At 62.1% G+C, this 56,602-nt stretch carries 56 protein-coding genes and 1 tRNA gene (1 of these 57 cut by a window edge); 19 read left to right on the plus strand and 38 right to left on the minus strand.

Annotation, left to right across the window (positions count from 1 at the left end; translation table 11 throughout):
• Window positions 1-264 precede the first annotated feature (264 nt).
• Complete coding sequence (locus P3T43_RS15585) at window positions 265-1,383, minus strand: AI-2E family transporter (RefSeq protein ID WP_429281938.1); 1,119 nt, start codon at window positions 1,381-1,383, stop codon at window positions 265-267.
• Window positions 1,384-1,670: 287 nt separating this feature from the next.
• Between P3T43_RS15585 and P3T43_RS15590 the strand changes: the two genes are divergently transcribed.
• From P3T43_RS15590 to P3T43_RS15605, 4 genes are all read left to right on the plus strand, one after another.
• Entirely contained in the window at window positions 1,671-2,885 is a 1,215-nt protein-coding gene (locus tag P3T43_RS15590; RefSeq protein ID WP_429281939.1) for a DUF2863 family protein, read from the plus strand.
• A gap of 270 nt (window positions 2,886-3,155) precedes the next feature.
• Window positions 3,156-4,010, plus strand: a complete 855-nt coding sequence (locus tag P3T43_RS15595) for a LuxR C-terminal-related transcriptional regulator (RefSeq protein ID WP_429281940.1) — start codon at window positions 3,156-3,158, stop codon at window positions 4,008-4,010.
• A 136-nt stretch (window positions 4,011-4,146) separates the two neighbouring features.
• Complete coding sequence (locus tag P3T43_RS15600; RefSeq protein ID WP_429281941.1) at window positions 4,147-4,821, plus strand: energy-coupling factor ABC transporter permease; 675 nt, start codon at window positions 4,147-4,149, stop codon at window positions 4,819-4,821.
• Between the two features lie 206 nt (window positions 4,822-5,027).
• Complete coding sequence (locus tag P3T43_RS15605) at window positions 5,028-5,657, plus strand: BspC domain-containing protein (RefSeq protein WP_429281942.1); 630 nt, start codon at window positions 5,028-5,030, stop codon at window positions 5,655-5,657.
• Window positions 5,658-5,831: 174 nt separating this feature from the next.
• Here the strand turns inward: P3T43_RS15605 and P3T43_RS15610 are convergent, their stop codons facing one another.
• Together P3T43_RS15610 and yaaA are read right to left on the minus strand one after the other, a co-directional pair.
• Complete coding sequence (locus P3T43_RS15610) at window positions 5,832-7,004, minus strand: M14 family metallopeptidase (RefSeq protein WP_429281943.1); 1,173 nt, start codon at window positions 7,002-7,004, stop codon at window positions 5,832-5,834.
• Window positions 7,005-7,072: 68 nt separating this feature from the next.
• Entirely contained in the window at window positions 7,073-7,852 is a 780-nt protein-coding gene (yaaA, locus tag P3T43_RS15615; RefSeq protein ID WP_429281944.1) for a peroxide stress protein YaaA, read from the minus strand.
• A gap of 56 nt (window positions 7,853-7,908) precedes the next feature.
• Here yaaA and P3T43_RS15620 point away from each other — a divergent pair, with 56 nt between their 5' ends.
• Window positions 7,909-8,409, plus strand: a complete 501-nt coding sequence (locus P3T43_RS15620; protein ID WP_429281945.1) for a putative toxin-antitoxin system toxin component, PIN family — start codon at window positions 7,909-7,911, stop codon at window positions 8,407-8,409.
• A gap of 61 nt (window positions 8,410-8,470) precedes the next feature.
• Complete coding sequence (locus P3T43_RS15625) at window positions 8,471-9,643, plus strand: pyridoxal phosphate-dependent aminotransferase (protein ID WP_429281946.1); 1,173 nt, start codon at window positions 8,471-8,473, stop codon at window positions 9,641-9,643.
• A gap of 103 nt (window positions 9,644-9,746) precedes the next feature.
• On the opposite strand, the gene P3T43_RS15630 is transcribed toward P3T43_RS15625, so the two are convergent.
• A complete protein-coding gene (locus P3T43_RS15630; protein ID WP_429281947.1) occupies window positions 9,747-10,394 on the minus strand; it encodes a glutathione S-transferase family protein in 648 nt (215 codons plus the stop codon).
• A 125-nt stretch (window positions 10,395-10,519) separates the two neighbouring features.
• Between P3T43_RS15630 and P3T43_RS15635 the strand changes: the two genes are divergently transcribed.
• The 5 genes from P3T43_RS15635 (at window position 10,520) to P3T43_RS15655 (ending at window position 16,123) form a co-directional block, all read left to right on the plus strand.
• Window positions 10,520-12,121: a 3-hydroxyacyl-CoA dehydrogenase gene (locus tag P3T43_RS15635; protein WP_429281948.1), complete on the plus strand. Its 1,602-nt coding sequence runs from the start codon at window positions 10,520-10,522 to the stop codon at window positions 12,119-12,121.
• Window positions 12,118-12,906, plus strand: a complete 789-nt coding sequence (locus P3T43_RS15640; protein ID WP_429281949.1) for an oxepin-CoA hydrolase, alternative type — start codon at window positions 12,118-12,120, stop codon at window positions 12,904-12,906. Before P3T43_RS15635 ends, P3T43_RS15640 begins: the two co-directional genes overlap by 4 nt.
• 77 nt (window positions 12,907-12,983) lie before the next feature.
• Window positions 12,984-13,703 carry a histidine phosphatase family protein gene (locus P3T43_RS15645; RefSeq protein WP_429282122.1) on the plus strand — a complete coding sequence of 240 codons (720 nt, stop codon included), beginning with the start codon at window positions 12,984-12,986 and terminating at the stop codon, window positions 13,701-13,703.
• Between the two features lie 23 nt (window positions 13,704-13,726).
• On the plus strand, window positions 13,727-14,833 hold the full coding sequence (locus P3T43_RS15650) for a phosphotransferase (protein ID WP_429281950.1): 1,107 nt from the start codon (window positions 13,727-13,729) through the stop codon (window positions 14,831-14,833).
• Window positions 14,834-14,863: 30 nt separating this feature from the next.
• Window positions 14,864-16,123 (plus strand): acyl-CoA dehydrogenase family protein, encoded by a 1,260-nt coding sequence (locus P3T43_RS15655; RefSeq protein WP_429281951.1) that lies wholly within the window; start codon window positions 14,864-14,866, stop codon window positions 16,121-16,123.
• Window positions 16,124-16,246: 123 nt separating this feature from the next.
• On the opposite strand, the gene P3T43_RS15660 is transcribed toward P3T43_RS15655, so the two are convergent.
• The 28 genes from P3T43_RS15660 to P3T43_RS15795 form a co-directional block, all read right to left on the minus strand.
• On the minus strand, window positions 16,247-16,711 hold the full coding sequence (locus P3T43_RS15660; protein ID WP_429281952.1) for a MaoC family dehydratase: 465 nt from the start codon (window positions 16,709-16,711) through the stop codon (window positions 16,247-16,249).
• Window positions 16,708-17,166, minus strand: a complete 459-nt coding sequence (locus tag P3T43_RS15665; protein ID WP_429281953.1) for a MaoC family dehydratase — start codon at window positions 17,164-17,166, stop codon at window positions 16,708-16,710. Before P3T43_RS15665 ends, P3T43_RS15660 begins: the two co-directional genes overlap by 4 nt.
• 33 nt (window positions 17,167-17,199) lie before the next feature.
• Window positions 17,200-18,327: an acyl-CoA dehydrogenase family protein gene (locus P3T43_RS15670; RefSeq protein ID WP_429281954.1), complete on the minus strand. Its 1,128-nt coding sequence runs from the start codon at window positions 18,325-18,327 to the stop codon at window positions 17,200-17,202.
• 59 nt (window positions 18,328-18,386) lie between these two features.
• Entirely contained in the window at window positions 18,387-19,583 is a 1,197-nt protein-coding gene (locus P3T43_RS15675; RefSeq protein ID WP_429281955.1) for an acyl-CoA dehydrogenase family protein, read from the minus strand.
• Between the two features lie 49 nt (window positions 19,584-19,632).
• Window positions 19,633-20,058, minus strand: a complete 426-nt coding sequence (locus tag P3T43_RS15680) for a DUF1178 family protein (protein ID WP_429281956.1) — start codon at window positions 20,056-20,058, stop codon at window positions 19,633-19,635.
• Between the two features lie 334 nt (window positions 20,059-20,392).
• The gene (locus P3T43_RS15685; protein WP_429281957.1) at window positions 20,393-20,983 is read right to left on the minus strand and encodes an NUDIX domain-containing protein; all 591 of its coding nucleotides are present in this window, start codon (window positions 20,981-20,983) and stop codon (window positions 20,393-20,395) included.
• A 41-nt stretch (window positions 20,984-21,024) separates the two neighbouring features.
• Complete coding sequence (locus P3T43_RS15690) at window positions 21,025-21,321, minus strand: DUF2818 family protein (RefSeq protein ID WP_429281958.1); 297 nt, start codon at window positions 21,319-21,321, stop codon at window positions 21,025-21,027.
• Window positions 21,321-22,793 (minus strand): NADH-quinone oxidoreductase subunit NuoN, encoded by a 1,473-nt coding sequence (gene nuoN / locus P3T43_RS15695; protein WP_429281959.1) that lies wholly within the window; start codon window positions 22,791-22,793, stop codon window positions 21,321-21,323. The genes P3T43_RS15690 and nuoN overlap by 1 nt, the downstream gene beginning before the upstream one ends.
• Before the next feature lie 25 nt (window positions 22,794-22,818).
• Window positions 22,819-24,309: an NADH-quinone oxidoreductase subunit M gene (locus P3T43_RS15700; RefSeq protein WP_429281960.1), complete on the minus strand. Its 1,491-nt coding sequence runs from the start codon at window positions 24,307-24,309 to the stop codon at window positions 22,819-22,821.
• A gap of 19 nt (window positions 24,310-24,328) precedes the next feature.
• The gene (nuoL, locus tag P3T43_RS15705) at window positions 24,329-26,401 is read right to left on the minus strand and encodes an NADH-quinone oxidoreductase subunit L (RefSeq protein WP_429281961.1); all 2,073 of its coding nucleotides are present in this window, start codon (window positions 26,399-26,401) and stop codon (window positions 24,329-24,331) included.
• Window positions 26,402-26,413: 12 nt separating this feature from the next.
• Window positions 26,414-26,719, minus strand: a complete 306-nt coding sequence (nuoK, locus tag P3T43_RS15710) for an NADH-quinone oxidoreductase subunit NuoK (protein ID WP_090687962.1) — start codon at window positions 26,717-26,719, stop codon at window positions 26,414-26,416.
• 20 nt (window positions 26,720-26,739) lie between these two features.
• Window positions 26,740-27,444: an NADH-quinone oxidoreductase subunit J gene (locus P3T43_RS15715; RefSeq protein WP_429281962.1), complete on the minus strand. Its 705-nt coding sequence runs from the start codon at window positions 27,442-27,444 to the stop codon at window positions 26,740-26,742.
• A gap of 156 nt (window positions 27,445-27,600) precedes the next feature.
• Complete coding sequence (gene nuoI / locus P3T43_RS15720) at window positions 27,601-28,089, minus strand: NADH-quinone oxidoreductase subunit NuoI (protein WP_429281963.1); 489 nt, start codon at window positions 28,087-28,089, stop codon at window positions 27,601-27,603.
• 15 nt (window positions 28,090-28,104) lie between these two features.
• Window positions 28,105-29,163, minus strand: a complete 1,059-nt coding sequence (gene nuoH / locus P3T43_RS15725) for an NADH-quinone oxidoreductase subunit NuoH (protein WP_429281964.1) — start codon at window positions 29,161-29,163, stop codon at window positions 28,105-28,107.
• Window positions 29,164-31,497 (minus strand): NADH-quinone oxidoreductase subunit NuoG, encoded by a 2,334-nt coding sequence (gene nuoG, locus P3T43_RS15730; protein ID WP_429281965.1) that lies wholly within the window; start codon window positions 31,495-31,497, stop codon window positions 29,164-29,166.
• Window positions 31,498-31,606: 109 nt separating this feature from the next.
• Window positions 31,607-32,935, minus strand: coding sequence for an NADH-quinone oxidoreductase subunit NuoF (nuoF, locus tag P3T43_RS15735; RefSeq protein ID WP_429281966.1), 1,329 nt, complete (start codon window positions 32,933-32,935; stop codon window positions 31,607-31,609).
• Window positions 32,932-33,417: an NADH-quinone oxidoreductase subunit NuoE gene (nuoE, locus tag P3T43_RS15740; RefSeq protein WP_429281967.1), complete on the minus strand. Its 486-nt coding sequence runs from the start codon at window positions 33,415-33,417 to the stop codon at window positions 32,932-32,934. Before nuoE ends, nuoF begins: the two co-directional genes overlap by 4 nt.
• A gap of 133 nt (window positions 33,418-33,550) precedes the next feature.
• Window positions 33,551-34,804 carry an NADH-quinone oxidoreductase subunit D gene (locus P3T43_RS15745; protein WP_429281968.1) on the minus strand — a complete coding sequence of 418 codons (1,254 nt, stop codon included), beginning with the start codon at window positions 34,802-34,804 and terminating at the stop codon, window positions 33,551-33,553.
• A 9-nt stretch (window positions 34,805-34,813) separates the two neighbouring features.
• Window positions 34,814-35,416, minus strand: a complete 603-nt coding sequence (locus P3T43_RS15750) for an NADH-quinone oxidoreductase subunit C (RefSeq protein WP_429281969.1) — start codon at window positions 35,414-35,416, stop codon at window positions 34,814-34,816.
• A 19-nt stretch (window positions 35,417-35,435) separates the two neighbouring features.
• Window positions 35,436-35,915 carry a NuoB/complex I 20 kDa subunit family protein gene (locus P3T43_RS15755; RefSeq protein ID WP_006052903.1) on the minus strand — a complete coding sequence of 160 codons (480 nt, stop codon included), beginning with the start codon at window positions 35,913-35,915 and terminating at the stop codon, window positions 35,436-35,438.
• 63 nt (window positions 35,916-35,978) lie between these two features.
• The gene (locus tag P3T43_RS15760; protein WP_429281970.1) at window positions 35,979-36,338 is read right to left on the minus strand and encodes an NADH-quinone oxidoreductase subunit A; all 360 of its coding nucleotides are present in this window, start codon (window positions 36,336-36,338) and stop codon (window positions 35,979-35,981) included.
• Window positions 36,339-36,496: 158 nt separating this feature from the next.
• Window positions 36,497-36,581: transfer RNA gene (locus tag P3T43_RS15765), tRNA-Leu, on the minus strand.
• A 113-nt stretch (window positions 36,582-36,694) separates the two neighbouring features.
• Window positions 36,695-37,072 (minus strand): preprotein translocase subunit SecG, encoded by a 378-nt coding sequence (gene secG, locus P3T43_RS15770; protein ID WP_429281971.1) that lies wholly within the window; start codon window positions 37,070-37,072, stop codon window positions 36,695-36,697.
• A gap of 80 nt (window positions 37,073-37,152) precedes the next feature.
• Window positions 37,153-37,926: a triose-phosphate isomerase gene (gene tpiA / locus P3T43_RS15775; protein ID WP_429281972.1), complete on the minus strand. Its 774-nt coding sequence runs from the start codon at window positions 37,924-37,926 to the stop codon at window positions 37,153-37,155.
• Between the two features lie 253 nt (window positions 37,927-38,179).
• On the minus strand, window positions 38,180-39,193 hold the full coding sequence (locus P3T43_RS15780; RefSeq protein WP_429281973.1) for an NAD(P)H-quinone oxidoreductase: 1,014 nt from the start codon (window positions 39,191-39,193) through the stop codon (window positions 38,180-38,182).
• Between the two features lie 127 nt (window positions 39,194-39,320).
• Window positions 39,321-41,468 carry a polyribonucleotide nucleotidyltransferase gene (gene pnp, locus P3T43_RS15785; protein WP_429281974.1) on the minus strand — a complete coding sequence of 716 codons (2,148 nt, stop codon included), beginning with the start codon at window positions 41,466-41,468 and terminating at the stop codon, window positions 39,321-39,323.
• A gap of 308 nt (window positions 41,469-41,776) precedes the next feature.
• Complete coding sequence (rpsO, locus tag P3T43_RS15790; protein WP_011487489.1) at window positions 41,777-42,049, minus strand: 30S ribosomal protein S15; 273 nt, start codon at window positions 42,047-42,049, stop codon at window positions 41,777-41,779.
• Window positions 42,050-42,235: 186 nt separating this feature from the next.
• The gene (locus P3T43_RS15795) at window positions 42,236-43,483 is read right to left on the minus strand and encodes a branched-chain amino acid ABC transporter substrate-binding protein (RefSeq protein ID WP_429282123.1); all 1,248 of its coding nucleotides are present in this window, start codon (window positions 43,481-43,483) and stop codon (window positions 42,236-42,238) included.
• A gap of 217 nt (window positions 43,484-43,700) precedes the next feature.
• Between P3T43_RS15795 and P3T43_RS15800 the strand changes: the two genes are divergently transcribed.
• On the plus strand, window positions 43,701-44,261 hold the full coding sequence (locus P3T43_RS15800) for a hypothetical protein (RefSeq protein WP_429281975.1): 561 nt from the start codon (window positions 43,701-43,703) through the stop codon (window positions 44,259-44,261).
• Window positions 44,262-44,357: 96 nt separating this feature from the next.
• Here the strand turns inward: P3T43_RS15800 and P3T43_RS15805 are convergent, their stop codons facing one another.
• The 6 genes from P3T43_RS15805 to P3T43_RS15830 form a co-directional block, all read right to left on the minus strand.
• Window positions 44,358-45,911 (minus strand): 2-isopropylmalate synthase, encoded by a 1,554-nt coding sequence (locus P3T43_RS15805; RefSeq protein WP_429281976.1) that lies wholly within the window; start codon window positions 45,909-45,911, stop codon window positions 44,358-44,360.
• Between the two features lie 356 nt (window positions 45,912-46,267).
• Window positions 46,268-47,137, minus strand: coding sequence for a CDP-diacylglycerol--serine O-phosphatidyltransferase (pssA, locus tag P3T43_RS15810; protein WP_429281977.1), 870 nt, complete (start codon window positions 47,135-47,137; stop codon window positions 46,268-46,270).
• 24 nt (window positions 47,138-47,161) lie between these two features.
• Window positions 47,162-47,806 carry a phosphatidylserine decarboxylase gene (locus P3T43_RS15815; RefSeq protein WP_429281978.1) on the minus strand — a complete coding sequence of 215 codons (645 nt, stop codon included), beginning with the start codon at window positions 47,804-47,806 and terminating at the stop codon, window positions 47,162-47,164.
• Window positions 47,807-47,943: 137 nt separating this feature from the next.
• Complete coding sequence (gene ilvC, locus P3T43_RS15820; RefSeq protein WP_331595993.1) at window positions 47,944-48,960, minus strand: ketol-acid reductoisomerase; 1,017 nt, start codon at window positions 48,958-48,960, stop codon at window positions 47,944-47,946.
• A gap of 111 nt (window positions 48,961-49,071) precedes the next feature.
• Entirely contained in the window at window positions 49,072-49,563 is a 492-nt protein-coding gene (gene ilvN, locus P3T43_RS15825; protein ID WP_074301882.1) for an acetolactate synthase small subunit, read from the minus strand.
• A gap of 108 nt (window positions 49,564-49,671) precedes the next feature.
• A complete protein-coding gene (locus P3T43_RS15830) occupies window positions 49,672-51,435 on the minus strand; it encodes an acetolactate synthase 3 catalytic subunit (protein WP_429281979.1) in 1,764 nt (587 codons plus the stop codon).
• A 350-nt stretch (window positions 51,436-51,785) separates the two neighbouring features.
• Between P3T43_RS15830 and P3T43_RS15835 the strand changes: the two genes are divergently transcribed.
• The 7 genes from P3T43_RS15835 to P3T43_RS15865 form a co-directional block, all read left to right on the plus strand.
• Window positions 51,786-52,349, plus strand: coding sequence for an RNA polymerase sigma factor (locus tag P3T43_RS15835; protein WP_429282124.1), 564 nt, complete (start codon window positions 51,786-51,788; stop codon window positions 52,347-52,349).
• Window positions 52,346-52,780, plus strand: coding sequence for a DUF3619 family protein (locus P3T43_RS15840; RefSeq protein WP_429281980.1), 435 nt, complete (start codon window positions 52,346-52,348; stop codon window positions 52,778-52,780). Before P3T43_RS15835 ends, P3T43_RS15840 begins: the two co-directional genes overlap by 4 nt.
• A gap of 16 nt (window positions 52,781-52,796) precedes the next feature.
• A complete protein-coding gene (locus tag P3T43_RS15845; protein ID WP_429281981.1) occupies window positions 52,797-53,528 on the plus strand; it encodes a DUF3106 domain-containing protein in 732 nt (243 codons plus the stop codon).
• A gap of 28 nt (window positions 53,529-53,556) precedes the next feature.
• Window positions 53,557-54,111 carry an RDD family protein gene (locus P3T43_RS15850; protein ID WP_429281982.1) on the plus strand — a complete coding sequence of 185 codons (555 nt, stop codon included), beginning with the start codon at window positions 53,557-53,559 and terminating at the stop codon, window positions 54,109-54,111.
• A gap of 106 nt (window positions 54,112-54,217) precedes the next feature.
• The gene (locus tag P3T43_RS15855; RefSeq protein WP_429281983.1) at window positions 54,218-55,162 is read left to right on the plus strand and encodes a UDP-2,3-diacylglucosamine diphosphatase; all 945 of its coding nucleotides are present in this window, start codon (window positions 54,218-54,220) and stop codon (window positions 55,160-55,162) included.
• Between the two features lie 80 nt (window positions 55,163-55,242).
• The gene (locus tag P3T43_RS15860; RefSeq protein ID WP_429281984.1) at window positions 55,243-56,277 is read left to right on the plus strand and encodes a glycosyltransferase family 4 protein; all 1,035 of its coding nucleotides are present in this window, start codon (window positions 55,243-55,245) and stop codon (window positions 56,275-56,277) included.
• 20 nt (window positions 56,278-56,297) lie between these two features.
• On the plus strand, window positions 56,298-56,602 hold the start of the coding sequence (locus P3T43_RS15865; protein WP_429281985.1) for a diacylglycerol kinase. Its footprint extends 385 nt past the window's final position; 305 of the gene's 690 nt are visible here — the first part of the coding sequence; its start codon is at window positions 56,298-56,300; the stop codon falls past the right edge of the window.

Below are 56,602 nucleotides of genomic sequence, written 5' to 3' on the forward strand. Positions count from 1 at the left end.
CAAAACAACACCGTGCATTGTCACCATCACAACCACCCGGCACCGCTTCGTTCTGCGTCGCTGCATCAGCAGCAGAGAAACGAGATTATGAAGAACTTTCGCTACGGTGTCAACAGGGTTTTTTAACTTCCTGAACCTGCCCACCCCGCCGAAAGCCTTGCCACTGCTGGCTCTCCCGTTCCCCGCGCCCCGTTGTCCGGAACGCGAAAGAACGAGATTCTAGCGACCCCATCCGGGCCTTGCAAGGCCTATTGGGCATTTATTTCACGGAGCCTTTTGGACTGGCCGTGTCTCGTCAATCGGTACTGGCCCGGATTCAGGTTCGATGGCCCGGACAGTCGAGGAACCGATCGTCCAGTCGTGCAATACCGTGTACGCGACAGCCAGCAGCGTGGGTCCGATAAAGACGCCGAGGAAGCCGAACGCAAACGCGCCGCCGAGGATACCCAGCATCACCAGGATCAAAGGCATATCGCTGCTCTTGCCGATCAGGATGGGCTTGATCACGTTGTCCGACATACCCACCGCGACCACCCCCCAGATGACGAGGAAAATCGCCCACCCTGTTGCACCGCCGTGATAAAGCCAGATTGCAGCAGGTAGCCAGACAATCACCGGACCACCCGGGATGACAGACAGGAAGAACGTGGCCAATCCCAGCAGCGCCGGGGCCGGCACTCCGGCGATCCAGCACCCGAAACCCGCCAGCACGCCCTGCACCAACGCTGTACCAAGAATGCCGTAGACAACGCCACGCACGGTGCTGCCCGCCAGCGCCAGCAAGTAATCGGCCCGTTCACCGGCGACCCGACGCATGCCCGCATTCAGCCAGGCCGCGGCACCCTCTCCACCGGTATAAAAGAAGAACGCCAGTACGATACTGAGCGCGAGCAGCCCCAGGCCATGTGTCACTGCAATGGCGGCAGCAAGAATCCACTTGCCAGCCGGAGCTGCGAGAACGCGCAATTGCGCGATCAGCTCCGAATTGCCGCTGGTCAAATGAGCCCAGAAAGCCTCGATATTGGGGCCGACCAGCGGTATGCGGGTCACCCAGTCCGGCAAATCAGGCAATCCATCTTCAAAAAGCTTTTGCACCAGCGCGGTAATCTCGTGCGCGTGGGCGCCGAACGCAAACCCCGCATAAACGAATGGCCCAAGCACCACGATCAGGATAATCACAACGATCAGCAACGCCGCGAGCTTGCGCCGGCCGCCGACCGCGACGGTGAGCTTGCGGTACAGGCCCCATGAGCTATAGCTGAGAATGGCGCCCCACAGCAACGCCGTCGTAAACGGCGCCAGCACCAGTAACGAACCACCCACCAGCACAATCAATGCAAACACGGCTGCGAGCCGCTCGATCAGTTGGTCGGATTTCACCATGAATCCCCCTCGTCGTTGTGTCAGACCACGGCAACGCCACGGCGAATGCTCAACGGTCCAACGCCGCACCCCGCCAGTATAAAAGTCCGTCGCGCAACAGCCCTTTCCTTGTATCGACTACCGGCCTCGATCAATTCACTGACTGTCGGAATGTGCAGTCAAGGCCCCTCTTCGCTCACGCCTGCGCCCTCCCTCACGCGGCCTGATCTACCCTGCATTGCGCACAAACGATAGGACGGCACAGAAAAGACTAGAATATACGGTTCTGTGCACCCACTCTTGGATTTATGCGCTCGCGAATCGCCAAACGTCTCCCCCCCGATGCCGACAAGCTCGTCGGTCTCTCGCTCGCGCTATTCGCGTCGGGCAGCCGCACCGAGGACCGCTTCTGGGAAGCGAAGCTCGATGCGCTGCTCGCCAAGATCGTTCGCAACGCCAACCAGACAACGCTGGATGCCGCGCTCGACCATCTTCAGCAAAATCATCCGGACGCCTACGGTGCGCTCGCCGACATGGCGGAGACGCACAGCGAATCGTTCATCGTCGAGCACGAGGGCGCGCCGCATGAAGCCTTGCTGATCGCCGCGCCCGTGCTCGCCTGGACCCGCTACGCAATCCCGTCGGGGCCGCTGAAGAGCGATGCGGCGGATGCGCTGCGTGCTCATCTGCAGGCGCACGTGCTTGCCGCCGGCACCCGTGTGGCGTTGGCACCGTTCCTGTACAGCATCGACCAGTTACCGCGCCACCATGTCGAAACGTGGCGCATCGCCCAGCAGCTCGCGCAGGCGGCCCTCGGCGGCGGCGCCGCGAAAATCAATTTTGGTGAACTGCCGGAGACCTCGCCGATTCTGGCCGATCCGCGCTTCCTGCTGGCCGTCGTCACGTCGCCCGTCGGCGCGCCGGTGTTCCGCTGGCAGGAAGAAGAACAGGGCAACCGGATCGAGCGTGGCCAATGCCTCGAACAATGGGCCACGCAAGGCGGCGCCAACCTGTCGCTGGCATTGCCCGGTTGCGAATTCGAGTGCCTGTTGCCGGACGCCTATTACTCGGCCTGCCGCGACGCCGACGAACGCGTGCGGCCGCACACCGTACGGACTGCCGTGCGCTATCTGTTCGATACCATCAGCGCGGCGCCGGCCGAGTTGCGCGCTGTCGTCGCAGGCTTCGGCGAGCGCCGGATCGACGAATATCGCGTCGGCTTCACGCGCCGCGGCAGCAACGATGTGATCTATGGCGTCGTCTGGCCGTTATACGGCCGCGAAAACGGCGAGTCGGGCATCGACGAGGAACCGCAGGAAGTGGCCAACTCCGACGGCCCGCTCGAAGAAATCGTCGCGTTGCTGAAGGAAACCGGCGTGACGGACATCCGCCGTCATGCGGGCCGCTTTGAGCCGGAATATTGCGATGACTGCGGCGTGCCGCTGTACGCTGACCCGCTCGGCGAAATCGTGCATGCCGAAATGCCGGAAGACGCCGAACCCGCGCAACCGCATTTCCACTGACGCACCCGGGACTGCCCGCCTGCAAGGCCCGTCCCACGGGAATCGCGCCTTTGCCAACCATCACTGAACGGCCCAATCGGCTCACACCGATTGGGCCGTCTGCATTTCTGCGCGGGTCAACCATGCCAATCTTCCTATGCCTTCCGGCCAGGCCGTCAAGAAGCCAGAAATTTGTCATCATTGCGGCTGGTGGCACATCGCAATGCAACCGGCCGCATCTGCCGCTAGCGAGCATCGCACCACCACGACCGATTCATCTGGAGGCATGGCATGCGTTTCTCGATTCTCAACTCCGACGCGGAACGACGCGACGGGCTCAAGGCGCTGCTGCGGCAAATCGACCGTCAGGCGCGTTTCAACGAGGCACAGGACTGGCACCAAGTTGACGGCGCATTGCGCCAGCAGGTGCCCGATCTGCTAATCGTCGACTGGCAGGACTGGATGTCCGCCATGGAGATTCGCCGGTTGCTGGCCGTCTACCCGAACCTGCGGGTGGCCGTACTGACCGACGATACCTCGCCCAAATGTGCGCGCAATCTGCTCGACAAAGGCGTGCTTGGGGTCATTCTTCGCGACACCGATCCGCGCCTCATCGTGCGGGCGCTCGAAATCGTGCTGCTCGGCGGCCACTATGTCCCGGCCGGCGCGCTGGCACTCCGGCCACCGCCGCAACCTGAACCCGCGCCTCGCCAACCCGAAGTCCCGACCAAGCCGTCACCCAGGCGTACACGGCTCGCGAGCGGCCTGTCACCGCGTCAGGAGCAGATCATGCGTTGCGTCCACATGGGCAGCACCAACAAGATGATTGCTCGCACGCTCGGCATCAGCGAGGGCACCGTCAAGATCCATCTGGCCAGTATTTTCCAGCAACTCGGCGCGCCCAATCGGGCGGCCGCGGTGGCTCTCTACAACGGCTGGCTGTCGGCCCAACTCGAGGTGCTGCGTAGCGACCATGAGAGCGCACCACGTCCGGTGATGGGCCAGCCCGGTGTCGTCCCGTTGCGCCCGCGCAACCCGCCGTCCTTCAAATACCCGCTCACTGCCAACGACGCATCAGAGAGTTTGCCAATGGCGGCCGAACCCACCGTTCCATTTGGCGACCCGGGTTCCGAGGAATCGAGCTGAGCGGGACGATCATCTGAAGACGCGCTGGGCCGCCCGCTGCCGGTGTTTCGTCTCAGGCACGAAACCCGCCCGTCCGTTGCTTGCTGGCATGGATTCCGCTCACACCTTTTTCCGTCCAACGAGTAATATGGGATGTATGGGTTTCCTCTATACACCGCTTCCGCTATGGGTCGCTGTCGGTGGCTGGATCGCCGCCGCGCTGCTGCTCGCGCTCGCGCTTTGGAAAAACCCTTTCAAGCGACTACAAGACGCGACGCTGCAACATGTCTGGCTCGCCATCATCGTTGCCGTGTCGGTGCTATGGGCCAGCAACGCGTGGCTCGACGATGGAACGGTGATGCATCTGCTTGGTGCGACGCTCGTGGTCACGCTGTTCGATTGGGCCCTGGCGCTCGTTGCCATGGCTGCGGTCACCGGACTCGCAGCGGTCGTCTTCGATGCGCCGTGGCAGGGCATCGCGCTCACATTCGTTATCTACGGTGCTTTGCCGGTCGGCATTTCAGCGTTGCTGCAGCGCGCCTGCATTGCGTGGTTGCCACGCAATCTGTTCATGTTCATCTTTGGCCAGGGCTTCGTGTCGCCCGCCATTGCGGTCGCGTTAACGGCGGGCGCCGCGGTGGGCACCCACATCGCGATCTCCGGCGGCTCACTCACCGTGGTGCCGGTCGGCTACGCATTCAGCGTCTTTCTGCTCGCGACCGGCGAAGCCTGGTTCACCGGCATGTCCACGGCACTGATCGCGGTCTACCGGCCTGCCTGGGTCACGACGTACGACGTACGCCGTTATCGGCTTGGCGGCCCGCGCGTCTGAAGCGATCTGATCCGGCGTATCCGTACTCGAAGGACTGGCGATGCATCGCCTGCGGCTTGCTGAACCGCGGCATTCAGCAGCCATCATGCGTGTGCGATTTGAGACCGCGTACCACGACAAGGCAAATAAATTGTGTCAGGATTGAACTCCTTCCAGTCGTCCGGCATCTTACGTGCCTGATGTCTCACTAACGTCTAACAAACTTGATGGATTGCACTAACGTACCGCGCCGATTGCTGCGGGTCGTCGGCCGGCTAGCGGCATGTGCAGCGAGTCTCTCGCTCATATGCACCGCTCCCGCATTCGCCGATCAGCTCGAACAGCACAACGAACTCGTCGATAAATTCGTCAATGTCATGCATGCCGATCCGCTGGTCGCGGACTGTGCAGCACATGGTAATTTTGTCGCCAGCACCTCCAGCGCTTTCGACCACGTCGAATTCCCACCCAGCTCATTCGATACCGCCCATGCGTCGGTCACGCCATGGAACGATTCGTTCGACGAAGGCAAGCAGCGCGTCAAGGTCGACAACATCGTCATCGTGGAAGGCCTCGGCATCCGCCAGAACGGCGAAAGCAACGACCCCGCCGATCTGAAATTCCGCTGCGGCTATGTGGGCAACCAGATGCTCGCGTTCAGCTGGAACGATCCGGTGCCGCCGGCCCGGCCAAGTGCGACGAAGCCTTCCGGCAAGCACAAAGGCGGCAAAGGCAAGCACTCGACCGGCAATAAATCATCGACCAAGAAATCGTCTGGCAAGAGTTCGAAGAAAGTGACTTCGAGCAAGACCAGCAGCAAATCAGGCAGCAAGAAAACGTCGGCAAAGAAGGCCTGATGACGAACCGGCACTAGCGGCTGAGCGCCGTTTCGTGGCACCCGGCAGACAAGAGCAAAAACAAAAACCAAAACAAAGCGAGGCATACCTCAACGCGTATGCCTCGCTTTTTTTGTTGCCGCGACGAATCCCGGAGGCTGCGGCTGGCTAACTCCGCACCTCGCGCCACGCGCGTTACGCGAACGTCTCGACGTGTCGCAGGATCGCCTGCAGCATCACTGCCCCGAGCGACGCACTGCGCTCGCCATTCCAGCCCACCCGCTCGTCCGGCAGAATCGCGTTGTCCTTGAACGGCATTTCCAGCGTCAGCGACAAGCAACCGAATTGATTGCCGATGTACTTCGACGCCAGCTTCAGCGCGTCTTCACGGTACTTGCTCGCCGCATAGCCGTATTTGTCCTGGAAGTCCGGGCTCGCGTGCTTGAAGGCTTCGATAAATGCCTTCTGCTCCTCGCCCTGGCGCTCGGTGAAACCCGGCAGCATCTCCGAGCCCGCCACGAACACATAAGGCAGTGCCTCATCGCCATGAATATCGAAGAACAGATCGCAACCGGTCGCATGAATGGCGTCGCGCACCGCCAGCACCTCTGGGCTGCGCGCCGCATCCGGCTCCATCCACTCGCGATTCAGGTTCGCGCCAGCCGCGTTGGTGCGCAAATTGCCGTGCACACTGCCATCGGGATTCATGTTCGGCACGATATAGAACACCGCATGATCGTAGAGCTTACGCGCGACCGGGTCGCCCGCCCAATCGCCCCAGCCAGCCAGGCGCTTGACCAGGCCTTCGACGAACCATTCGGCCATGGTCTCGCCCGGATGCTGGCGTGCGATGATCCAGATCTTCTTCTTCGGCACATCGCCAGGCTGGCCCGTGCGGCCGGTTTGCGGCGTGCCGAGCGTGAGCAACGACATCGGCCGGCCTTCAACGCTCAGACCGAGTTCGGTCAGCGTCGCCTGCGGCATCTGCTGCACGGCGCCGAGAAACTCCGAGTGACGCTCTTCGCCATAGGGCTCGAAGTACGCGTAGTAAATGCGATCGAAGTCGGGCGTGTGGTCGATCGTCAGCACCCGGCCGTCATACGAAGTCGGCACGCGGAACCAGTTGACGCGGTCATAGCTCGCCGCCGCCTGATAGTCGCGCCAACCTTCGGCGAAGGCGCAGTCGGCGGCATTCTCGAAGGTCATCACGCAGCGCTCGCCCTGCGCACCGGAGAGGCGAAAGTAGAACCATTGCGCAAAGTCAGCGTGGCTATCGCGACGCACGCGCAGACGGATGTTGTCGGCCTGCTCGCAGGACAGGACTTCGATCGCACCTGCGTCGAAGTTGCTCGTAATGGATAGTGTCATGATATTTTTCCCGGCTTGTTGGCCAGTTGCAGTCGGTGCAGTGCAGTGCGCCTCGCTTGCGAACGCACTCACTCGGCGATGCGGCGGCGGAACACGTAAGTCGAATCGTTCGATGCTTCGGCGTCGAACGCATAGCCTTCAGTATCGAAACCCTTGAGTTGCTCCGGCGCGTCGAGGCGGTGCTCGATCGCAAAACGCGCCATGAGGCCACGGGCGCGCTTTGCGTGGAAACTGATGATCTTGTAGCGCCCACCCTTCCAGTCCTCGAATACCGGCGTAATCACCGGCGCGTCCAGCAGTTTGGGTTTCACTGACTTGAAGTATTCACCCGACGCGCAATTAACCAGCACGCGCGCCGCATCGAGGCTCTGCAGTTGCGCATTCAGGGCCTGCGTGATGCGCTCGCCCCAGAATGCGTACAGATCCTTGCCGCGTGCATTGGCCAAGCGCGTCTTCATCTCGAGCCGGTATGGTTGCAGCAGATCGAGTGGGCGCAACAATCCATACAGTCCCGACAGCACGCGCACGCGTTTCTGCGCAAAGTCCAGATCTGCCGACGACAGGCTTTTCGCGTCGAGCCCTTCATAGACGTCGCCGTTGAACGCGAGCACCGCCTGCTTCGCGTTGCGGGTGTCGAACTTCGGCGACCATTCGGCGTAGCGCTCGAAGTTGAGCTGGGCGAGTGGATCGGAAATGCTCATCAGCGTACCAATCTGCTGTGGCGATAACTGGCGCAATCCACCAATCAATTCGGCAGCGTCGTCGACAAAATCGGGGATCGTATGCTTCCTGACGTGCGATGGGGTTTCGTAGTCGAGCGATTTCGCCGGCGACAGAACGATTATCATAGAGGCTTGCAGGCACGCCGTGCCTGGCATTAATGACGAAAGCCAGATTGTAACGAATGCCCGACTCCCCTGCCGCACGCGCACTGCGCGTGGTCCTCGACTCGAACGTCTGGATCGACATCCTCGTGTTCGACGATCCGCACACGCGCCCCATCCGCGCTGCCCTTGAAAGCGGCGCGCTGCAGGCATTGATCGACGCCCGCTGCCTCGCGGAACTGACCTACGTGCTCGATTACCCGCAATTCGCGCGGCGCGCGATCGACAAGACAGCGGTGCTCGCCACGGTTGCGCGTCTCGCGCAATTCGTCGAACCGGTGTCCGATCCGAGCTCCACTGCCGCTGCCGACGCGCGGCCGCTGCCGAAGTGCAAGGACCGCGACGACCAGAAATTCCTCGAACTGGCACACGCTGCGAAGGCCGACTGGCTGGTCTCGAAAGACCGTGCCGTACTGAAACTCGCGCGCCGCATTGTCCGCGATTTCGGTTTCCAGATTGCGCAGCCCGCGCCGTTCGTGGCCGCCTGCCTGCTACCGACCGAGGAGGCCGCAGCGGTCTGACGCCCACGCCGCGCGCCCATTCCCTACCATCGAAAACCGTTGATCGAGCACCGATAGCGCCATGAATGCACCGCACGATACGCCAATGACTCCGTCGTTTCCGTCCCGTCTGCCGAACGTGGGCACCACCATTTTCACCGTGATGAGCGCGCTCGCCACGGAAAAAGGGGCCGTGAACCTGGGACAGGGGTTCCCGGACTTCGGTTGCGATCCGCGCATTGTCGACGCTGTGGCCAATGCCATGCGCGACGGCCACAACCAGTACCCGCCGATGGCGGGCGCCGCGCCGCTGCGCGAGGCCATCTCCGACAAGATCGCCAGTCTGTACGGCCGCCGCTACGACGCGAACACGGAGATCACCGTCACGGCGGGCGCCACCCAGGCGTTGCTGACCGCGATTCTCTGCACGGTGCATCCGGGCGACGAAGTCGTCGTGGTCGAGCCGACCTACGACAGCTACGTGCCGTCCATCGAACTGGCGGGCGGCAAACCGGTGTTCGTCACGCTCGACGCGCCCGAGTACCGGATCCCGTTCGACAAACTCGCCGCCGCCATCACGCCGAAGACGCGCCTGCTGCTGATCAACACACCGCACAATCCGACCGGCACGGTATGGCGCGCCGGCGACATGCGCAAGCTCGAAGACATCGTGCGCGGCACCAATGTGCTGATTTTGTCTGACGAAGTGTACGAACACATGGTGTACGACGGCGCGCCGCACGAAAGCGTGGCCCGTTATCCGGAACTCGCGCAGCGCAGCTTCGTGGTGTCGAGTTTCGGCAAGACGTATCACGTGACGGGCTGGAAGGTGGGCTATGTCGCCGCGCCCGCCGCCCTGAGCGCCGAATTCCGCAAGGTGCACCAGTTCAACGTGTTCACGGTGAATACGCCCATGCAGGTCGGCCTCGCGCAATACATGCGCGACCCGGCGCCCTATCTGGAGTTGCCTGCGTTCTACCAGAAGAAGCGCGACTTTTTCCGCGCCGGGCTCGCGAACACGCGCTTCAGGCTGTTGCCCTGCACCGGGACCTACTTCCAGTGCGTCGACTACTCGGCCATCAGCGACCTGCCCGAAGCCGAGTTCGCGCAATGGCTGACGGGCGAAATTGGCGTTGCCGCCATTCCCGTCTCGGCGTTCTATCACGAGTCGCATGAGTCGGGTGTGGTGCGCTTCTGCTTCGCCAAGCAGGAGAGCACGCTCGCCACGGCGCTCGACCGGCTCGCGCGTCTCTAGGATGACGCCCGCGATGCCGCGAACGGACCTGCGTTCTGCGCCATCGCATGGAGTGGCGGCGCGCGCCAGCATGCCATCACCGTGTTCACTCCACGCCGCTTGCTCAGGTTGGGCTGGTCGACGCGATAAACGCCTTGCGGTCCGCCGTCACGCGTTGCGCCGCCGGCCGCTCGCCCACCGTCTTCACATAGCGTTTCCAGTCCACCCCGGCATCGAGCAGAAAGTCGCGTCCGTAGATGATCTGCGTGGTCATGCCGACGAGCGGCAAGCTCACGAATGCCGCCGTATCCGCCACGCCGAATGCCTCACCACGCAGAAACGGCGCGAACTTCGCGAGCCGCCTGAAGCCGGCAATGTGACGCGTCAGCAACTTTTCGACACGCCCTTTGGTGGCGTCAGTCACGGTGCCGCCGAAGAACGCCTGCTTGTACAGATCGCGCACCACCAGTTCCAGATGCAGGTCGACGAACGTGATCAGTTCGCGCTCTTTCGCGGCCGCCCAGGGGTCGGCCGCAAAAATACCCTTCTCGGGAAAGCGCGCATGCAGATATTCGACGATCGCCTGCGACTCGCACAGATCGCCGTGCTCGGTCTGGATATACGGCACCTTGCCGAGCGGCGAGTGCGCGAGCAGCGCCTCTTCCTGGCTCGTCATCACCAGCACCTCCTCGAACGGGATGCCGTATTCGAGCAGCACGAACTTGACCTTGTTGTAGTAGTTGGACAGTGCAAAGCCGCACAGCTTGATCATCGGGTGTCTCCTTTTGACGGGTGGTCGAACCGCTCAACAGAAACGGGCTGGCGGCCTTTGAATCAATCATCCAGTAAATTGCACGAGCGTGCTATTCTAAAATAACCATGGAGTCGAGCAACCCAATGACCTCTCGCCATCACAGCATCGAGACTATCGGCATTGTTGGAACGGGCGCAATGGGGCGCGGCATTGCGCAGATCGCTGCGCTGGCGGGTCTGACCGTGCGTCTGTACGACACCAATCCGGCCGCGGTCGGCGCGGCACGCGACTACCTCGCCGACACCTTCGCCAAGCTCACCGCCAAAGGCAAGCTCGAGCAGGCCCGCTCGCTGGCGGCGCTTGCCAACGTCACCGGCGCGCAAGCCATCGGCGATCTGGCGGATTGCGATCTGGTGGTCGAAGCGATCGTCGAAAAGCTCGACGTGAAACGCGCCCTCTTTCGCGAACTCGAAACCGTCGTCAGCGGCCGGTGTGTGCTGGCGTCGAATACCTCGTCATTATCGATCACGTCGATTGCCGCGGGATGTACGGATCCCGCGCGCGTGGTCGGCTATCACTTCTTCAACCCCGTGCCGCTGATGAAAGTCGTCGAAGTGATCGACGGCCTGCGCAGCGATCCCGCCGCCGGCGACGCGCTGATGGACCTCGCGCGCCGCATGGGTCATACGCCGGTGCGCGCGAAGGATATGCCGGGCTTCATCGTCAATCACGCGGGCCGCGGCATGAATACCGAAGGCCTGCGCGTCGCGGGCGAAGGTGTCGCCAGCTTCGTGGAGATCGACCGCATCATGCGTGAGCAGGCCGGCTTTCGCCTCGGGCCGTTCGAACTGCTCGACCTGACCGCGCTCGACGTATCGCATCCCGTGATGGAATCGATCTATCACCAGTTCTATGAGGAACCGCGCTTCACGCCGTCGCCGATTACCGGCACGCGTCTCGCGGGCGGCCTGATTGGCCGCAAGACCGGCGAAGGCTTTTATCGCTACGACGACGGCAAGCAGCAAGTGCCTGAGGAAGCAGCGGCGCCCACTGAACTGCCCAGCCGCGTGTGGGTCAGCAAGCGCTATGCGCAAGCGCATGAGGCGGTGCTGCAACTCGTCGCGAAAGCCGGTGTGGCGCTTGACGAAGGCGACTCGCCCGCAGCGGATTCGCTGATCGTCGTGACGCCGTTCGGTCACGACGCGACCACCGCTGCGGTGGACGAAGCGCTCGACGCAAGCCGCGTCGTCGCCGTCGACACGCTGTTCCCGCTCGTCACCGCGCAACGCCGCACGTTGATGACGACACCGGCCACCACACGCGCCGCGCGCGACACCGCGCATGCGCTGTTTGCCGCTGACGGCATCCCCGTCACCGTGATCCGCGATTCGACCGGCTTCGTGGCACAACGGGTAGTGGCGACGATCGTCAATATTGGCTGCGAGATCGCACAGAAACAGATCGCCACGCCGCAGGACATCGACCTCGCCGTGACGCTGGGTCTCGGCTATCCGCGCGGCCCGCTCGCGCTCGGCGACGCACTCGGCGCACAAACGCTGCTCACGATCCTGCGCCATATGTTCAGCGTGCTGGGCGACCCGCGCTATCGCCCATCGCCGTGGCTCGCGCGGCGCGCGCAACTGGGTCTGTCGCTCACCCAGGGCGACGCGGCCGATGCGCCCGCTACGCCCGCTACGCCCGTTACGCCCGCTACGCCCGCTGCTCAACCGGGAAACCTGTCATGAGCGCCGAACTGCTGACCTCACGACCGGACGAAAGCGAATCGACGCTTGTCCTCACGCTATCGAATCCAGGTGCGCGTAACGCGCTGCATCCCGACATGTACGCGGCCGGCATCGAAGCGCTCGACAGTGCCGAGCGCGATCCGTCGGTGCGCGCCATCGTCATCACCGGTGCGGACCAGTTCTTCTGCGCCGGCGGCAACCTCAACCGTCTGCTCGAGAATCGCGCGAAGGATCCGTCGGTGCAGGCGCAAAGCATCGACATGCTCGGCGAATGGATCGCCGCGCTGCGTGATTCGTCGAAGCCCGTGATTGCCGCCGTCGAAGGTGCGGCCGCCGGGGCGGGCTTTTCGTTGGTGCTCGCCTGCGACCTGCTGGTCGCCGCCGACGACGCGAAGTTCGTCATGTCGTACGCGCGCGTCGGGCTCACGCCGGATGGCGGCGGTTCGTGGTTCCTCGCGCAGGCATTGCCCCGCCAGCTCGCCACCGAAGTGCTGCTGGAAGGCAAACCGATCGGCGCCGCGCGTCTCCATGAACTCGGCGTGGTGAACCGTCTCGCCAAAGCCGGCGCGGTGCGCGACAGCGCGATCGCATGGGCCGAAGAGCTCGGCAAGATCTCGCCAAACGCCACGGTCCGTATCAAGAGCCTGATCGCCGCCGCGGGCACGCAACCGCTCGCCGATCATCTGGTCGCGGAGCGCGATCACTTCGTCGCCTCGCTGCATCATCGCGACGCACTCGAAGGCATCACCGCGTTCCTCGACAAGCGCGCTCCGAAATACAAATGAGCCCTACTGAACAAATAAGCGAGCCGATGAGCGAGCCGATGAGTGAGCCAACGAGCAAGCCTGTGAGCGAACCCGTCATGCCTGAATTTGAACTGCCGAAGCGCCGCCGCATCTACCTGATGCGGCATGGCGACGTGACGTACTTCGACGCCACGGGCCGCGCGATCGATCCGGAAACCGTCCCGCTCAACGCCAACGGCCGCGAACAGGCCAGCGCCGCGGGTCAGGCGTTCGCCCTGCAGCAGATCCGCTTCGACCGGGTGATCGTGAGCGGCCTGCCGCGCACTGTCGAAACCGCGCAGCGCGTGCTGGCCGAAACACGTCAGCCTATCGAACCCGAGATTGAACCCGCGCTGCAGGAGATTCGCGGCGGCAAGCTGGGCAGCATCCCCGCCGCCGATCTCGAAGCCGCGTTCCTTGGTGCGTTCGACGGCGTGGTCCCGGAGAACACGCGCTTTCTCGGCGGCGAAACCATCGGCGAGCTATTCGACCGCGTGCTGCCCGCGATCGCGGCCCTGCGCGCCGATACCTCGTGGGACACCGTGTTGCTGGTCCTGCATGGCGGCGTGAATCGCGCCATCCTGTCGCACGCCATCACGGCGGGTGGCCGCACGTTCTTCGGTCATCTGTCGCAGGCCACCGGCTGCATCAACGCGCTGGATGTCGGCGCCGCGCCGCGCGACTGGGTGCTGCGCACGCTCAACTACGCGCCGCCGTCGCCGCTGCATCGCGACGTGCGGAACACGACGATGGAAATGCTCTACGCCCAATTCATTCAAACCAGGCGCGAGGCGTAGTCAACACTGAACTGGAGGAGACAATGGGCGAAGCCACGCAGACGGGCGAACCTGAACAGAAGCCAGACTATTCCGCATTCGAAGGCACGCGCCCCATCACCGAGCGGCAACGCTTCGACGGCGACGCACTCGAGGTCTGGCTCACGCAGCATGTCGACGGCTTTGCCGGGCCGCTCACGATCGAGCAGTTCGCCGGCGGTCAGTCGAATCCCACCTTCAAGCTGATCACACCGTCACGCAGCTATGTGATGCGCGCAAAGCCCGGACCGGCAGCGAAACTGCTACCGTCCGCGCATGCGATCGAGCGCGAGTATCGCGCCATGCATGCGCTCGCCGGCACCGACGTGCCGGTCGCGCAGATGCTCGCGTTGTGCGAGGACGAGAGCGTGATCGGCCGTGCGTTCTACGTGATGGAGTTCGTCGAGGGGCGCGTGTTGTGGGATCAGTCGCTGCCCGGCATGACACCTGTGGAGCGCGCCGCAATCTATGACGAGATGAATCGCGTGATCGCAGCGCTGCATCGCGTCGATGTCGCCAGCATCGGCCTTATCGACTATGGCAAACCCGGCAATTACTTCGCACGGCAGATCGGCCGCTGGAGCAAGCAATACCTCGCCTCGGAAACCGAGCCTATCGACGCAATGCACCGGCTCATCGAATGGTTGCCGCAGCATATGCCGGACGAAACCGGCGAACGCGTCTCGATCGTGCATGGCGATTACCGGCTCGACAACCTGATCTTCCATCCGCACGAGCCGCGCGTGCTGGCCGTGCTCGACTGGGAACTGTCGACACTCGGCAACCCGCTCGCCGACTTCGCCTATCACTGCATGGCCTGGCACGTCGACCCGGCGCAATTCCGCGGCATTGCCGGCCTCGACTGGGCCACGCTCGGCATCCCGGACGAAGCGCACTACGTGGAACGCTACTGCGCGCGCACCGGCTTCGAGATCCACGGCGACTGGAACTTCTATCTGGCCTACAACATGTTCCGGATTGCCGCGATCCTGCAAGGCATCATGAAACGCGTCGTCGACGGCACCGCTGCCAGCGCGCAAGCGCTCGACGCGGGCCGCCGCGCGCGGCCCATGGCGGAACTCGCCTGGCGCTACGCGCAGAAAGTGCACTAACCGACATCCCCGTCATTCGCGAGGTTTTAGATGAATTTCGATTACACCCCGAAGGTTCAGGCACTACGCGAGAAACTGCTCGCTTTCTTCGACGAGCACATTTATCCGAGCGAACGCGCCTTCTCCGACGAGATCGCGCGCAATCGCGCGAACGGCAATGCGTGGCTGCCGACCGAACTGATCGAGCAACTCAAGCACAAAGCGCGCGACGCCGGTTTGTGGAATCTGTTTCTGCCGGACTCCGAACGCGGCGCCGGTCTGACGAACCTCGAATACGCGCCGCTGTGCGAAATCATGGGACGCGTGCCCTGGGCGCCGGAGGTGTTCAACTGCAATGCGCCCGACACCGGCAACATGGAGACCATCGAGCGCTACGGCAGTCCGGACAATAAGCGCCAATGGCTCGAGCCGCTGCTGCAAGGGCAGATCCGTTCGGCATTCCTGATGACCGAGCCGGAAGTGGCGTCATCGGATGCCACGAACATCCAGACAAGCATCGTGCGCGATGGCGACGACTACGTGATAAACGGTCACAAATGGTGGTCGTCGGGCGCGGGCGATCCGCGGTGCAAGGTCTACATCGTGATGGGCAAAACCGATCCCGATGCGCCACGCCATCAGCAGCAATCCATGATCCTCGTGCCCGCCGACGCCACCGGCATCACCGTGCATCGTCCGCTCACCGTGTTCGGCTACGACGACGCCCCGCACGGCCATATGGAAATCACGCTCGAGAACGTCAGGGTGCCGGCTTCGAATATGCTGCTCGGCGAAGGACGCGGTTTCGAGATCGCCCAAGGGCGGCTCGGCCCGGGCCGAATTCATCACTGCATGCGCCTGATCGGCCTGGCGGAACGCGCGCTCGAGTTGATGGCGAAGCGCACGCTGCAGCGCGTCGCGTTCGGCAAGCCGGTGGCCGCGCAAGGCGTGACGCAGGAACGCATCGCCGAGGCTCGCTGCATGATCGAACAGGCGAGGCTGCTGACGCTCAAGACCGCTTACATGATGGACACGGTCGGCAACAAGGGCGCGCGTGGTGAGATCGCCATGATCAAGGTGGTCGCGCCGAATATGGCCTGTCAGGTGATCGACTGGGCGATGCAGGCACACGGCGCCGCGGGTCTCAGCGAGGACTTCCCGCTCGCCTACGCCTACACGTCTGCGCGGACGCTGCGTTTTGCCGATGGCCCGGATGAGGTGCATCGCAACGCCATTGCGAAGCTGGAACTGGCGAAGCATATGGACGCCGGTGCGGCCGCACGGGTCGAGATGCCGGTTACACGTTCGTGATGTCGTTGCGCTGAATTACGCGCACAAAAAATGCGCGGACGGTACAAAAACCGCCCGCGCATGTCATCCATCATTTGCCGTTGCTACGGTACGGCTAGCAATCCGTTTCGTATCCGTGCGTCACTAAAAGTAATGCCGCGTGATGAATTCCGCCACGCATACCGGCCGTTCACTCTCCTGCCGCTCAAGCGTCACGTTCCACACCACCTGCACGCCGGCATCATCCACATCGTCCACGCTCGCTACCGCGAAACGCGCGCGCACCTGTGAATCAACTGGCACGGGCGCCGTGAAGCGCACCCGGTTCAGACCATAGTTGACACCCATTCGTTGCTTGAGCGTCACCGTCTTGCCGAGCAAAGCTGGGATCAGCGACAACGTGAGAAAGCCATGCGCAATCGGGCCACCAAACGGCGACTCGCGCCGCGCCCGTTCCGGGTCGACGTGAATCCATTGATGATCGCCCGTTGCCGCGGCGAAACCGTTCACGCTTGGCTGATCGATCGTCAACCATTCGCTGACGAGCGGCTCGCCGCCCACCAGCGCCCGCAGTGCCTGCGCATCGAGCCCCACCGCGTCGCGCTTCATGCGCCCGCTCCGGGATGACGCAAACCGAACAGCCCCTTCGAGCGCACGGTAATGACCGTCTCGCCATGCTGGTTGATGCCGGCCCATTCGGTCGAGACGACGCCGCAGTCCGGCTTGCTCGACGACACACGTTTGTCGAGCACCGAGTTCGTCATGCGGATCGTGTCGCCGACCCGCACCGGCTTGAGCCAGCGGATATCGTCGATACCCGGCGAGCCCATCGAGGTCGACCCAGCCAGCGCGTTGCGCACCAGCAGCCCCATCAGCACCGAGCAGGTATGCCAGCCGCTCGCCACCAGGCCGCCGAAGGGCGAAGCGGCAGCCGCCGCGTCATCCACATGAAACGGCTGCGGATCGAACCGCTCGGCAAACTCGACGATTTCGTCACGCGTGAACGTATGTTCGCCACATTCGACGACCGAACCCACTTCCATATCTTCGAAACTCAATCCCATGGTGACACCTCGTTCGTTCGGGTAGCCGTGTGATCAGACTTCGGCGGTAGCAAAACCGGGCAGCGTGGCAAAACGCTCGAGATGATGATCCACATCACCCAGCGTGGTTTCGATGATTGCGAGACGCTTGAACAGATGCGCGGCCGCGACTTCGTTCGTCACGCCCATGCCGCCGTGCAACTGCACGGCCTGCTGACCGACGAAACGCGCCGCCTGGCCCACCCGCACCTTGGCGGCCGAAACCGCATGGCGCCGTTCGTCGGCATTGAGACTGGCGTAGCGCACTGCAGCGAGATAGGTCAGCGAGCGTGCCTGCTCGGCGTGGATCAGCATCTCGACCATCCGGTGCTGCAACGCCTGAAACCGGGCGATTGGCTGGCCGAACTGCTGACGCGTCTTTGTATATTCGGCGGTGGCGTGGTTCAGCGCGTCGAGCGCGCCGACTGCCTCAGCGCACAACAGCAGCGTGCCATAGTCCGCGATCTGTTCGAGCGCTGCCGCACCGGCGTGCTGGCCGCCCAGGCGCCGCCCTGCCGTCCCCTCGAACGACAGCGACGCCGCACGCTGGCCGTCGATCGTGCGGTAGTCTGTGACCTGGGTGCCGGCTGCATCGCGCGCCACGACAAACAACGCGATCTCACCGTTCAGCCGCGCGGGCACGATCCAGTGATCCGCCTGCGCACCATGCAGCACCACCGATTTCTTGCCGGACAGTGCGTAATGTTCGCCTTGCTGTGTTGCAGTGGTATCGACGGCGAACAGGTCGTAACGCGCGTGTGGCTCATGAAACGCCACTGCGAGCTTGATCTCACCTTGTGCCGCGCGTTCGAGCAACGCTGCGTCTTCGGCATGGCTCGCGCCTGCGATGCGCAAAGCCTCGATGCCGACCGCCGTCGCCCAATACGGCTCAACCACCAGCGCGCGACCGAGTTCCTGCATCACCACCAGCATGTCGACCGGCGTGCCGTTGAAGCCGCCCTGCTCTTCAGGCACCGGCAACGCGGTCAAGCCCAGTTCGGTGAACGCCGCCCAGTGCGTATCCGAAACACCGGCATCCGAGTAGACGATGCCCTGGCGCGCCTCGAAACCGTAGCTCTTGTCCAGATAACGGCGCAGTGCGTCGGCGAATTGCTGTTGTTCGTCGGTAAAAGTGAAGTCCATCGTTGTCTCCTGTCGATGGGAGTTAGCGCTTCAGCGCTGACTCCCATCCCATGCAAAGCTCAGAGTCCGAGAATCATCTGCGCGATGATGTTCTTTTGAATTTCGTTCGAGCCGCCGTAGATCGACGTCTTGCGGAAGTTGAAGTAGTACGCGGCCAGCGGCGCGGCGTCGTCATCGCCGGCAATGCTATGAGCGCGTTCGCCTTCGAGGAACGGTACGTCGAACGGCGCGGCCAGCGGACCGACGGCTTCGACCATCAGCTCAGTCAGACCCTGCTGGACTTCCGTGCCCTTGATTTTCAGCATCGACGCTTCCGGTCCCGGCCCGCGCCCGCCCGTCTCGTTGGCCACGACACGTTGCACCGTGACTTCGAGCGCCATCAATTCGATTTCGAGGCTCGCGACCTTGGCCGCGAAGACCGGGTCGTGCAGCAGCGGCTTGCCGTGTTTCGTCTGGGCGAGCGCGAGACGCTTAAGGAACACGAGTTCACGTTTGGATTGCCCGACACGCGCGATGCCGGTGCGCTCGTGACCCAGCAGATACTTGGCGTAGGTCCAGCCGCGATTTTCCTCGCCCACCAGATTCTCGACCGGCACCTTCACGTCCTCGAGAAACACCTCGTTGACTTCATGATCTTCGTCGAGCGTGATGATGGGGCGCACGGTGATGCCCGGCGTTTTCATATCGATCAGCAGGAACGAAATGCCCTCCTGCTTTTTCGCGCCGCTGTCCGTGCGTACGAGGCAGAACATCATGTCCGCGTGCTGACCCAGCGTTGTCCAGGTCTTCTGGCCGTTCACGACATAGTGATCACCGACCCGCTGGGCGCGTGTGCGCAGCGACGCCAGATCCGAGCCCGAGCCGGGTTCCGAATAGCCCTGGCACCACCAGTCCGTGCCGTCCAGAATGCGCGGCAGGTAGTGACGCTTCTGTGCCTCGTTGCCGTATTTCATCAGAACCGGCGCGACCATCGACACCCCGAACGGCAGCACCGAAGGCGCACCAAGACGCGCGCACTCTTCGTCCCAGATATGCCGTTGCGTGGCATCCCAGCCCGGACCGCCGTATTCGGTCGGCCAGGCGATCGCCGACCAGCCGCGCGTGCCGAGCAGCTTGTGCCAGTTCGCGAAGTCTTCGCGATTCAGACGCTTGTGGTTGAGTACTTTATCGCTCAGCTCGCGGGGCAGATTCGCCTCGAGCCAGGCGCGGATGTCGGCGCGGAACGCGTCGTCAGCGGGGGAGTAATCCAGATTCATGCGCAGTGTCTCCTGGCCGCCGCTATCCCGCCGCCAGTAAGCCACTGCGTTATTGCAGCGGTTCCTTCAAAGCGGCCGGAATCGGCAACGGCATCACTTCAATGCCTTCTTCGACCAAGGCTTTCGCATCTTCGGGTGTGGTGACACCGCGAATGTTGCGTGCAGGCGCTTCGTTGTAGTGAATGCGCCGTGCTTCCTCGGCGAAGCGGTCACCCACGTTCTCGGTCTTTTCCAGTACCTCGCGCAGCGCGCGCATGGCGCGCGCCTGCAATTCACCACTACCCGCAGAGGCTGGCGTTGCGCTCGCGCCGGACAGGTTCAACCGGGGCGCGGACGGCAAACGGCTCACTTCGGTCGCGCTGCAAACCGGACATTCGACCAGCTTGCGGGACAACTGCGACTCAAACTCTTCAGCAGAAGCAAACCAGCCTTCAAACCGATGGCCGTGCGGGCACTGTAAATCGAGGACCTTCATGTGGAATCAGGGCTTGCGTATGAGTTTAGCGCAAAATAGAAATTTTTGAACGGTCGTTCGTAAATTTTGCTGGGGGCGACTTTGGCACGCGACGCGGGCCATTTTCATGTCCGCAACAATCGAAGGTGCGTGCGCGATTCTAACCCGTTGCGCCGATACCCGCCGAAGCCGCTCAAGGCGCCTCAGCGCGGCCACAAGAGCACGATCTGACGGAGTCAGGTCAAAGCGCTATAAATGACCACGGCAGCCCGATAGGCTGCCGTGGTGGGTCATGCAGACACGACGCGATGGCGCGATGGCGCGCTAGCCACGCGCTGTATCACGCATGCAGCGTTCAGTTCGGCTCAGGTTCAGCGCTCGGCCATGTGCCCGACAGCACCTTCTCCAGCCAGAAGGTGCCGATGATGGTCTTCACGTCGGTGATCTTGCCGGTGCGCACCCACTCCGACACTTCCGGAACCGTTGCCGTGAACAACTCAAGAAACTCGCCTTCATCGAGCTTGCGCTCGCCGGAAGTCAGACCGCGCGCGAGGTAAATGTCGATAAATTCGGTGGAGTACGAAATGATCGGATGGATGCGCGTCAGATAGACGTATTCGCGCGCCGTATAACCCGTCTCTTCGTGCAGTTCGCGTTTCGCGCAAACGAGCGGATCTTCATTCGCGTCAAGCTTGCCGGCCGGGTACTCGTACATCACCTTGCCGATCGGATAGCGGTACTGGCATTCCAGCAGCACGCGGCCGTCGTCGAACAGCGGAATCACCATCACCGCGCCCGGATGTTTGACGTACTCACGCGTCGCGCTCTTGCCGTCCGGCAGGCGCACGGTATCGCACTTGAGCGTCAGGAACGGGCCCTGGTGGATCGTTTTGCTCTCGAGACAGGTTTCGGTGAGCGCTGCGTCGTGATCGGGAAGTTCAGCCATGTGCAACCTCAGGACAGCGTGGTGCGCGACGGCTTGAGCCGTCAGCGCCGTTTGACGAGATATTGGAAGGTGAAGCCGGGAAACGCAAACACCAGAAACAGACTGAACGTGATTGCGTAGAACTGCCAGCCCTGCTCGAAGCGGTTACCCGCGCGAGCCTCGAGCATGAAACCGAACGCGCCCACCGCGAAATACAGCACGATCAGCTCGGCGATACGCAGCCACGCGCTCTTCTTCACCGCCTTGAGCGGCATGACGGCGAAGAGGCGTTGATTCAGGAACGGTACGTTGGCGCCCGCAAGCGCCAACAACACAATAAACCAGCCAGCAGCCGACATCAGAGCGTGAGCGTATGGGTGATCGCCTGCAGGCAAGCACTCAACAGATGCCCCGGCACGATACCGAGCACCAGCACGGCGACACCGTTCACCGCCAGCAGCGCGCGCTTGCCGAAGTCGCCCGCGATCGGATTGGTGTCGAGCGGGTCGTCGAAGTACATGAGCTTGACGATACGCAGGTAGTAGAACGCGCCGAACAGCGAGGTGATCACGGCCAGCACGGCGAGCCACGTGAGACCTGCATTCATGGTCGCCTGCAGCACTGCGAGCTTGGCATAGAAGCCCACTGCCGGCGGCACGCCTGCGAGCGAGAACATCATGATCATCATCACGAACGCAAACACCGGGCTGCGCTGATTCAGGCCCTTGAAGTCGTCGAGCGTTTCGGCTTCGAAATCGCGGCGCGCCAGCAGCATGACGATGCCGAAAGTGCCGAGCGTCGTCACCAGGTAGATGATGCTGTAGAACATGGCCGAACCGTAGGCGCTCACCGCCATGCTGGTCTTGCCGTCCACCACGCCGGAAACCAGACCGAGCAGCACGAAGCCCATGTTCGAGATGGCGGAGTACGCCAGCATCCGCTTGACGTTGCGTTGCACGATACCGGTGATGTTGCCGACGATCAGCGACAGCGCCGCGAAGATCACCAGCATTTCCTGCCAGTCGACGGCCAGCGGCAACAGACCCATCACGAGGAAGCGCAAACCCCACGCGAACGCCGCGACCTTCGGGCCACCGCCCGTGAGCAGCGTCATGGCGGTCGGCGCGCCCTGGTACACGTCAGGCACCCACATGTGGAACGGCACCGCGCCCATCTTGAACGCCACACCCGCCACGATGAAGATCACGCCGAACAGCAGCACGACGTCGTTGATGCGGCCCGATGCCACCGCCTTGAACACTTCGTTCAGGTCCAGCGAACCCGTTGCGCCGTAAAGCATCGAAATACCGTACAGCAGGAAACCGGAAGCCAGCGCACCCAGCACGTAGTACTTCATGGCCGCTTCGTTCGACTGGGCCACGTCGCGACGCAGCGCAATCACCGCATACAGCGACAGCGACATCAGTTCCAGACCGAGGTACAAGGTCAGGAAGTTGTTGCCGGAGATCATCACCAACTGGCCGAGCAGCGAGAACATGCCAAGCAGGAAGAAGTCGCCGCGGAACATATCGCGATCTTCCAGATACTTGCGCGAGTAGACGATCGACACGGCGTAACCGAGCGATACGACCGCCTTCATCACGCTGCCGAAGGCGTCCACCACGTACATGTGCCCGAAGAAGTAATGCGTCTGTGGGTCGGCCGCGTTGACCGCGAACCAGACGCCGGCAATCAGCGACGAGAGCAGTGCGATCAGGTACGTGGTGCGGCGGGCGGCCTGACCGAAGAACGTGTCGTTGAGCCACGCGAGAACGACAGCGAACATCAACAACGCGTCGGGCGCGAGAGCAGTCATAGGTGCGTTTTGCATGATCTTTTAATTCCTCCGCTCTGCGTTACTGTGGCAACGGCAGTTTCGATTGCGCAACGTGGGAGAGGAGGTTTTCCACGGATACGTGCATCACATCGGTAAAGGGCTTCGGATACAGGCCCATGAACAGCGTCAATGCGGCCAGCACGAGCAGCATGAAGAACTCGCGATGGTTGATATCGAGCAGTTTCTTCACGTGGTCGTTTGCCACCGCGCCAAAGTACACGCGCTTGTACATCCACAGCGTGTAGGCCGCGCCCAGAATCAGCGTGACCGCAGCGCCGCCTGCAATCCAGAAGTTGTACTGAACCGCAGCCAGAATCACCATGAATTCGCCCACGAATCCGGAGGTGCCCGGCAGGCCGCAGTTGGCCATGGCAAACAGCATCACCAGCGCCGCGAACTTCGGCATGGTGTTGACGACACCGCCGTAATCGGAAATCTGACGCGAGTGCATCCGGTCATACAGCACGCCGATACACAGGAACATCGCCCCCGACACAAAACCGTGCGAGATCATCTGCACGATCGCGCCTTCCGCGCCGAGCTGGTTGAAGATGAAGAAGCCGAGCGTGACGAAGCCCATGTGCGCGATCGACGAATACGCGACCAGCTTCTTCATGTCGACCTGCACCATCGCGACCAGACCGATATAGATGACCGCGATCAGCGACAGCGTAATGATGACCGGCGCGAGGAAGTGACTTGCGTCCGGCGTGATGGGCAGCGAAAAGCGCAGGAAACCGTACGCTCCGAGCTTCAGCATGATCGCGGCCAGCACCACCGAACCGCCGGTAGGCGCCTCGACGTGCGCGTCAGGCAGCCACGTGTGGACCGGCCACATCGGCACTTTCACCGCGAATGCAAGGAAGAACGCTATGAAGAGCAGCACCTGCGGGGTCATGCCGAGCTTCGCGGTCTGCCACGTCGCCAGGTCGAAGGTGCCCGTCTGCGTGTACAGATACAGCAACGCGACCAGCATCAGCAGTGAGCCCATCAACGTGTACAGGAAGAACTTGAACGCCGCATACACGCGGTTCGGGCCGCCCCACACCCCGATGATGATGTACATCGGGATCAGCGTTGCTTCGAAGAACACGTAAAACAGCATCCCGTCCGCCGCGCTGAACACGCCGACCATGATGCCCGACAGGATCAGGAACGAGGCGAAATACTGGGCCACGTTCTTCGTAATGACTTGCCACCCTGCAATGACGACAATCACGGTGATCAACGCGGTCAACACTACGAACCACATCGAAATGCCATCGACACCGAGGTGATACGTAATGCTGAAGCGCTCGATCCAGGTCGCCTTTTCGACGAACTGCAGATCGGCCGTGCTCGGATCGAAGCTCGTGAACAGCGGAATCGTAACGATAAAGCTGAGAACCGAACCGATCAGCGCCAGCCAACGAGCCGGACCGGGATTTTTGTCAGAACCGATAGCAAGGACCAGGAGGCCGAATAAAACCGGCAACCAGATCGCGATACTTAAAATCGGATACGTTTGCATTGTGTGGTGTCCCCTAGCCTTATTTGCCGCCGAGCGTTACAAACAGGGTCAGGAGCCCCAGCATGCCAATAATCATGGCAAACGCGTAGTGGTAGATGTAACCCGATTGGAGGAAACGGATCACGCCGGCAAACCAGCCGATAAAGCGGGCACTGCCGTTGACGATACCGTCGATGACCACCACGTCGCCTTCCTTCCACAGACCGCGGCCGATCGCCACTGCGCCGCGTGCAAACACGACCTCGTTGATCTTGTCGAGGTAGTACTTGTTATCGAGCAGCGTGTAGATTGGGCCAAATGCACGGCGAACGACCGCCGGCAGGTCCGGACGCTTCAGGTACAGGAACCACGAGACCACGATACCGGCTAGTGCCAGCCAGACCGGCAGACCCGAAACCGAGTGCAGACCCATCAGCGCCCAACCCTGGAATTCTTCGGCCATTTCGGCCACGGCCGGGTGGTTCGCGCCGATGTAGATCACCTTGTCGAACACGACGCCGTGCGCGAAGAAGTCGCCGAACAGCAGCGGACCGATGGCGATCGCACCGATGATGACCGACGGAATCGCCAGCAGCACCAGCGGCACCCACACCACCCACGGGCTTTCGTGCGGCTCGTGCGCGTGACCGTGATCGTCGTGGCCGTGACTGCCGTGACCATGTTCATGGTCGTCATGCGCGTGCGCCGCGGCTTCGATCGCCATCGGCGATTCCGGATGCTTCGGCTTGCGGAAGCGCTCCTCACCGTGGAAGACCATGAAGTACATACGGAACGAGTACAGCGCCGTGACGAACACGCTCGCCACCACGGCGAAGTAAGCGAAGCCCGAACCCGGCAGATGTGACAGCTTCACTGCGTCGATGATCGAGTCTTTCGAGTAGAAACCCGAGAAGAACGGTGTGCCGATCAGCGCCAGCGAACCGACCAGCGAAGTGATCCACGTGATCGGCATGTACTTGCGCAGGCCGCCCATATTGCGCATGTCCTGGTCGTGGTGCATACCCATGATCACCGAACCCGCGCCGAGGAACAGCAGCGCCTTGAAGAACGCGTGCGTCATCAGGTGGAACATGGCAACCGGGTAAGCCGAGACGCCGAGGGCGACCGTCATGTAACCGAGCTGCGACAGCGTGGAATACGCCACCACCCGCTTGATGTCGTTCTGGACGATCCCGAGGAAGCCCATGAACAGTGCGGTAATGGCGCCGATGATCGTGACGAACGACAGCGCCGCGTCCGAAAGCTCGAACAGCGGCGACATGCGCGTGACCATGAAAATACCGGCCGTCACCATGGTTGCCGCGTGAATCAGCGCGGAGATCGGCGTCGGGCCTTCCATCGAATCCGGCAACCAGACGTGCAGCGGGAACTGTGCCGACTTACCCATGGCGCCGATGAAGAGGCAAATACAGGCAACCGTCAGCAGGCCCCAGCTGGTGCCCGGGAAGTTCAGCGCCGCCAGCTCGTGGCTCTTCGCGAAGATGTCGCCGTAGTTCAGCGAACCGGCGTACGCGAGCAGCAGGCCAATGCCCAGCAGAAAACCGAAGTCACCGATCCGGTTCACGATGAACGCCTTCATGTTCGCGTAAATCGCGCTTTCGCGGGTGAAGTAGAAGCCGATCAGCAGGTACGACACCAGACCCACCGCTTCCCAGCCGAAGAACAGCTGCAGCAGGTTGTTGGCCATCACGAGCATCAGCATCGAGAACGTGAACAGCGCGATGTACGAGAAGAAGCGCTGGTAGCCGTCGTCTTCGGCCATGTAGCCGATCGTGTAGATGTGCACCATCAGCGAGACGAAGGTCACGACGACCATCATCAGCGCCGTGAGCGAGTCGACGAGGAAGCCGATTTCGAATTTCAGCTTGCCGACCGACATCCATTCGTAGATCGTCGCGTTGAAGCTCGCGCCGTTCATCACGTCGAAGAAGACGATGGCCGAAAGGATGAAGGAAATCGCGACGCCGAGGATCGTGACCGTATGGGCCCCTGCGCGCCCGACTGCCTTGCCGAAAAGTCCGGCAATCAGAGAGCCGGCCAGTGGTGCAAGCGGAACTGCCAGCAACAGGTTTTCGTTGAGTGTGGTTGACATGTGTTGCCCCAATTAACCTTTGAGCTGATCGAGATCCTCGACATTGATCGTGTCGAGACTACGGAACAGGGTCACCAGAATCGCCAGCCCGATTGCCGCTTCCGCTGCTGCAACCGTCAGCACGAAGAAGACGAAGATCTGGCCATGGACGTCGCCGAGATAGTGCGAAAACGCGACGAAATTGGTGTTCACCGCCAGCAGCATCAGCTCGATGGCCATCAGGATAATGATGACGTTGCGGCGGTTCAGGAAGATGCCCACGACGCTGATCGAAAACAGGATCGCGCCGAGCACAAGGTAATGAGCAAGGGTCAGCATAATTTTTCTCCTGTCTCCTCTCAGCTATTTTTAGCAGTTGCAGGATCCGCAGCCGCGGCGGCCGCTGCTGCGGCAGCCGCTGCTGCTTCTTCCGCCGCGATCGTAGCCGCGGTCTTTTCCGAAGGCATCTTCACCACGCGCACGCGGTCTTGCGCGCGCACCTTGACCTGATCGCTCACGTTCTGACGCTTGCTGTCTTTCGCGTGGCGCGTGGTCAGCGCGATGGCGGCGATGATCGCCACCAGCAGCACCAGACCCGCCACTTCGAACGCGAAGATGTAGTCGGTGTAGATCACTTTGCCGATCAGGCGCGTATTCGACCAGCCCGCCATGGCGCTACCGGCTGCCACCGTGGTGTCGCGCAGCGGCGTGATGGTCGCGCCGAAGCCGTGCCACAGGATCAGCGCGGTTTCGATCACAATGATCGCACCGACGATCGTGGCCATTGGCACGAAGCGTTTGAAGTCGCGTCGCAGCACGTCGATGTTGATGTCCAGCATCATCACCACGAACAGGAATAGCACCATCACCGCGCCGACATACACCAGCACCAGCAGGATCGCGAGGAACTCCGCCTGCAGCAGCATCCAGATAGCAGCCGCGTTGAAGAACGCGAGCACCAGAAACAGCGCGGACGCCACCGGGTTGCGGGCAGTGATCACCTTCAGCCCTGACACAACCAGGAGCAGAGCGAAGATGTAGAACAGTACGGTCGTGAATTCCATGATTACCGGTTCATCGTTAGGCCATCGTCAGGCATTGTTCTTTGACGCAAACGCGCCACGCTACAGCGGTGAAGCAGCAGCCTACGGCCTGACTGCAGGCCGGCACAACGTGTTACGTCAAACAAAAGCGTTGCAGCGCGCTTCGCAACGCGCATTTCACCGATACGGCGCATCCGCTGCCTTGTTCGCAGCGATTTCCGTTTCGTAGCGATCGCCCACGGCCAGCAGCATGTCCTTCGTGAAATACAGGTCGCCGCGCTTTTCGCCGTGATATTCGAGAATGTGCGTCTCGACGATCGAATCGACCGGGCAGCTCTCTTCGCAGAAACCGCAGAAGATGCACTTGGTCAGGTCGATGTCGTACCGCGTCGTGCGACGGGTGTTATCCGCGCGCGTTTCGGATTCGATCGTGATGGCCAGTGCCGGACACACTGCTTCGCACAGCTTGCATGCGATGCACCGCTCTTCACCGTTTTCATAACGGCGCAGTGCGTGCAGGCCGCGGAAACGCGGCGACATCGGGGTCTTCTCTTCCGGGAATTGCACCGTGATCTTGCGCTGGAACGTATAACGTCCGGTCAGCGCGAGACCTTTGAGCAGTTCCGTCAGGAAGAAAGTCTTGAAGAAGTTTTGAATTGCGGTCATAGGTTCGTCCGCCTCTTATTTCCAGATATTCAACGGCGACATGATCCAGAAGCCGACCACCACCAGCCACACCACGCAGACCGGAATAAACACCTTCCAGCCCAGACGCATGATCTGGTCATAGCGGTAGCGCGGGAACGTGGCGCGTGCCCAGATGAATACCGACAGCAGAAGGAACACTTTCAGCACCAGCCAGAAAATGCCCGGAATGAACGACAAAAAGCCGAACGGTGCGCTCCAGCCGCCAAGGAACAGCGTCGCTGCAAGCGCCGAGATCACGATCATGTTGATGTACTCGGCGAGGAAGAACAGCGCGAACGCCATCCCCGAGTAATCGATCATGTGACCCGCGACGATTTCCGACTCGCCTTCCACCACGTCGAACGGGTGGCGGTTGGTTTCGGCAATGCCGGAGATGAAGTAGACGACGAACATCGGCAACAGCGGCAGCCAGTTCCACGAGAGGAAATTCAGGCCGTAGCTGGCGAACATGCCGCGCTCTTGCGAACCGACGATATCCGACAGGTTCAGGCTGCCGGAGGTCATCAGCACGACCACGAGCGCGAAGCCCATCGAGATTTCGTACGACACCATCTGCGCCGCGGCGCGCATGGCGCCGAGGAACGCGTACTTCGAGTTCGACGCCCAACCGGCGAGGATCACGCCATACACGCCGATCGACGAAATCGCCATGGCATACAGCAGACCCGCGTTGATGTCGCCGAGCACCGCGCCCGCCTGGAACGGAATCACCGCCCAGACGGCGAACGCCGGCACCACCACCATGATCGGCGCGATCAGATAGGTCCAGCGACTTGCCTGGGCCGGCTGAATCACTTCCTTCAGCAACAGCTTCAGCACGTCGGCAATCGGCTGCAACAGACCCGCCGGACCGACGCGGTTCGGACCGAGACGCACGTGCATCCAGCCGATCAGCTTACGTTCCCACAGGATCAGGTAAGCCACGCACAGCAGGATGACGACGGCCACGACCAGGATGCGCACCAGTGCCCACACCGTGGGCCATGCCGCACCGAGAAGTTGAGTGCCGCCCGAGTTGATCGATTCGAACATTTACGCCTTCTCCACCAGCAGTTCACCGAACAGGCTGCCCAACGCTGCACCGGCAGGCGTAGCCGCCGATACGCGGACGACCGTCTCCGCAAGATTTGCATCGCGCACAGCCGGCAACTGGACCGAGCGCTCACCCTGGCGCACGCGCACTGCGTCGCCGTCTTTCAGACCCAGTTTGTCGAACAGCGCGGCCGGCAAGCCGACTGCGTTTGCCGCCCGGGCAGCCGCCGTCAGATGCAGCGATTCCGCGCGACGGACCAGCGGGTCGGCGTGATAGATCGGCACATCGGCGAGGCGCTCGAACGCGCCATCAGCGGTCTTGGACGCCACACCGCGAGCCACCGCGACGCCGGTCTTGTTCGACAGACGTGCGCTCAGGTCGCCGTCGCCGAGCGCTGCCGTGCGCACTTCTTCGGACGTATCGAATTCGAAGCCCGGCAGGCCGAGCAGGCTGCCCAGCACGCGCAACACCTTCCACGCCGGACGCGTGTCGCCGAGCGGACGCACCACACCGTTGAACGTCTGCACCGTGCCTTCTGCACTGACGAAGGTGCCGGCCGTTTCCGTGAACGGAGCGATCGGCAGCAGCACGTCGGCGTACTCCGCGCCGGTCTGGAACGGCGACAGCACGACCACCATCTCGGCCTGGTTCAACGCGGCCAGCGCCTGCGCCGGATTGGCGGTGTCGAACTCCGGTTCGACGTTGAGCAGCACGTAGCCCTTGCGCGGCTGTTCGAACACTTCACGAGCGTTCAGACCACCCTCGCCCGGCAATGCGCCGACGAGATGAGCCCCCACCGTGTTGGCCGCTTCCGTGAGGAAGCCGAGCGTGGCACCCGTAGTGTCCGCAATCCATTGGGCTGCAGCGTGAATTCGCGCGAAGTCCGGATGGCGGACCGCGGCGTTGCCGAGCAGCACGAGGCGCAGTTCGCCTGTTGCGAGCGACGTGGCGGACTGTTTGTGCAAGTCGCTCGGTTGCGTGCCGGCAAACGCTTCCGGCAACGCCACACCCCGCGCTTCGGAGACTGCAGCGGCGACACCGGCGAGCTCTGCAAGCCATGCGGACGGTGCAGCAACCACACGCCGTGCTTCCGGAATCAGCGCGTTGTCGTTCGTCGCCTGTACGAGCGTCAGTTGCGCGCCGCCCTTGGCGGCCTGGCGCAGACGCGCGGCCAGCAGCGGGTGATCGCGGCGCAGATCCGAGCCGATGATGATCGCGGCATCGACGTTCGACAGATCGGCGACCTTCGCGCCGAGCCACGGCGTACCGTTGACCGGTGCCGAGAAATCCGCCTGGCGCAGACGGAAATCGACGTTAGGCGTGCCGACCGCTTGCGCGAGTTGCTTCAACAGGAACAGTTCTTCAACGGTGCTATGGGCGCTACCGAGCGCAGCCAGCGCGTCCGCGCCGTGATCGCCCTTGATGCCCTTCAGACCCTTGACGACGTAATCGAGCGCCGTCTGCCAGTCGGTTTCGACCCACTTGCCGCCTTGCTTGAGCATCGGCTGCGTGAGGCGTTCCGGGCTGTTCAGGCCTTCGTACGAGAAGCGGTCCTTGTCCGAGATCCAGCATTCGTTGATGGCTTCGTTTTCGAACGGCAGTACGCGCATCACGCGGTTGTTCTTGACCTGCACCACGAGGTTCGCGCCGACGGAATCGTGCGGGCTCACCGACTTGCGGCGCGACAGTTCCCACGTACGGGCGCTGTAGCGGAACGGCTTGCTGGTCAGCGCGCCGACCGGGCACAGATCGATCATATTGCCCGACAGCTCGGAGTCGACCGTCTTGCCGACGAACGAGGTGATTTCCGAATGCTCGCCGCGGCCCAGCATGCCGAGCTCCATCACACCGGCGATTTCCTGGCCGAAACGGACGCACCGCGTGCAGTGAATGCAACGCGACATTTCTTCCATCGAGATCAGCGGGCCGACGTTCTTGTGGAACACCACGCGCTTTTCTTCGCTATAGCGCGAGCCGGACTTGCCGTAGCCCACCGCCAGATCCTGCAACTGGCATTCGCCACCCTGATCGCAGATCGGGCAATCGAGCGGGTGATTGATCAGCAGGAATTCCATCACGGCTTGCTGACCCTGCACGGCCTTGTCCGACTTGGTGCGCACGATCATGCCCATCGACACCGGCGTGGCGCAGGCAGGCACGGCCTTCGGCATCTTTTCGACGTCGACCAGACACATCCGGCAGTTGGCCGCAATCGACAGCTTCTTGTGATAGCAGAAGTGAGGGATGTAAGTGTCGACCTTATGCGCAGCCTGGATCACCATGCTGCCTTCAGGCACCTCTACTTTCTTGCCGTCTATTTCAAGTTCAACCATGATGGTCAATCTTCCTTAACCTGTTACCGCTCAATCGTTCGCCCGTTCCTTCGCCACACGACGAAGAACCCCGCGGTTGACGCTTCTGGTGTGTCGGCCGCTTCCTGCTTTAAGCCGCCACCGTTTCGGAAGCCGTTGTTGCGCCGGCATGACCGCCCACGAGGCAGTGCTTGTGCTCGACGTGATATTCGAACTCGTCCCAGTAATGCTTGAGCATGCCGCGCACGGGCATCGCCGCCGCGTCACCGAGCGCGCAAATCGTGCGGCCCATGATATTGCCCGCCACTGAGTTCAGCAGGTCCAGATCTTCCTTGCGGCCGAGACCGTGCTCGATACGATGCACGACACGATACAGCCAGCCCGTGCCTTCGCGGCATGGCGTGCACTGGCCGCAGGATTCTTCGTAATAGAAGTACGACAGACGCAGCAGCGAACGGACCATGCAACGCGTCTCGTCCATCACGATGACCGCCCCGGAACCGAGCATCGATCCCGCCTTGGCGATCGAGTCGTAGTCCATGTCGGTATGCATCATCATCTCGCCCGGAATGACCGGTGCGGACGACCCGCCAGGAATCACGGCCTTGATCTTCTTGCCGCCGCGCATGCCGCCGGCCAGCTCCAGCAAGGTCGCGAACGGCGTGCCGAGCGGGACCTCGTAGTTGCCCGGCCGTTCGACGTCGCCCGACACCGAGAAAATCTTCGTGCCGCCGTTGTTCGGCTTGCCCAGTTCCAGGTAAGCCTGCGGTCCGACTGTCAGGAGGAACGGCACGGCTGCGAACGTCTCGGTGTTGTTGATCGTGGTGGGCTTGCCGTACACGCCAAAGCTCGCCGGGAACGGTGGCTTGAAGCGCGGCTGGCCCTTCTTGCCTTCCAGCGACTCGAGCAACGCCGTTTCTTCGCCGCAGATATAGGCGCCGTAGCCGTGATGCGCGTGCAGCTGGAACGAAAAGCCCGAGCCCATGATGTTGTCGCCGAGGAAACCGGCACGGCGCGCTTCTTCCAGCGCCGCTTCAAAACGGCGGTACTCAGCGAAAATCTCGCCGTGAATATAGTTGTAGCCGACCGTGATGCCCATGGCGTACGCACCGATGACCATGCCTTCGATCAACGCATGCGGATTCCAGCGCAGGATGTCGCGGTCCTTGAACGTGCCCGGCTCGCCTTCGTCCGAGTTACAGACGAGGTACTTCTGCCCCGGGAACTGACGCGGCATGAAGCTCCACTTCAGACCCGTCGGGAAGCCCGCACCGCCGCGGCCACGCAGACCCGACGCCTTGACGTCGGCAATCACCTGCTCGGGCGGAATCTTTTCTTCCAGAATACGGCGCAGCTGGGCGTAACCGCCGCGCGACACGTAGTCTTCGAGATGCCAGTTGTCGCCGTTCAGGCCGGCGAGAATCAGCGGTTTGATGTGACGATCGTGGAGAGACGTCATTTCGAGAGCTCCTCGAGCAGCTGGTCGATCTTCGCGCGGCTCATGAAGCTGCACATGCGATGGTTGTTCACCAGCATCACCGGCGCGTCGCCGCACGAACCCATGCACTCACCTTCTTTCAAGGTGAATTTGCCGTCCGCGGTGGTTTCGCCGAAGTCGATGCCGAGCTTCTGCTTCAGGTATTCCGCAGCGTTTTCCGAGCCGCCGTCCGGACCGAGCTGGCACGGCAGGTTCGTGCAAAGCGTGATCTTGTACTTGCCGACCGGCGAGGTCTCGAACATCGTGTAGAAGGTCGCGACCTCCTGCACGGCGACTGCAGGCATGCCGAGATAGTCCGCCACGAACTGCATCAGGTCGGGCGTCAGCCAGCCATGCTCTTCCTGAGCAACGGCCAACGCCGCCATGACGGCGGACTGTTGCAGACCGGCGGGGTACTTCGCGATCGCACGATCGATTTCTTTCAGGCCTTCAGCTGAGATCATTTTCAGACACGACTCTTTCAATTCCTACCGAACGAAAACCTGTCGCAGGCTACATGTTGCGACAGACCCGGCGTTCCTTTGTTGACACGCGCTCACGACCACTGTGACCCGCACGCCACGATGAAAACCGCTCTCAACGATCGATTTCGCCGAACACAATGTCCTGCGTGCCGATGATGGTCACAGCGTCGGCGATCATGTGACCGCGCGCCATTTCGTCGAGCGCGGCCAGATGCGCATAACCCGGCGCGCGAATCTTCAGGCGATACGGCTTGTTGGCGCCGTCCGAAATCAGATAGATGCCGAACTCGCCCTTCGGGTGTTCGACTGCCGCGTACGTCTCGCCTTCCGGCACGTGGAAGCCTTCTGTAAAGAGCTTGAAATGGTGAATCAGCTCTTCCATGTTCGACTTCATGCCAACCCGCGACGGCGGCGCAATCTTGTGATTGTCAATCATTACGGGGCCTGGATTGTTGCGCAACCACTCAATGCATTGTTTCGCAATTCGAGTTGATTGACGCATTTCTTCCACGCGAACCAAGTACCGATCGTAACAATCGCCGTTCACGCCCACCGGAATGTCGAAGTCCAGCTTGTCATACACTTCGTACGGCTGCTTCTTGCGCAGGTCCCACTCGATGCCCGACCCACGCAGCATCGCGCCGGTCATGCCCAACTGCAGCGCGCGCTCCGGACTCACCACGCCGATGCCGACCAGACGCTGTTTCCAGATCCGGTTGTCGGTGAGCAGCGTTTCGTACTCGTCGACACAATGCGGGAAACGGGTGAAGAAGTCGTCGATGAAGTCGAGCAACGAACCCTGGCGAGTCTCGTTCATCTTCGACAACGCCTTGGCGTTGCGAATCTTCGAGGCCTTGTACTGCGGCATGGCGTCCGGCAGGTCGCGATACACGCCGCCCGGACGATAGTAGGCCGCGTGCATCCGGGCGCCGGAGACCGCTTCGTACACATCCATCAGGTCTTCGCGCTCGCGGAACGCGTACAGGAACACCGCCATCGCGCCGACGTCGAGCGCGTGCGAGCCGATCCACATCAGGTGGTTCAGCACACGCGTGATTTCGTCGAACAGCACACGGATGTATTTCGCACGCACCGGCACGTCGATGCCGAGCAGCTTTTCAATCGCCATCACGTAGCCGTGCTCGTTCACCATCATCGACACGTAGTCGAGACGGTCCATGTATGGCACGGACTGGATGAACGTCTTGGTTTCCGCGAGCTTTTCAGTGGCGCGATGCAAGAGGCCGATGTGCGGGTCGGCGCGCTGGATCACTTCGCCGTCGAGTTCGAGCACAAGGCGCAGCACACCGTGCGCGGCCGGGTGCTGCGGGCCGAAGTTGAGCGTGTAGTTTTTGATCTCTGCCATGGCGTTCCCTTAGTGTTTCAGACCGCCATAGCGATCCTCGCGAATCACGCGCGGCGTGATTTCCCGCGGCTCGATCGTCACAGGCTGATAGACGACGCGCTTCTCTTCCGGGTCGTAACGCATTTCGACGTAGCCGGAGACAGGGAAATCCTTGCGGAACGGGTGACCGATGAAACCGTAGTCGGTCAGAATACGGCGCAGGTCCGGGTGACCCTCGAAGACGATGCCGAACAGGTCGAATGCTTCGCGCTCGTACCAGTTGGCCGAACTCCAGACGTCTACGATCGAGGGGATCAGCGGCACATCGTCGTCCTGCGCGAACACGCGCACACGCAGACGCCAGTTGTTCGACACCGACAGCAGATGCAACACCGCCGCGAAACGCGGACCGTCGTAAGCGCCGTCGCCGTACGTCTGGTAGTCGACGCCACACAGGTCGACGAGCTGCTCGAAGCGCAGCGACAAATCGTCGCGGAGCCGCGTCGCAATATCTTGATATTCTCTGGCACTCACGACGATCGTGAGCTCGCCGATTGCTTCGGTGACGCTCAGCAGGCGGCCGCCAAAGGCCGCCTCGAGGTTCGCTTTAAGGGTCTCGAGTTTGCTTGCCATATTGTGGGAGGCTCTAGCCTTATTGACGGGCGATGGTATTGGTGCGGCGGATCTTCGCTTGTAGCTGGATCACGCCATAGACCAACGCTTCTGCGGTCGGCGGACAACCCGGCACATAGACGTCCACTGGCACGATTCGATCGCAACCGCGCACCACCGAATACGAGTAGTGATAGTAGCCGCCGCCGTTCGCGCACGAACCCATCGAGATCACCCAGCGCGGCTCGGCCATCTGGTCGTAGACCTTGCGGAGCGCGGGCGCCATCTTGTTGCAGAGCGTGCCGGCGACGATCATCACGTCCGACTGACGCGGACTCGGACGAAACACCACGCCAAAACGGTCGAGGTCATAACGGGCTGCACCCGCATGCATCATCTCGACCGCGCAACACGCAAGACCGAACGTCATCGGCCACAGGGAGCCGGTGCGCGTCCAGTTGATCAGCTTGTCAGCCGTGGTGGTGACAAACCCTTCCTTCAAGACCCCTTCGATACTCATTTGCTTTCCACTCCAGACGGGGCGGCTAGCACTCGCCACCCACGCAAACCGGCGATTAATCCATCATTCCCAGTCCAGGCCGCCCTTCTTCCAGATATAGGCGAAGCCCAGCAGGAACTCGAGCAGGAAAATCATCATTGCCATGAAGCCGGGCCAGCCAATGTCGCGAAGGGCTACGCCCCACGGGAACAGGAACGCGGTTTCAAGATCGAAAATGATGAAAAGAATGGCGACGAGATAATAGCGCACATCGAATTTCATGCGCGCATCTTCGAATGCTTCGAAGCCGCACTCGTACGGTGCGTTTTTCTCGGTGTCGGGCCTGCTCGGACCGAGGATCTTGCCAATACTGACCAGTGCTACGCCTAAACCAGTGCCCACCAGGAGGAACAACAAGACGGGGTAATAGGCTGCGAGGTTCAAGACTATCCTCAATCGGTTGGTTCTGAGTGCCGCCAGGGATAAGATCACCCGGCACGAAATCACTTCGGCGCGCTTGACGCTGCAAGCTTAACGCAAACACCAAGCAGAAGCGAAAATGCCAGCCGAAGCGAAGCAAGCGGCTGGCATTTAGATAACATTGGTGCCGACGGCGAGACTCGAACTCGCACAGCTTTCGCCACTACCCCCTCAAGATAGCGTGTCTACCAATTTCACCACGTCGGCACTACTGCAATCCGGGAAATCAACTTGTAAAACCCGCGAATCGCTTCAAGACTTGAATTGTAACTGGTTTAAACAGTTTGTTCAACGCACCACGGGCACTTTTCCCGAAAAATTTATTTCGGCACGTCCTGGCCCGGCGCCGATGCAGGAACGGCCGCGACCGCACCCGATCCACCAGCCGGAACAGCTGCCGACGATGCCGCAACCGGAGTGGTCGCTACCGTGCCGAGCAAGCCTGCAGAAGGTTTGGCGTGATACGAGCCGATGTAAGTCAGGGTCAGCGTGCTGATAAAAAAGACCGCTGCGAGCACCGCGGTGGTACGCGACAGGAAGTTCGCCGAACCCGTCGCACCGAACAGACTGCCCGATGCGCCGCTGCCAAAAGCAGCACCCATATCCGCGCCCTTTCCGTGCTGCAGCAAGACGAGGCCGATGACCCCAAGCGCCGACAGCAACTGAACGACGATAATCAATGTTTTCAAAACCAGCATCACACTCACCTGAGTCTTTATTTAATCGCGCGGCACAAGGCGCACCGCCCGCAATGGGTCTTCCTCACCCGGGCTCCCTGCTACTGCGTGACGCTTACCGCGCCGGCCGCCGTACAGATTGCCAGGAAATCTTCATCCTTCAACGACGCGCCTCCAATCAGGCCACCGTCGATATCCGGCTGACGGAACAACTCTTCCGCATTCTCCGGCTTCACGCTACCGCCATACAAAAGTATTACGTCAGGCGCACCCTTCGCGACAAGACGCGCACGCAGGAACGCATGAACATCCTGCGCCTGTTGTGAGGTGGCGCTTTTGCCGGTGCCGATCGCCCAAACAGGTTCGTACGCGACCACAAGGCGCGCCACCTCTTCGGACGATAACTTCGTCAACACTGCATCGAGCTGCGCACCCACCACCTGCTGCGTCTTGCCTGCGTCGCGCTCTTCAAGCGTTTCGCCCACACAGACGATTGGCGCCAAGCCCGCTTCCAGCACACGCTGCGCCTTGACGGCCACCAGCTCCGCGCTTTCGCGGTGATAAGCCCGCCGCTCCGAGTGCCCGACGATTGCCAGCGACGCACCGAAGTCCACTGTCATCGGCGCAGCCACTTCGCCCGTGTAAGCACCCTCGGTGTAGGCCGACACGTCCTGCACGCCCCACGCAACGCGACCGCCTTCCAGCAGCGCCTGGGCCTGCGCGAGGTACGGGCATGGCACACAGACCCCGACCCGCACGTTCTCCGGCAGTGCATCGGCACCCTGCGCGACGGCCTTGAGCAGAAGCACGTTCTCTGCGAGCCGCCCGTGCATCTTCCAGTTACCGACTACCAGCTTCGCTCGTTGTTTCGCCATCGTCTCGTTTTGTCGTTCGTCCTGCAGTGGGGGCGGACCCGGTTTGTGCCGAATATTCACCTGACTGCCCGCCTTTCAGAATCATGCGGCGTACGCAAAACACGCAATTTTACTGTGAGCGGGCGGACCGGGTCAAACCGACTGTATCAAACGGGATAGGTCAACCTGTCCCTGAGCCGGTGTTTGCAATCGCTCACACCGCATGCCCCAACAGACCTTTCGCGCGGCAGCCATGCCGAAGCCCACCCGGTACCTAGGCGCCGGCCCAATCCAGCATGATCTTGCCGACATGCGTGCTGCTTTCCATCAACGCGTGCGCTTCGCCGGCAAGCGCTGCCGGAAACACCTTGTAGATCACCGGCTTGATCCCACCGCTTTCGATATGCGGCCACACCTTCGCCTTGAGTTCAGCCGCGATCTTTGCCTTGAACTCAACCGGCCGCGGACGCAGCGTCGAGCCGGTTATCGTCAGACGACGACGCAGAATCTCGTTCAGGCTCAGCTCCGCCTTCGCGCCACCGAGCGTCGCGATCAGGACGATCCGTCCGCCGTCGGCTAGCGCCGTCAACTCGCGCGGCACGTAGCTGCCTGCCACCATGTCGAGAATCACATCGACACCGCGATCGTTCGTCAACGACTTCAGGACTTCGACGAAATCCTCGGTCTTGTAGTTGATTGCCCGCTCGGCGCCGAGCTGCTCGCAGGCCCGGCACTTGTCGTCCGATCCGGCCGTGGCGAAAACGCGAAAGCCCAACGCGTGAGCGATCTGGATAGCCGTCACGCCGATACCGCTCGAGCCGCCCTGCACCAGCAGCGTCTCGTTCGCCCCGCCTTCGCCCGCGCCCAGCTGCGCACGTCCGAACACGTTGCTCCACACGGTAAAGAAGGTTTCCGGCAGCGACGCCGCCTCGATATCGGACAATCCCTTCGGCACCGGCAGACACTGCGCGAGCGGCGCAGCCGCGTATTCCGCGTAACCGCCGCCCGTGAGCAATGCGCAGACACGATCGCCGATTTTCAGTCCGAACGGATTGTGCTTCTCCTCGATCGTCCCGCCGACGATCTCACCGGCCACTTCCAGCCCCGGCAGATCCGACGCGCCCGGCGGCGGCGCATAGCCGCCCTTGCGTTGGAGCACGTCCGGACGATTTACGCCCGAGGCCGCCACCTTGATCAGCACTTCACCCGCTTTAAGCTGCGGCGTGGGCCGCTCCGCGAGTTTCAAGACGTCTGGCGCACCGAATTCGGTAATTTCGATCGCTTTCATCTGCGTCACCTCCAAGGTTTGGATTGGACTGCAAACAAAGCGATTGCCCAGTTTGCAATGCGATCCACCCTGCATGAAAAACGGCCGGCGCGCATCGACGCTGCCGGCCGTTTCCTACCTTACCGCATTACTGCGGCGTCGGTTCGCTTTGCGGTGCGCCCGACGCGGCGTCGTTCAGCAACGCCTTCGCCGACAAACGCACGCGGCCCTTTTCGTCCGTCTGGATGACCTTGACCTTCACTTGCTGGCCATCCTTCAGGTAGTCGTTGATGTCCTTGATGCGCTCGTTGGCGATCTCGGAAATGTGCAACAGACCGTCCTTGCCCGGCAGAATGTTCACAATCGCGCCGAAATCGAGCAGCTTGAGCACGGTGCCTTCGTAGACCTGGCCCACTTCGACTTCCAGCGTGATGTTCTCGATACGCTTCTTCGCTTCGGCCATCCCTTCGCTGCTCGTGCTGGCGATGGTGACGACGCCGTCGTCCGAAATATCGATTGTGGTGCCGGTCTCTTCCGTCAGTGCGCGGATCACCGAGCCACCCTTGCCGATCACGTCGCGGATCTTTTCCGGATTGATCTTGATGGTGATCATGCGCGGTGCGTAGTCAGACAGCACCGTGTTCGCACCCGACACCGCCGAGGTCATCTTGCCGAGGATGTGCATACGGCCTTCCTTCGCTTGCGCGAGGGCGACCTGCATGATTTCCTTGGTGATGCCCTGGATCTTGATGTCCATCTGCAGTGCGGTCACACCGGTTTCGGTACCCGCCACCTTGAAGTCCATGTCGCCGAGGTGATCTTCGTCGCCGAGGATGTCGGTCAGGACGGCAAACTTGTTGCCTTCCAGGATCAGGCCCATCGCGATGCCGGCGACGTGCGCCTTCATCGGCACGCCGGCGTCCATCAGCGCGAGGCAGCCGCCGCACACCGAAGCCATGGATGACGAACCGTTCGATTCGGTGATTTCCGACACGACGCGGATCGAGTAGCCGAATTCGTCGGCGCTCGGCAGGCACGCTGCCAGTGCACGCTTGGCCAGACGGCCGTGACCGATTTCACGACGCTTCGGCGAACCGACGCGGCCCGTTTCGCCGGTCGCGAACGGAGGCATGTTGTAGTGGAGCATGAAGCGCTCGCGGTATTCGCCTTCGAGCGCGTCGATGTTCTGCTCGTCGCCCTTCGTACCCAGCGTTGCGACCACCAGCGCCTGCGTTTCGCCGCGCGTGAACAGCGCCGAACCGTGCGTACGCGGCAGCACGCCGGTACGGATTTCGATCGGGCGCACGGTGCGCGTGTCGCGACCGTCGATACGCGGTTCGCCGTCGAGGATCTGCGTACGGACGATCTTCGCTTCGATGTCGAACAGCACGTTGCCGACCGTAGCCTTGTCGGCTGCTGCCGTGCCGCTTGCCGCTGCGTCTTCTTCGAGCTTCGCCGACGTCGCTGCGTAGACTTCCTTCAGCTTGGTCGAACGCGCCTGCTTGTCGCGAATCTGGTAAGCGGCGAGCAGGTCGGCTTGCGCCAGTTCCGCCACGCGTGCGATCAGCGCTTCGTTCTTCGCTGCCGGCTTCCAGTCCCATTCCGGCTTGCCGCCTTCGCGGACCAGTTCATGGATCGCGTCGATCGCGATCTGCATCTGCTCGTGGCCGAACACCACGCCGCCGAGCATCACTTCTTCGCTCAGTTGCTGCGCTTCCGATTCCACCATCAGCACCGCGCGTTCTGTGCCGGCGACGATCAGGTCGAGCGCCGATTCCTTCATTTGCGGACGCGTCGGGTTCAGCACGTATTCGTTGTTGATATAAGCCACGCGTGCAGCGCCGACCGGGCCGTTGAACGGCAGACCGGACACAGCGAGCGCCGCCGACGCGCCGATCAGCGCGGGAATGTCAGCGGGGATTTCCGGGTTCAGCGACAGGACGTGGATCACGACCTGCACTTCGTTGTAGAAGCCTTCCGGGAACAGCGGGCGCAGCGGACGGTCGATCAGGCGCGAAGTCAGCGTTTCGCCTTCCGACGGACGGCCTTCACGGCGGAAAAAACCACCCGGGATCTTGCCGGCAGCGTAGGTCTTTTCGAGGTAGTCGACGGTCAGCGGGAAGAAATCCTGGCCCGGCTTGGCGGTCTTGGCGCCGACCACCGTGGCCAGCACGACGGTATCTTCGACATCGACGATCACAGCACCGCTTGCCTGACGAGCGATTTCGCCCGTTTCGAGGCGAACGTTATGTTGGCCCCACTTAAATTCTTTGACGATTTTATTGAACATAGTCATTTTTTCGCTCCATCGTTATGCCGCGCGGACCGGAAGCGGCGCGGCAACGCCAGGACCGGTGCCCCATGGGAAGAGGAGTGTTATTTATGCCATTCCAGAGAATCACGCCGATGCGCGAACCGCTGGAATGACACAAAGCTCTGCCCTGAAGCCCGGCTGTGTTGGGTGTTGCCCGCTGCATGAACCGTCACGCTACTGCGGACAACCGCCGGTGCACCTCACATGAAGCGCACCGTTCAAAAACAAAATGCCTGCATCAGTTGAACTGACACAGGCATCTTGCTGAGAGCGCCTTACTGCGCGCCCAATTACTTACGCAGACCCAGCTTCTCGATCAGCGCGCGGTAACGGTCCGCGTCCTTACCCTTCAGGTAGTCGAGCAGCTTACGACGACGGCTCACCATGCGCAGCAGACCGCGGCGGCTGTGGTGATCCTTCGTGTGGGCCTTGAAGTGAACGGTCAGTTCGTTGATACGGGTCGTCAGCAGAGCGACCTGAACTTCGGGGGAGCCGGTGTCGTTAGCTGCGCGTGCGAATTGCGCAACGACTTCCGACTTCTTGCTTGTTTCAACTGCGGACATATCAATTTCCTTTAGAACTAGACAGGCGGTCACGGAAGAAAGGCCGTGCCGTGGATTACAACGAGGGGCGTATTGTAGCACAGCCTGGAGCGCCCGCGACCCCCGCAGTGACGGAGCGTATCCGCCAGCCGGGAGTCCAGCGCCCGCCGGCTGGCGCCTTGTGCCATCGAGGCGCGTCGCAATGCGTCAGGGCCGCGTCATCCGGCAGGTCGTGGGCGGGACGGTGCGCTCGGGTGGCAGCGCCAGCACCGTGCGAAAGCCGTACCTCGAACCCTCGTTATCGAAGCGCACGCCAGGCGTGCCGGCCTTGTCCATCTCCATCACATAAAGGGGCTGAATCATTTGATGATCGTCGGCACGCAGCCACGACGGGTGGAAGCCGTTGTCGAACTTCATCCCCTCGAGCGTCTTCGCGACCGCCTCCGGCTCCGTACTGCCGGCCTTGTTCATGGCCGCGGCGAGCATCTCGGTCATCAATTCCATGCGCAGCACGGGGTAGTCGTCCTGAGCATCCGGGTAACGGGCGCGAAACGCCTTGTACCAGGCGTCCGATGCTGCTCCGCCGGCATTCGGATGCCAGTCGGCCACCGCGATGACCCGCTTGAGACCCGCGTCGCCGAGCGCGGCCGGCGCGCCGAGACTATTGCCGTAGAACGTGTAGAAGCGCGTTTCGAGGCCCTGCTCGCGCGCGGCCTTGACCAGCAGCGTCAGGTCGTTACCCCAGTTGCCCGTGACGACCGCGTCCGCCCCGCTAGCGCGGATCTTCGCGATGTAAGGCGCGAAATCCTTCACACGGCCAATCGGGTGAAACTCATCGCCGACGATCGCGATGTCCGGGCGCTTGGCCGCCAGCGTCGAACGCGCGAGCGCGCTGACGTCGCGGCCAAAGCTGTAATCCTGGTTCAGCAGGTAGACCTTTTTCACTGAAGGGTCGCGCTGGATCACGTCGGCCAGCGCATCCATGCGCATCCCGGCGTGCGCGTCGAAGCGGAAATGCCAGAAGCTGCAGGCAGCGTTGGTCAGCGCGGGGTCGTCGGCTGAATAGTTGAGGAACAGTTCGCGGTTGTCGGGCTCGCGGCTGTTCTGCTTTTCGATCGCGCCGAGCAGCGCCGCCGCCACGGCCGAGCTATTGCCTTGCAGGATGTAGCCGATATGGCGATCCGCCGCCGCCCGCAATTGCAGCAGCGCTTCCTCGGGGCTGCCCTTGCTGTCCAGCACGACGAGTTCGAGCGGATGCCCGCCATCTGGGAGCTTCACGCCGCCGTGCGCGTTCACCTGTTCGACACCGAAGCGCAGATTGCGCTCCACCGCCGCCCCGGCGTTGGCGAACGGGCCCGACATGCCTTCGATCAGCGCGAGCTGGATTGGCTTGCCGCCCGGCGCAGCGCCCGACGCCGAGGCGCCCTCCTCGTCCGCAGCACACACGCCCGTCATCACAACCGCCGCCAGCGCCGCTGCCACGACGCGCCCCCACTTCGCCGCCATGCGCAGCTCCTCTGAATCGTCCGAAGCGCGGATCATAGGACGCACGATGCGGAATAAGCAAGCGCCCCGCAGCGTTAACCAGGTCTGCACGATCTTTTGCCGCTTCGCGTGTCAAAATATTGCGTCTCGATGATAAAACCACCATCCCATGCCGTCGGAGGAAGTCATGCTTACCCGCCTCACATCCGCGTTCGCCTCGCCCGTTGCAGCGGCACGACGGCGTGGGAATCTGCGGCGTGCCGCGCTCGCCGGCCTCGGCGCGCTGCTGCTCGCGGGTTGCGCACAGCCTTGGCAGCAGTTCCAGCAGGGCGAGGACGCGTCCACGATCGTCGCGAAACTCGGCGCGCCGCGCGAAGTATACGACCTGCCCAACGGCGGCAAGCGTCTGATGTGGCCCACCCAGCCAATGGGCGAAACCACTACCGCGGCCGACATCGACGGCACCGGCAAGATCGTGGACGTGCGACAGGTATTGCAGCCCAACGAGTTCTACAAGGCTCAGATCGGCACGTGGACCAAGAGCGACGTGTTGGTCAATTTCGGCCGTCCGGTCGAAACCTCCTACTACCCGCTGATGAAGCGCGAAGTCTGGACCTATCGTTACCTGGAAGACAACGTCTGGTACATGATGTACAGCTTCTATTTCGACGATCAGGGCCTGCTGCGAACCACCCAGAAAACACCTGATCCGCTGCACGATCCGGACCGCCGCAGCAATTTCTTCTAGACTCCGCGAGGATTCTCCGGGCAGATGTGACAAGGCCCTCGCCATTGTGTGGCGAGGGCCTTTTTTGTGTACCGCGGCGCGGGTCGCGCCGCAGCCTTACACGCCTTCCGAACGCTGCGGATTGACCTTCTCTACATTCGAATGCAGTTTGTTGAGCGCCGAGATATAGGCCTTCGCGGACGCCGCGACGATATCCGGATCCGTGCCCACGCCGTTCACGATGCGTCCACTCTTCGACAGCCGCACGGTCACTTCGCCCTGCGCCTGGGTGCCGGTGGTGATCGCGTTCACCGAGTACAGCAGCAACTCGGAGCCGCTGCCGACTTCGGTTTCAATCGCGTTCAGCGTGGCATCCACCGGGCCATTGCCGCGCGCTTCGCCGGTCACCTCTTTGCCCTCGACGGTGAACACGACCCGCGCATGCGGCTGCTCGCCCGTTTCCGAATGCTGGGCGAGCGACAGGAACTGATAGTGCTCCTTCTGCTGCGCTTCCGCCGATTCTTCCGTGACGATCGCAATGATGTCTTCGTCGAAAATCTCCGACTTGCGATCGGCCAGTTCCTTGAAGCGCGCGAACGCCGTGTTCAACTCCGCTTCGCTGTCCAGCGAGATGCCAAGCTCCTGCAGACGCTGCTTGAATGCATTGCGCCCCGAGAGCTTGCCGAGCACGATCTTGTTGGCGCTCCACCCCACGTCTTCGGCACGCATGATTTCGTAGGTGTCGCGCGCCTTCAGCACGCCGTCCTGGTGAATGCCCGACGCGTGCGCAAAAGCGTTCGCCCCGACCACGGCCTTGTTTGGCTGCACCACGAAACCGGTGATCTGCGACACGAGCTTCGAGGCCGGCACAATCTGGGTCGTGTCGATGCCGAGATCGAGGCCAAAGTAGTCTTTGCGCGTTTTCACGGCCATCACGATTTCTTCGAGCGAGGTATTGCCCGCGCGCTCGCCGAGACCGTTGATCGTGCATTCCACCTGACGCGCACCGCCAATCTGCACGCCGGCGAGCGAGTTCGCCACCGCCATGCCGAGGTCGTTGTGGCAGTGCACGGAAAACACCGCTTTATCCGAATTCGGAATCCGTTCGCGCAGCGTCCTGACCAGTTGACCGTACAGTTCCGGCACGCCGTAGCCGACCGTATCGGCGATGTTGATGGTCGTGGCGCCTTCCGCGATCACCGCTTCCAGCACGCGGCACAGGAAATCCATGTCCGAGCGGCTGCCGTCTTCCGGCGAGAATTCGACGTCGTTGGTGAACTTGCGAGCGAACCGCACGGCGAGCCGCGCTTGCTCGAACACCTGATCCGGCGACATGCGCAGCTTCTTTTCCATGTGCAGCGGCGACGTTGCGATGAACGTGTGGATGCGGAAATGATCGGCCGGCTTCAGCGCGTCGGCGGCGCGCTGGATGTCCTTGTCGTTGGCGCGCGCGAGCGAGCAGACCGTGCTGTCCTTGACCATCGAGGCGATCGTGTGAATCGCGTCGAAATCGCCGTTCGAGCTGGCCGCAAAACCGGCTTCGATGATGTCCACCTTCATCCGCTCCAGCTGTTTGGCGATGCGGATTTTCTCTTCCTTGGTCATCGAGGCACCGGGCGATTGCTCGCCATCGCGCAACGTCGTGTCGAAAATGATCAGTTTGTCTGCCATCTCGGGTCTCCTGGGGGGATTCGGTCGATTGTGGGATCGGAAAACGGAATTCGGGTGTTTGCGCCACCGCAGGCGACGCCAAACAACGAACGAGGCAGACGGAGGGCGAAAACGATCAGCGCGTTAGGCGCGCTAGCGCTGGCACGCATAGCAGCGCGCCGGCTTGAAGAGGCTGGAAGGGGAACTGGAAAATCGCCATTCACCGACTATAGCGGCATTCCCAAAATCCTGCAATTGGCGCTACGGCAGCCACTGCGCGCGGCCTTGCGTATCCAGAATATAGACGCCGCATAATGAAAAACGGCAGCCCGCAGGCTGCCGTTTCAATCCACGCCAGACCGTTCGGCGGAAGCCGCTCAGCGCTCCCGCTGCACCGAGCGGGCCGGATTAGCCCTGCCCCGCAGCGCCTGATAGCCCCAAAACACGTAGCCCGACAGGCCATACAGGACGAACAGGCCGAACAGCATCAACGGCGGATCGGACGACACCAGCACGAACGCCATCACCACCAGCAGGATCACGCCGAACGGCACGCGGTGCCGCACGTCGAGCGCCTTGCCGCTGTAAAACGGCGCATTCGACACCATGGTCACGCCGGCATAGATGGTCAGTACGAACGCGACCCACGGCAGCCAGACCAGCTTGACCGGCACGCGGTTATCGGTGGCGAGCCACACGAAACCCGCGATCAGCGCGGCGGCCGCCGGGCTCGGCATGCCCTGGAAGAAGCGCTTGTCGACCACGCCGATGTTCGTATTGAAGCGCGCGAGCCGCAATGCCGCGCCCGAGCAATAAACGAATGCCGCCAGCCAGCCCCAGCGGCCGAGGTCCTTCAGCACCCATTCGTACATGACCAGCGCCGGCGCCACGCCGAACGACACCATGTCCGAGAGGCTGTCGAACTGTTCGCCGAACGCGCTTTGCGTATGGGTCATCCGCGCAACGCGGCCGTCCATGCCGTCGAGCACCATGGCGACGAAAATCGCGATCGCGGCAACCTCGAAGCGCACGTTCATGGCCTGCACCACCGCGAAGAAGCCGCAGAACAGCGCCGCCGTGGTGAACGAGTTGGGCAGCAGATAGATGCCGCGCTTCCTCAGAAACTGCTGACGCGCAGCGCGGCGGCTGTCGATCGGCACCGTGTCCTGCACCATGGGTTTGTTGCGCCGAAACGGCCGCGGCTGTGCGGCTGCGGTGTTACGGGGACGACGCTTGAATGCGGCCATCGGATAAACCTCCCTGGTGCCGCTTTATAGTTCGAGTTCAGCAAGAATGGTCGACGACGCCGAGACCTTCTCGCCGATCGACACGCGCGGACGGCTGCCCACCGGCAAATACACGTCGACACGCGAACCGAAACGAATGAAGCCGTAGCGTTGGCCGCGCGTGAGCGGTTCGCCGGAACGCACGTAGCAAAGAATGCGCCGCGCGATCAGCCCGGCGATCTGCACCGAAGTCACGGTATGGCCGTTGGCCGTTTCGATCACCAGCGCATTGCGTTCGTTCTCGGTCGAGGCCTTGTCCACCGCGGCGTTCAGGTACGCGCCCGGGAAATATTCGACCTTTGAGATCGCGCCATCCACCGGCGAGCGTTGCGAATGGACATTGAACACGTTCATGAACACGCTGATTTTCAGCGCTTCACGGTTGGCGTACGGATCATGCGTGGTTTCAACGGCGACAATGCGGCCGTCAGCCGGGCACAGCACGGCATTGGCTTGCGTGGGGATGGGGCGCGCCGGATCGCGGAAGAACTGCACGACGAAGATGAGCAGCAGCCAGAACAGCCAGGCAAAGCCGAATCCCGCGAAGGCTTGGATCAACAACGCAACGACGGCCGCGATGGCGATAAAAGGCCAGCCTTCGCGCGCGATGATCGGATGAGGGTAATTCATGGATGGATTGGCTTCTGTATTTTTGTAAAACCGTAGGATAGCAAAAGCCGCCCAGGGTTCAGCACCCTTGGGCGGCTTTTTGCATTCCCAACGCCTGCGCCGAAGCGCCGCGACGGTCATGAACGACGCAATGCGCCTTAGTTCTTCGACTGGTCGACCAGCTTGTTCTTGGCGATCCACGGCATCATCGCGCGCAGCTTCGCACCGACCGTTTCGATCTGGTGCTCAGCCGTCAGACGGCGGCGCGATTGCAGCGTCGGCGCGCCAGCACGGTTTTCGATGATGAAGCTCTTGGCGTACTCGCCCGTCTGAATGTCGGTCAGCACCTGCTTCATGGCCTTCTTCGTTTCAGCCGTCACGATCTTCGGACCCGTCACGTATTCGCCGTATTCGGCGTTGTTCGAGATCGAGTAGTTCATGTTGGCGATGCCGCCTTCATAGATCAGGTCGACGATCAGCTTCAGTTCGTGGAGGCACTCGAAATACGCCATTTCCGGCGCGTAGCCCGCTTCCACCAGCGTTTCGAAGCCAGCCTTGATCAGGTCGACCGTACCGCCGCACAGCACGGCCTGTTCGCCGAACAGGTCGGTTTCCGTTTCTTCGCGGAAGTTGGTTTCGATGATGCCGGCACGGCCGCCGCCGTTCGCTGCTGCGTACGACAGCGCGATGTCACGCGCCGCGCCCGACTTGTCCTGCGCCACGGCGATCAGGTGCGGCACGCCGCCACCTTGCGTGTACGTACCGCGCACCGTGTGGCCCGGCGCCTTCGGCGCGATCATGATGACGTCGAGGTCGGCACGCGGAATGACCTGACCGTAGTGCACGTTGAAGCCGTGCGCGAAGGCGAGCGCCGCGCCTTCCTTGGCGTTGCCGTGCACTTCCTTGGCATAGACTTCGGCGATCTGCTCGTCCGGCAGCAGCATCATGACGACGTCTGCGCCCTTCACGGCTTCAGCCACTTCCTTGACCGCGAGGCCGGCGTTCTCAGCCTTGCTCCACGAAGCACCGCCCTTGCGCAGGCCGACCGTCACGTTCACGCCGCTTTCCTTCAGGTTCAGCGCGTGAGCATGGCCTTGCGAGCCATAGCCGATGATGGTGACTTGCTTGCCCTTGATGAGGGAGAGGTCGGCGTCCTTGTCGTAGAAAACTTTCATGTCAGTTCCTTGGCTAAATTCAGTGAAATCGTTGAAATTCAAATACTGCGAATCTGTTGCATGGCCGGGTGGGTGCAGGCACTGCCCGGCCGCGAGTGGTAAAAGCTGGCGTCAGACCTTCAGAATCCGTTCGCCGCGACCGATCCCCGAGCTGCCCGTGCGGACCGTTTCGAGAATCGCGGTCGCATCGAGCCCTTCAATGAAGGCATCGAGCTTGTCGCTCGCGCCCGTCAGTTCGATCGTATAGGTCTTTTCGGTGACGTCGATGATGCGCCCGCGGAAGATATCCGACATCCGCTTCATCTCCTCACGCTCCTTACCGACCGCCCTTACCTTGATCAACATCAGCTCGCGCTCGATATGGGCGCCTTCGGTAAGGTCGACCACTTTCACCACCTCGATCAGGCGGTTCAAATGCTTCGTGATCTGTTCGATCACGTCGTCCGAGCCAATGGAAACGATGGTCATGCGCGACAGCGAATGGTCTTCGGTCGGGGCCACCGTCAAGGTTTCGATGTTGTACCCGCGAGCGGAAAACAGGCCGACCACGCGCGACAGCGCGCCCGGTTCGTTTTCCAGCAGGACGGAAATAATGTGTCTCATGTTTCGCTTCTTCCAGATGTGTGATATGTGCGAGCCGGTTTGCGCCGCTACGTCCGCCTACGCTTTTTTTGAAAGCGCGCATGACAAAGCCAACGTCAAGACCGTTCGTTATAGATCTTCCGCCCCGAGCAGCATCTCCGTGATGCCCTTGCCGGCCTGAACCATCGGCCAGACGTTTTCGGTCGGATCGGTCTGAAAGTCGAGAAATACCGTGCGGTCCTTCAGGCGCAGCGCTTCTTTCAGCGCCGGCTCGACGTCCGCCGTTTTCTCGATCCGCATGCCGACATGGCCATAAGCCTCGGCGAGCTTCACGAAATCCGGCAGCGCATCCATGTAGGAATGCGAATAACGCTTGCTGTATTCGATCTGCTGCCACTGGCGCACCATGCCCAGATAGCGGTTGTTCAGCGAAATGATCTTGATCGGCGTTTCGTACTGCTTGCAGGTCGACAGTTCCTGAATGCACATCTGGATCGAGCCTTCGCCCGTGATACAGAGCACGTCGTCGTTCGGATGCGCCATCTTCACGCCCATCGCCGCCGGCAGGCCAAAGCCCATCGTGCCGAGACCACCGGAGTTGATCCAGCGGCGCGGCTTGTTGAAGCGATAGAACTGTGCCGCCCACATCTGATGCTGGCCGACGTCCGAACATACGAAGGCATTGCCGTCGGTCAGTTCATACGCCTTTTCCACCACGTACTGCGGCTTGATGATGTCGCCCTTGCGATCGAACTTCAGGCAATCTTTGGCGCGCCAGGTTTCGATGTCCTTCCACCAGTCGGCGAGTGCCGCGGTGTCGGGGCCGTGCTCGGCCGTCTGCAACTGCTCGATCAGCTCTTTCAGCACTTCCTTGACGTCGCCGACGATCGGAATGTCGACCTTGACCCGCTTGGAAATGGAAGAAGGATCGATGTCGATATGGATGATCTTGCGCGGCACCGACGAAAAATGCGCTGGGTCGCCGATCACGCGGTCGTCGAAGCGCGCACCAATGGCGATCAGCACGTCGCAATGCTGCATGGCCATATTGGCTTCGTACGTACCGTGCATGCCGAGCATGCCGAGGAATTTCTTGTCGCTCGCCCGATAGCCGCCCAATCCCATCAACGTATTCGTGACGGGATAGCCGAGCAGGTCGGCGAACTGGTTCAGCTCACGCGCCGCATCCGCGAGGATGATGCCGCCGCCGGTGTAGATATACGGACGTTTCGCGGACAGCAGCAAGGACACCGCCTTGCGGATCTGGCCGGAGTGACCCTTCGTCACCGGGTTGTACGAGCGCAGCGAAACGCTCTTCAGCGGTTCGTACTGGCAAGGCGTCTTCGACACGTCTTTCGGAATGTCGATCAGCACCGGACCGGGCCGGCCAGTACGGGCAATGAAGAAGGCTTTCTTGACGGTAGCGGCGAGGTCGCGCACGTCCTTCACGAGGAAGTTGTGCTTCACGCACGGACGCGTGATGCCGACCGTATCGCATTCCTGGAATGCATCCTGGCCGATCGCACCGGTCGGAACCTGGCCGCTGATCACCACCAGAGGAATCGAATCCATGTAGGCGGTGGCAATGCCGGTCACCGCATTGGTGACGCCGGGGCCGGAGGTCACGAGGCACACGCCGACCTTGCCCGTTGAGCGCGCATAGGCGTCAGCGGCATGGACTGCGGCCTGTTCGTGGCGCACGAGAATGTGCTGGAACTTGTCCTGCTTGTACAGCTCGTCGTAGATGTAGAGTACCGAGCCGCCGGGATAGCCCCAAACAAATTCAACGTCTTCGTCGGCCAGTGCACGCATGAGCACGGTGGCGCCAATCGATTCGGTTTCGCGATGGGGAGTCGTATCCGACGTGGAGAATTCCGCGCTGGGCATATTCATTCATTCACCTTTCGAATTTTCGGCAAAAAATTGATCGGGTGCTCTCTGCCGGGCTTGTGGCTCGGGTTCAAGCGGCGCGTCCAGTTTGACAGGTGAGCTTCTTGGGCCACACCTCAAATGAGACAAGTCACTTATGTTGCGAACCGTCGAAGATATCTGCTGACGGCGCGACGGTCAAGAAAATATTTCCACGCCATCCGCAACAACCCGTGCAACGGCGTGAAAAGTTGTCATAAGTATCGATACGGCTTCGTGTTTTTCCCCAGCGGAGCGAAAGTTTGTTAGCATCCGCCAGTTTTACGACAATTTCGATCGATTACGCGCACGCTCGCTGCGCCGCCCCCCAACTGATGGCATCAGACAAGGAACTCGCCGATTTTCTGGCGGGCGTCGAAAGGCGCGCGTTCAAGCAGACGGTCTACGCCGTGCGGGACGACGACGCCTCGCTCGACATCGTGCAGGACGCGATGATCAAGCTCGCCGAAAAATACGGCGACCGGCCGGCGGCCGAACTGCCGCTGCTGTTTCAGCGTATTCTGCAGAATGCGATGCACGACTATTTTCGTCGGCAGAAAGTACGCAATACCTGGGTTAGTCTGTTCTCCTCGCTCGGCAGCTCCGAGGACGACGAATTCGACCCTTTGGAGACATTCGAAGCACAAGAAGGCTCGGTAGGCGCCGAGAGTAGTGAGCAGAAGCTGGAGCGCGAACAAGTCTTACAGTTGATTGACGACGAGATCCAAAAATTACCGGCACGTCAACGGGAGGCGTTTCTCATGCGTTATTGGGAAGATATGGATGTCGCCGAGACTGCTGCCGCGATGGGCTGCTCCGAAGGCAGTGTGAAGACACACTGTTCGCGGGCCACTCATACGCTGGCGCAAGCGCTCAAGGCCAAAGGAATCACGCTATGAGCTCCTCTCTCGATACGAAAGAACTCGAGTTCGCAAGGCAGGTACGCCGCGCGCTCGATGAAAATGCCGCCGCGCTCCCCCCCGCTACCGTCGACCGGCTCGCGGTGGCGCGGCGCGCTGCGCTCGCCCGTAAAAAACCCGAGACCGTCGCCGCACCGGTATTCGTACCGGCCTTCGCCGGTGCCGCCGGCGCGCTGTCCGGCATGCCGCAGCCGGTTGCCCCGCAACGCCGCCGTTCGCCGCTGCGCCGCTTCGCGCTCGCCTGGCCGCTCGCGGCGCTGGTGATCAGCCTCGTGGCGATCGCCTACTGGGAAGACCAGCAACGCACCGCTGAGCTCGCCGATATCGACGCCGCCATGCTGAGCGACGATCTGCCGCTCAACGCCTATCTCGATCACGGCTTCAACGCGTATCTTTCGCGCGCGCACTGAGCGGGAGACTCTTCGGGTGAGTTACAAGCGCGGCCTCGCCGTTGTATCCGGATGCGCAATCGCGGCGCTCGTGTCGTTCGCCGCGACGTATCCGCGCTTCTACCCAAGCGCCACGTCCGCTGCGGCACAGACTGCCGGCGCGCCTGCCAAGGCCTCCGCGCCGGCGCTCAGCGCGGAACTGCCGGGACTGCCCGAAGCCAGCCCGCTCTCCTGGTCGCATCTCACCGACGCCGAGCACATCGCGCTCGCACCGTTTGCCAGCACCTGGGACACCTTCAGCGACGAACGTAAGCGAAAATGGATCAAGATCGCCTCGCGTTACTCGAAGTTGTCGCCTGAACAGCAAAAGGGCCTGCACGATCGCATGACCGAATGGGTTCGCCTCACGCCGGAGCAGCGTCGCGTGGCCCGCGAGAACTATCAGGTGTCCAAGGAGTTGCCGCGCGAGGCCCGCCAGAAGGCGTGGAAGGCGTATCAGCAGCTACCGGAAGAACAGAAGGAGCGGCTCGCCGCGAGCGAGCGCAAGCGCCGCCCCACCGTCGTCAGCGCGCCGCCGTCCGGCAGAACCGAACTGAAAGATATCGAACGCCTCGTCAATGGGCGCGAGCGCACGGCGAGCGGGGTGGTCGCCACGGCCAGCGCGTCGGGTACCCACGCCGCACTGCAGGTGGCACCACCCACGCCCGCCTCCAGCACCATTGCGCCCGTCCCGCCGCAGGCCTCGCCGTCGATTTACAACGGCTCCTGAGCACGGCACGCACGGCCCACCTTCCCCCATGAACGTGTTCACCGCGCCCAACGTGCCTAATCCGCCCAATCCGCGTAACCGACCCCAGCCGTCCATTGCCGCGCTTCTCGCCACGCCGTCGATCCGCCGCAGGCTCGCCACCATGCTCTACGAAGGCGTGATCCTGTTCGGCGTGGTGTTCCTCGCCGGCTATCTGTTCAGCACGCTGACGCAACAGCGCAACGGTTTGACCCACCACAATCTGCTGGCCGCCTGGATCGGGTTCGTGGTCGGCCTGTATTTCGTGTGGTTCTGGACCCACAGCGGCCAGACCCTGCCCATGAAAACCTGGCGGCTACGGGTGGTCGCTGCGGACGGCTCGCCGCTCTCCACGCCCCGCGCCATCGTGCGCTATGTGCTGGCGTGGCTGTGGTTCCTGCCGCCGCTCGCGCTGCATCCGCTGCTTGGGCTCTCGCTCCCGCACACGCTGGTGATTGCCGCCGTCTGGTTCGTGCTATGGGCCGCCACAGGCCGCTTCGACGCCAATCGTCAGTTTCTGCACGACCGCCTGGCCGGTACCCGGATCGTCGCGGTAGGCGGCTGAAAACCGCACGCTGCGCAGGACCTCGTAATAAGAACTTCTTGTGACTGTCACGGCACAGTCACGCGCGGATGGCGCAATACGCTCACTGCAACTCGACGCGTGAGCCATGGACCCAAAAACGTCCGCGACTTCCCTGTTCCGCCAGACTGGCCCGGGCGTCGACCCCGTCGCTTTCCGGCCGGATTCCGCTTCCTTCGGCAACGGCCTGCCGCTGCCACTGCCGCCGCTCTCCTCGGACCCGCAACCCGGCCGTCACGACGACGACCATGAGGAGCCGCACCGCTACCGCACGATCTGGCTGTCCGACATCCACCTCGGTTCGAGCGGCTGTCAGGCGCCGTATCTGCTGGACTTCCTGCGCCACAACGACTCGGAGTATCTGTACCTGGTCGGCGACATCATCGACGGCTGGCAGTTGAAGAAAGGCTGGTACTGGCCGCAGGCCCACAACGACGTCGTGCAGAAGATCCTGCGCAAGGCCCGCAAAGGCACCCAGGTCGTCTATATCCCGGGCAATCACGACGAAGCCGCACGCCAGTTCTGCGATCTCGCTTTCGGCGACATCCACGTGCGCGGCGAGGCCTTCCACACCACGCTCGCCGGCAAGCGCCTGTGGATCGTCCACGGCGACCTGTTCGACGGCGTGATCCAGCACGCCAAATGGCTCGCCTATCTCGGCGACACGCTCTACACGCTGATTCTCGTGCTGAACCGCTGGTTCAACCGGATCCGCAGCCGCCTTGGCTTCCAGTACTGGTCGCTGTCACAGTACCTCAAGCATCAGGTGAAGAACGCGGTGAATTTCATCTCCTCGTTCGAACGCGTGATGACCGACGAAGCGCGTCGCCGCGGCTGCGACGGCGTGGTGTGCGGCCATATCCACAAGGCCGAGATCCGCGATATCGACGGCGTGCTGTATTGCAACGACGGCGATTGGGTCGAGAGCCTGTCGGCGCTCGTCGAAACCTACGAAGGTGAACTCAAGGTGATCTACTGGACCGTGATGCGCTCGCCTGAAGAAAGCGCGCAGAAGGCCCGGGCGACCGCCTGATGAGCCGGCCTCGCGGTCAGGTCGACGGCCTGCTTTTTGTACCCGCGTCATCCCCTTTAACTTCGATTGGGCAAACACCGATGAAGATCATGATCGTCACCGATGCATGGGAACCGCAGGTCAATGGCGTGGTTCGCACGCTGAAGAACACGACCCGCGAGCTGACTGCGCTTGGCCACCGGGTCGACCTGTTGACGCCGCTCGAATTCAAGACGATTCCGTGCCCGACCTACCCGGAAATCCGCCTGTCGCTGTTCCCGAAACGCAAGCTGCACGAGCGCATCGACACCTTCGCTCCGGACGCGCTGCACATCGCCACCGAAGGGCCGCTCGGCATGGCGGCACGCGCCTACGCCATCAAGCACAAGCTGCCGTTCACGACCGCTTATCACACGCGTTTTCCGGAATACGTGCAGGCGCGCTTCGGCATTCCGCTCGCCGCCACCTACCGGTTTCTGCACTGGTTCCACAAGGCCTCGCTCGCCGTGATGGCGCCGACGCCTGTCGTCAAGGCCGACCTCGAGAAATTCGGCTTCACGAATGTGGTGCTGTGGACGCGTGGCGTCGACCTTGATATCTTCCACCAGATGGATTCCAAGGTCCTCAACACGGCGCGGCCCATCTTCCTCTACGTCGGACGCGTGGCGGTGGAGAAGAACGTCGAAGCATTTCTCAAGCTGGATCTGCCGGGTTCGAAGTGGGTCGCCGGCGAAGGTCCCGCGCTCGCTGAACTGAAGTCGCGCTATCCGCAGGCGAACTATCTGGGCGTGCTGACGCAGGCCGAACTCGCCAAGGTGTACGCCGCCGCCGACGTGTTCGTGTTCCCGAGCCGCACCGACACCTTCGGCCTCGTGCTGCTCGAGGCGCTCGCCTGCGGCACGCCGGTCGCCGCTTACCCGGTCACGGGCCCGATCGACGTGCTGGGCGACGGCGGCGCCGGCGCCATGAACGAAGATCTGCGCGAGGCGTGTCTCGATGCCCTGAAAATCGACCGCAACCACGCACGCGCGTGGGCCGAGCGTTTCTCGTGGGCCGCCGCATCCGAGCAGTTCGCCGCGCATCTGAAGCCGCTGCCGCGGCCTTCCTCCTTTAGCGAGGAGAGCGCGGCCGCGTGACGCGCCGCCCCAATCCGCCCATGCGAGCAAGAACCTCCAGTGTCCGGCGCGCCCCGCGTGGCGCGCTGCATTCGGTTGAAACGGACGCCAGCAGCATCGAACCGTTCGACGATATGCACGAAGCCGGTATGTCGCAACCGGCGGACGGCACGCCCGAGGTCCGCGTGAATGGCACGGCGCGGCCGTCGCAGGCCGTGCCGTCGTCGCGCCACAGCGCGTCCGCTGCGGCGCCGACGGTCGTATCCGCAGACGCCCACGAGCCGCTCGGTCCCGACGAGCCGCTCGGTCCCGACGATCCGCTCGCGCCGCTGCCGTTCAATCCGTA

The organism is Paraburkholderia sp. GAS41, assembly GCF_050436545.1.
In the GTDB taxonomy this organism is placed as follows: Bacteria; Pseudomonadota; Gammaproteobacteria; order Burkholderiales; family Burkholderiaceae; genus Paraburkholderia.

Coding starts and splice junctions, on each gene's coding strand:
- P3T43_RS15795 (WP_429282123.1), bottom strand. CDS start 43,483: ATGACGGGCGTGTGTGCTGCGGACGAGGAGGGCGCCTCGGCGTCGGGC.
- P3T43_RS15800 (WP_429281975.1), top strand. CDS start 43,701: ATGCTTACCCGCCTCACATCCGCGTTCGCCTCGCCCGTTGCAGCGGCA.
- P3T43_RS15645 (WP_429282122.1), top strand. CDS start 12,984: ATGCCTGAATTTGAACTGCCGAAGCGCCGCCGCATCTACCTGATGCGG.
- ilvN (WP_074301882.1), bottom strand. CDS start 49,563: ATGAGACACATTATTTCCGTCCTGCTGGAAAACGAACCGGGCGCGCTG.
- P3T43_RS15605 (WP_429281942.1), top strand. CDS start 5,028: ATGGATTGCACTAACGTACCGCGCCGATTGCTGCGGGTCGTCGGCCGG.
- P3T43_RS15830 (WP_429281979.1), bottom strand. CDS start 51,435: ATGAATATGCCCAGCGCGGAATTCTCCACGTCGGATACGACTCCCCAT.
- P3T43_RS15715 (WP_429281962.1), bottom strand. CDS start 27,444: ATGGAATTCACGACCGTACTGTTCTACATCTTCGCTCTGCTCCTGGTT.
- P3T43_RS15625 (WP_429281946.1), top strand. CDS start 8,471: ATGAATGCACCGCACGATACGCCAATGACTCCGTCGTTTCCGTCCCGT.
- P3T43_RS15590 (WP_429281939.1), top strand. CDS start 1,671: ATGCGCTCGCGAATCGCCAAACGTCTCCCCCCCGATGCCGACAAGCTC.
- P3T43_RS15815 (WP_429281978.1), bottom strand. CDS start 47,806: ATGAATTACCCTCATCCGATCATCGCGCGCGAAGGCTGGCCTTTTATC.
- nuoG (WP_429281965.1), bottom strand. CDS start 31,497: ATGGTTGAACTTGAAATAGACGGCAAGAAAGTAGAGGTGCCTGAAGGC.
- nuoL (WP_429281961.1), bottom strand. CDS start 26,401: ATGTCAACCACACTCAACGAAAACCTGTTGCTGGCAGTTCCGCTTGCA.
- P3T43_RS15640 (WP_429281949.1), top strand. CDS start 12,118: ATGAGCGCCGAACTGCTGACCTCACGACCGGACGAAAGCGAATCGACG.
- P3T43_RS15655 (WP_429281951.1), top strand. CDS start 14,864: ATGAATTTCGATTACACCCCGAAGGTTCAGGCACTACGCGAGAAACTG.
- P3T43_RS15680 (WP_429281956.1), bottom strand. CDS start 20,058: ATGAAGGTCCTCGATTTACAGTGCCCGCACGGCCATCGGTTTGAAGGC.
- nuoE (WP_429281967.1), bottom strand. CDS start 33,417: ATGATCTCAGCTGAAGGCCTGAAAGAAATCGATCGTGCGATCGCGAAG.
- pssA (WP_429281977.1), bottom strand. CDS start 47,137: ATGGCCGCATTCAAGCGTCGTCCCCGTAACACCGCAGCCGCACAGCCG.
- P3T43_RS15750 (WP_429281969.1), bottom strand. CDS start 35,416: ATGGCAAGCAAACTCGAGACCCTTAAAGCGAACCTCGAGGCGGCCTTT.
- P3T43_RS15805 (WP_429281976.1), bottom strand. CDS start 45,911: ATGGCAGACAAACTGATCATTTTCGACACGACGTTGCGCGATGGCGAG.
- yaaA (WP_429281944.1), bottom strand. CDS start 7,852: ATGATAATCGTTCTGTCGCCGGCGAAATCGCTCGACTACGAAACCCCA.
- P3T43_RS15780 (WP_429281973.1), bottom strand. CDS start 39,193: ATGAAAGCGATCGAAATTACCGAATTCGGTGCGCCAGACGTCTTGAAA.
- P3T43_RS15665 (WP_429281953.1), bottom strand. CDS start 17,166: ATGGGATTGAGTTTCGAAGATATGGAAGTGGGTTCGGTCGTCGAATGT.
- nuoF (WP_429281966.1), bottom strand. CDS start 32,935: ATGACGTCTCTCCACGATCGTCACATCAAACCGCTGATTCTCGCCGGC.
- secG (WP_429281971.1), bottom strand. CDS start 37,072: ATGCTGGTTTTGAAAACATTGATTATCGTCGTTCAGTTGCTGTCGGCG.
- ilvC (WP_331595993.1), bottom strand. CDS start 48,960: ATGAAAGTTTTCTACGACAAGGACGCCGACCTCTCCCTCATCAAGGGC.
- P3T43_RS15635 (WP_429281948.1), top strand. CDS start 10,520: ATGACCTCTCGCCATCACAGCATCGAGACTATCGGCATTGTTGGAACG.
- P3T43_RS15850 (WP_429281982.1), top strand. CDS start 53,557: ATGAACGTGTTCACCGCGCCCAACGTGCCTAATCCGCCCAATCCGCGT.
- P3T43_RS15860 (WP_429281984.1), top strand. CDS start 55,243: ATGAAGATCATGATCGTCACCGATGCATGGGAACCGCAGGTCAATGGC.
- pnp (WP_429281974.1), bottom strand. CDS start 41,468: ATGACTATGTTCAATAAAATCGTCAAAGAATTTAAGTGGGGCCAACAT.
- P3T43_RS15700 (WP_429281960.1), bottom strand. CDS start 24,309: ATGCAAACGTATCCGATTTTAAGTATCGCGATCTGGTTGCCGGTTTTA.
- rpsO (WP_011487489.1), bottom strand. CDS start 42,049: ATGTCCGCAGTTGAAACAAGCAAGAAGTCGGAAGTCGTTGCGCAATTC.
- tpiA (WP_429281972.1), bottom strand. CDS start 37,926: ATGGCGAAACAACGAGCGAAGCTGGTAGTCGGTAACTGGAAGATGCAC.
- P3T43_RS15620 (WP_429281945.1), top strand. CDS start 7,909: ATGCCCGACTCCCCTGCCGCACGCGCACTGCGCGTGGTCCTCGACTCG.
- P3T43_RS15675 (WP_429281955.1), bottom strand. CDS start 19,583: ATGAATCTGGATTACTCCCCCGCTGACGACGCGTTCCGCGCCGACATC.
- nuoI (WP_429281963.1), bottom strand. CDS start 28,089: ATGACCGCAATTCAAAACTTCTTCAAGACTTTCTTCCTGACGGAACTG.
- P3T43_RS15690 (WP_429281958.1), bottom strand. CDS start 21,321: ATGTCGGCTGCTGGCTGGTTTATTGTGTTGTTGGCGCTTGCGGGCGCC.
- nuoK (WP_090687962.1), bottom strand. CDS start 26,719: ATGCTGACCCTTGCTCATTACCTTGTGCTCGGCGCGATCCTGTTTTCG.
- P3T43_RS15755 (WP_006052903.1), bottom strand. CDS start 35,915: ATGAGTATCGAAGGGGTCTTGAAGGAAGGGTTTGTCACCACCACGGCT.
- P3T43_RS15595 (WP_429281940.1), top strand. CDS start 3,156: ATGCGTTTCTCGATTCTCAACTCCGACGCGGAACGACGCGACGGGCTC.
- P3T43_RS15610 (WP_429281943.1), bottom strand. CDS start 7,004: ATGACACTATCCATTACGAGCAACTTCGACGCAGGTGCGATCGAAGTC.
- P3T43_RS15835 (WP_429282124.1), top strand. CDS start 51,786: ATGGCATCAGACAAGGAACTCGCCGATTTTCTGGCGGGCGTCGAAAGG.
- P3T43_RS15855 (WP_429281983.1), top strand. CDS start 54,218: ATGGACCCAAAAACGTCCGCGACTTCCCTGTTCCGCCAGACTGGCCCG.
- nuoN (WP_429281959.1), bottom strand. CDS start 22,793: ATGCAAAACGCACCTATGACTGCTCTCGCGCCCGACGCGTTGTTGATG.
- P3T43_RS15600 (WP_429281941.1), top strand. CDS start 4,147: ATGGGTTTCCTCTATACACCGCTTCCGCTATGGGTCGCTGTCGGTGGC.
- P3T43_RS15650 (WP_429281950.1), top strand. CDS start 13,727: ATGGGCGAAGCCACGCAGACGGGCGAACCTGAACAGAAGCCAGACTAT.
- P3T43_RS15660 (WP_429281952.1), bottom strand. CDS start 16,711: ATGAAGCGCGACGCGGTGGGGCTCGATGCGCAGGCACTGCGGGCGCTG.
- P3T43_RS15745 (WP_429281968.1), bottom strand. CDS start 34,804: ATGGCAGAGATCAAAAACTACACGCTCAACTTCGGCCCGCAGCACCCG.
- P3T43_RS15840 (WP_429281980.1), top strand. CDS start 52,346: ATGAGCTCCTCTCTCGATACGAAAGAACTCGAGTTCGCAAGGCAGGTA.
- P3T43_RS15630 (WP_429281947.1), bottom strand. CDS start 10,394: ATGATCAAGCTGTGCGGCTTTGCACTGTCCAACTACTACAACAAGGTC.
- P3T43_RS15670 (WP_429281954.1), bottom strand. CDS start 18,327: ATGGACTTCACTTTTACCGACGAACAACAGCAATTCGCCGACGCACTG.
- P3T43_RS15685 (WP_429281957.1), bottom strand. CDS start 20,983: ATGGCTGAACTTCCCGATCACGACGCAGCGCTCACCGAAACCTGTCTC.
- nuoH (WP_429281964.1), bottom strand. CDS start 29,163: ATGTTCGAATCGATCAACTCGGGCGGCACTCAACTTCTCGGTGCGGCA.
- P3T43_RS15585 (WP_429281938.1), bottom strand. CDS start 1,383: ATGGTGAAATCCGACCAACTGATCGAGCGGCTCGCAGCCGTGTTTGCA.